We start from the raw sequence: 56,941 nt of genomic DNA, 5'->3' as shown, positions 1-56,941 counted from the left end.
GGCACATGTCCAAGCGGCGCGGCAAGCATCCTGACAAGGAACTGAATCCAGCTCAGATCAGGTCCCTCAAGGCTCCGGGTCGGTATCCCGACGGGAACGGGCTGTACCTCGTGGTCGATCCGTCAGGGGCAAAGCGCTGGTTGCTCCGGACCGTTGTCAATGGGAAGCGGCGCGATATGGGCCTTGGGGGTGCGTCGCTCGTTTCACTTGCCGAAGCGCGCGAACTTGCCGCTCAACATCGGCGAGCGGCACGAGACGGTCGCGACCCAATCGCGGAACGCCAGAAAGCAACGATGGTCGTTCCATCGTTCAAGGAGGCCGCCCTCAGCGTGCATGCCGAATACAAGCACTCATGGCGCAACGAAAAGCACGCCTCTCAGTGGCTCAATACCCTGGAACAGTATGCCTTTCCCATGATCGGCGACCGCGCCATCAATACCATCGAATCCCCGGACGTGATCCGCGTGCTCTCGCCCATCTGGCTTGTTAAGTCGGAGACCGCCCGCCGCGTCCGCCAACGCATCGGTACCGTGATCGACTGGGCGAAGGCAGCGGGCTTCCGGGACGGCGAAAATCCGGTGTCGGGTGCAACCAAGGGGCTCCCGAAGCAACCTGACCGCAAGCGTCACTTCAAAGCGTTGGCGTATGCGGATGTTCCGGCCTTTGTCGAGCAGCTGCGTTCCGACGGAGATCATTCAGCTTCAGCGCTAGCCTTCGAGTTCATGATCCTGACCGCAACCCGCACAAACGAGGTCCTCGGGGCAACTTGGGGGGAAATTGACCTCGACCAATCTGTGTGGGTTATCGCGGCGAGTCGCATGAAAGCAAACCGGGAGCACCGAGTGCCTCTTCCCGCTCGGTGCCTGGAAATCCTGCGAGCGGCCAAGGAACTCGGCGCCGATTCGCCATATGTCTTCCCTGGCTCAAAGCCCAAGAAGCCGCTCTCGAACATGGTGTTTCTGATGGCCCTTCGACGAATGAAGGTCGAAGCCACCGCGCACGGCTTCAGGTCGGCGTTCAGGGACTGGTCGGCTGAAAAAACCAACTTCGCCAGGGATGTCTGCGAAATGGCACTCGCGCACACGATCAACGACAAGGTCGAAGCAGCCTACCGGCGCGGTGACCTGTTCGAGAAGCGCCGTGAGTTGATGAACGCATGGGCTGGCTACCTCGGCCCAAGCGACGCTAAGGTTGTGCCGATGCGCGCGTAGTGAATGGTCCAACCGATGCTTGAGTTGCAGTCACCTTGGGTGATTGATCCGATCGGCTATCTCGTACGCGCCAAGTTCCCGCTGTTGGAGAACGCTGAGAAGGCGCAATCGGAAGGCGGGCTGGGCGCAGTAGCAGCCGAACTCGTGAGCAGAGCCGACGCGTACCGACAGGAGTTGGCTTCGGTCGGGCCTGACGAGATCGCGAGGCGCGCGAAACAGCAGCGTTCGATGGATCTTGCGATCGCTCGTCGAGATCCAGGCATTGCACGGGAAAAGCGACCGTTCCTCCGCCCGGAATCGCAGGCTGAGTTCGAATACTGGGCCAAAATGTCCTTCTGGTCGACCGACGAAGCAATCGCATTGTCCCTCGGGAGAGAGCCCGCCTTCTCGACATTACAGCATATTACCTGGGCTGGGTCAGGATCGGACTACGCTGCAGAGTTCCTTTCCCGGCGCCAGATCGTCGAGCGGGCCAAGACGATGGGCCAGCTATGGGATTCCACTATCCCAGGGGTCTTTCTTGGTTGGGCAGAACGCATGCAGTTCCCGACGCCTCCAGACCTCGTCGAGGCGGTGCGAGCACTTGGCATCCAAATCGGCGACTGGAAAGGACATTACGATCGCCAGAAGGCGGTCGCTGCAGAAGCCGAGGAAAAGCTGCTCGCCGAAAAGAAGGCGCATGTCGCAACGATTCAAGAGCACGCGGGCGTCGTCGACAAGATGGGCCGCAACCAGGACGAACTGAGCTCAGCTTTCAATAGGCTCATCGCCCAGAAGGACCAGCAGATCGAGTCGCTGCTCGAACGACTGAGGCAATTCGAGGCCGGCACCCGCCCGGAGCGCAAACCCGACTTGAGCACACCAGAATTGACGACTCGAGAGCGAGAAAGCCTGCTGAAGCTCGTGATCGGCATGGCGGTCGGTGGGTACGGGCTCGACCCGGTTGCATCGAGGAGTAACGCAACCTCCGAGATCGCCAGCGATATTCAGAGGGTCGGCCTGTCTCTCGACGAGGATACTGTCCGGAAATATCTCAGGGAAGCCCGCGCCCTCCTCCCGAGACCTGAAACCGAATAGCGCTGCCGAAACCGAATTCGGTTAATCCGAAACCGAGTTCGTCCTCATCGCTAACCGGTCTCCATAGAACCGCCTGACGTTCAATCAGATGAGGCGGTCCAATGACGGACATCAACAATCTGCCCGCGACCGGGTTTCTCCGCTTGGTTTCCATCCTGGCTCCCGGCGGGCCGATCCCTGTCAGCAAGTCGACCTGGTGGGCCGGCGTGAAGTCGGGACGATACCCGAAGCCGCTGAAGCTCGGCCCACGAATCACCGCGTGGCGGGTCGAGGACATCCGCCTGCTGATCAACCATGGAGCCGGATGAAATGACGGAGCACCGATGGCAATTGATGGACGCCGCGGCGCTCGCAGCGGCAATCGGCGGTCGGAAGGCCGGGGGTGGGTGGATCGCCCGTTGCCCTGCGCATGAAGACCGTACGCCAAGCCTATCGATCCGAGAGGCAGGTGACGGCACGGTGTTGGTTCACTGTCATGCCGGCTGCGGCCAAGCGCGCGTTGTCTCGACTCTGCGGTCGCGGGGACTTTGGCCGGAGACCTGCCACAGATTGGGCATGCGTTCGCCGCCGGTCTCTGTTCCCTCACGTCAGACGGATCCGAAGAACTCTGCTCGCGTCAAAGCCGCCTTGTCGATCTGGCGATCCTCAAAGCCATTCGAGGGATCTCTGGTCGGGGCGTACCTCGCCTCGCGCGGCCTGCATGTATCACCGATCTCTAGACTCCGATTTCACGCCAGCCTTAAGCATCCCTCGGGCAGCGCCTGGCCCGCGATGGTCGCATTGGTAACGCGCGGGCCGGATGATACGGCAATCGCGATCCATCGCACGTTCTTGGCTCGTGACGGCGTAGGCAAAGCTCCCATCGATCCACCGAAGATGATGCTCGGACCGTGTCGTGGCGGAACGGTGCGCCTCGCAGAGCTCCGCGAACCGCTGATGATCGGCGAGGGCATCGAGACCTGCTTGGCCGCAATGCAGGCGACCGGCAACGCCGCATGGGCGGCGCTCTCTACTTCCGGCCTGCGCACCCTCAATCTTCCTGACGGCGTTCAGGACATCGTCGTCCTGGCCGACGGCGACGATCCCGGTGAGGCGGCAGCACTCGACTGCGCCCGACGCTGGAAGCGGGAAGGCCGCAAGGTCCGCATCGCTCGGCCGCCCAGAGGTCAAGATTTCAACGATCTGCTCTTGGCCGGCACTCCCGGTTTCGAGGAGCGCATCTCGTGACCGCGATCGAGGGAAGGCTGGTCGCAGAGGCCATCGATGCCGCCGCGGAGGTAACTGATCCGCTCGACGGGTTGGTTGAACGGCTCGCCCATGATCCGGGCGCCGCTTTCACGCCAGAAGTCCTGGCGCGCCTCAACGAACTGAAGCGCGAGGACCGGCCGACGTTCGAAGGGTTGCGGGCTCGGCTCAAGCAGGCAGGTTGCCGCGTAACGCAACTCGACGGCGCCATCGCTGACGAGCGCGGCGGCGGACGCGGGTCGAGCCAGGCCGATACTCTGATTGGCCTCGTGGCAGAAGCGGGCCTCTTCCATGCCGCCGACGGAAAGGGCTACGCAGATCTGAATATCAACGGTCACCGTGAGACCTGGCCGATCCGCAGCAAGGGCTTCAAACACTGGCTTGCGCGCCGGTTCTTCGAGATCACCGGAGGTGCGCCGAGTTCGGAGGCCCTGCAGTCGGCACTGAACTTGGTTGAGGCCCGGGCGCATTTCGACGCACCGCAGATGGAGGTGCATGTCCGCGTCGCGGGGCATGACAACAGGCTTTACCTCGACCTTGCCGACGATGCTTGGCGCGCCGTGGAGATCGATCAGGAAGGATGGCGCGTTGTCGATGAGCCACCGGTTCGGTTCCGACGAGCCTCCGGCATGCAGCCCCTGCCGCTTCCGACGGCCGGCGGGTCGTTGGAAATGCTCCGGCCGTTCTTCAATGTCTCCAGCGACGATGACTTTGTGATCGTGGTGTCTTGGGCGCTGGCGGCGCTACGCGACCATGGCCCCTATCCGGTGCTCGTGCTGTCCGGTGAGCAGGGATCTGCCAAGTCCACCTTCTCGACCATCTTGCGGACGCTCCTCGATCCCAGTTCGGCGCCACTGCGGGCGTTGCCGCGCGAGGACCGGGACCTGTTCATCACGGCCAGCAACGGCCACATGCTGACCTTCGACAACGTCTCCGGGCTGCCCAGTTGGATCTCGGACACACTCTGTCGGCTGGCGACCGGCGGCGGTTTTTCGGTACGCCAGTTGTACTCCGACCAGGACGAGGTGCTGTTCGAGGCACAGCGTCCGATCGTGCTGAACGGCATCGAGGACATCGTGACGCGGCCCGACCTCGCGGACCGAGCCATCCTTCTTACCCTGGAGCCCATCCGGGAAGAGTGCCGCCGGACCGAAAAGGATCTCTGGGCCGCGTTCGAGAAGGCGCGCCCGCTGATCCTCGGCGCTCTCCTGGATGCCGTCTCGACTGGCCTGCGGCGCTTGCCCGAGACCCGGCTGGAAAAGCTGCCGCGCATGGCGGATTTCGCGCTGTGGGCGACGGCCTGCGAGAGCGTGATGTGGGACGATGGGACGTTCTGTCGCGCCTACGACGACAACCGTGAAGAGGCCGTGGACAGCGTCATCGAGGCCGATCAGGTGAGTTCGGCGGTTCGATCCATGATGGGGACGCGGACGGAGTGGACGGGGACGGCCTCGGATCTTCTGGGCGCCCTTTCCAGCGCGGTGAGCGAGCGGGTAGCCAAGGCGAAGACATGGCCGGAGACGCCACGGGCGCTGTCCGGGCGACTGCGTCGCGCGGCACCCTTCCTGCGCAAGGCCGGGATCGGCATCGAGTACAGCAAGGAGGGCCGCGCACGGACTCGGGTGATCCGGATTTTCCGAGAGCCGGATATCATTGGGGAATCATCGTCCCGACCGTCCGCACCGCCCGCGGAAGCATTCAGGGTCGCGTCATCCAACGGTTCCGAGGGCGCGAGGTTGCGGACGGTATCGGCCCCTGCGGACGCAAGCGAAGGGTCACGGGGCACTCCTACCGTCCGCGAGAAACCAGGGAACCCCTCGATTGCAGACGATGCGGACGGTGCGGACGCGAATTTCCGCTACCAGTCCGGCGCCTGGAAGGCCCGGGTATGAGTGCATCTGAGATCATGCGCCTGGTGCAGGCCACTGGCATCCACGTCGAGGCCGAGGGGGACGAACTGATCCTAGAGGCCGATCACGAGCCACCTGCGGCGGTGCTGGAGGCGATCAGGCGGCACAAGTCCGAGATCCTCGCCCTGCTCGCAGCAAACGACAAATGGACCGCCGGGGACTGGCAGGCGCTCTTCGCCGAGCGTGCTCGTTCCGCTCAGGCACGCGGCCGGCATTCCACCGAGGAGGCAGGGGCCTGCGCGTACGAATGTTGCGTCGTCGAATGGCTCAACCGGCATCCCGCAAGTTCCGATCCCGACCGCTGCGCGTGGTGTGGCAAGCCCGATCGGGAGAGCGTCGCGGTCGTTCCGTTCGGAGCTGAAGGGTACGGGCACACCTGGCTGCACCCCGAGTGCTGGCATGACTGGCACCGGGGCCGGCGGCAACGGGCGCAGGCATTCCTGGCGATCATGGGCGTGACTGTGCCAACAAAAGCGGCTGAACCCGCCAACTTTCCAGAAGATTTCGGGAAAATCGGGAGCGCGTGATGGGCGGCTTCGGATCCGGGCGCACCGCCGGCTTCGGGCGGGACAAGGTCGAGCACAGCCGGTCGATCGACGTGAACCGGCTGCACCGCGAAGGGTGCCTCGTGCCCGGGTGGCAGGGCGCCTGGCAATGGACCCGCGACGGCGAGCGGATCGCCTGGATCGGGATGCGTGCCGGGGCCGAACGCCTGCACCTGTCCTACCGCGTGCGTGCCCCTGGCGCCGAATGGCAGGATATCGAGGAGCCCGTCCAGATCGTCCGCGTTCCCTGCCGCTACGGCGGCACCCGGCCGTATTTCGTCTGTCCCGGCGTCGTGAATGGTGTCGTCTGCGGCCGGCGTGTTGCCAAGCTGCAAGGTGCCGGTCGGTACTTCCTGTGCCGGCACTGCTACCGCCTGGCCTATGCGAGCCAGATCGAGAGCGAATGGGACCGAGCGCTCCGGAAAGCAAACACGATCCGCACGCGTCTCGGAGGCAAGGCGGGCATGGATGGAGTTTTCGCACAGCGCCCCAAGGGCATGTGGCAACGCACCTACGATCGTCTCGTCGAGGCTGCCGTCGAGGCTGAGAGCCAAGCCAACGAGGCGTTCGAATTTCATGCCGCCCGGCTGCTGGCACGGCTCCAAGAGCCGAAGCGCAGCCGCAGTAGACCGTCACGCAACAGGAGTTTCTGGTCATGACCGACATCGACACGACTCCCGCCACGGCGAACGACGGCACCGCCCTGACCCGCTTCAACGCCGTGCGGCACGGCATCCTGTTCCGCTACACGGTTCTGCCGCGGGAGGATGCGGGCGAGTACCGCACCCTCCTGTCGGCACTCGTCGCCGAGCACGTGCCGGAAGGACCGACCGAGGAGCACCTGGTCGAGGAACTGGCCGGCATCCTCTGGCGCAAGCGCCGCCTGCGCATGGCCGAAGGGGCGGCCTATCGGCACGGGCTGGCGAAGAGCCTCGGTCGTCGGAGCGAGACGACCAGCGCCGCGCTGACGCACCTCAACAACGAGGGGCAGTCCGAGGGAGTTGCCGAGGCTGTCCGGGCAACGCCTGCCGACACCGAGGCAGAACTGGCCGACCTCCAGGACGATGAGGACATGACGCACCGCTCCCTCAAACTGCTCCGGTCACGCCGGAACGACGCATACGAGGCGGGGCTGGCCGAACTGCGGGACGACACACGGGAATGGTGGGAGGACCAGCTTGGCCGGGATACTGACGAGTTGGACGAGGGAGAGGACCCCGCCAGGCATGACGCCGAGAGCCTGGCCCGGTTCCTGGACGACGAAGTCCTGCCGTGGTTCGCGAACCGCCGGCAAGAGATCGCGAACCGATCCCTGATCCGCGAACAGGCCTTCGGCGAGGCGCTCGACCCGTTCAAGCTGGAGCGCCTTGGGCGTTACGAGGTCCATCTCGACCGGAAGCTCGAACGGACGCTGACGATGCTGGTCCGGCTCCGGGACCTGCGTCAGGGTGCTGGCCCTGGCTGATCCGTTTGGCAAATCGACGCGCCGGCTCGTGGTCCAGCATGAGCGGGCGGAGTCCGGATGCGCGAGACCGTCTGGTTGACGCCGCCGGCTCACTAAACTCAACTCTTACAACCCGGGCGCTTCGGACCGGAATTTCTACGAGAAGGTGGAGCGAGCCGACATGCGCGGCGATAGGCCCAGTGCCCGAGCCGACTGCCCGATCGCAGCGACGCAAGAACGCAGAGAAAGAACCGACTGAATGATTGCCGACCACCTGACGGGCCTGGAGCAATTCGAGGCAGGCCTCTGGAAGATCGCGGACGACCTTCGGGCCAATTCGAACCTGGCGTCGAACGAGTACTTCCTGCCGATCATGGGCCTGCTGTTCCTGCGCCAGGCGACCAACCGCTACTACGAGGCATTGGCCGCGATCGAGGCCGACAAGGCCGCTGGCAAGAGGCCCGACCGCCCATTGGTCGAGGCGGATTTCCAGCGCCGGCGAGCCTTGATGCTGCCGGAGGCCGCACGCTTCGACACCCTTCTGAGGATGCCGAAGGGGGGAAGGGTTGGCGAGGCCCTGACCGAGGCGATGAAGGCGATCGAGGACAGCTTCCTGCCGCTCAAAGGGCAGCTGCCGAAGGACTACGAGCGCTTCGACGGGGGACTTCTCGAACGCATGCTCCGCTTGTTCGACTCCGAGGCGCTTCGCACGGCATCCGGCGACGTCTTCGGTCGAATCTACGAGTATTTCCTGGCGGAATTCTCCAAGCAGGGTGCTCACGACAATGGGGAATTCTTCACGCCGCCGTCGATCGTGCAGACCATCGTCAACGTGATCGAGCCCGACCACGGCATCGTCTTCGACCCGGCCTGCGGTTCCGGCGGCATGTTCGTCCAGTCGAGCCATTTCATCGAGGACGCCGGCCAGGACACGATGAGGCGCGTCACCTTCTACGGTCACGAGAAGAACGAGACGACCGCCAAGCTGGCGCAGATCAACCTCGCCGTTCACGGCCTGCAGGGCACGATCCAAGCCGGGAATGAGGCCATCACCTACTACAAGGATCCGCACGAACTGGTCGGCAAGTGCGACTTCGTGATGGCCAATCCGCCCTTCAACGTGGACGAAGTCGACGCGGGCCTGGCGGAGAAGGACAGGAAGCGCCTGCCATTCGGCCTGCCCAGCGTGAACAAGGCCAAGAAGGTCTCCAACGCCAACTATCTGTGGCTTTCCTATTTCTACAGCTATCTGAATGAGAACGGTCGCGCCGGTGTCGTCATGTCTTCGCAGGCCTCCAGCGCCGGGCGCGACGAGGCGATTGTCCGCCAGAAGCTGATCGAGACCGGCGCCGTGGACGTGATGATCGATATCCGCGGCAACTTCTTCTACACCCGCACCGTTCCCTGCCAGCTCTGGTTCTACGACCGGGCGAAGGAGCGCGACCCCGCGCGTGCCGAGCACGTGCTGATGCTCGACGCGCGCAACATCTACCGCAAGGTCACGCGCGCCATCTACGATTTCAGCCCCGAGCAGCAGAAGAACATCGCCGCCATCGTCTGGCTCTATCGCGGGCAGTCGGATCGGTTCCTCGAACTGGTCGAGAGCTACCTTGCTAGGGCTGTTGCCGAAGGCGAAGCGGCGGCCGGGCCGCTGGCGGCGTTCGAGAACGAACTCGGCAAGCTGATCGATCTTGCCGAACCCTTCGCGACCGAGACACGCGACCCGGATCCGCTGGCGGATATCTGGGACGAACTGAAATCGGCACAGGCTACGGTCAGTGCCGACATCGAGGCTTTCAACGCGGAGGTCGCGGCACGGGCAGCAGCCTGGCCCGGCGCGGCGCGGGACAATCCCGGGCTGAACGCGGCTCGGGAGGGCTTGCATTCGATCGCCGAGCGCTGCCGGGATCTCACCAAGCAGATCGATTTGGCGGCGAAACTGGCGGGACGGATCGTCGACGTCGCGGTGAAGGAACTCGAGGCACGGGAATCGGTGCTCTGGGCCAACGCCGAGGTCAACCGGGCGCGCCGTGCACTGGAGGGAGCGCGGGCGGACGCTGTGGAGGCACTGAGGGCACCGCGGTATTTCGTTAAGCAGGCCGACTGGCTGCAGGAACGATTCCCCGATGCCGAACTGCGCGATGTCGAGGGGCTGGTGAAGCGGGTCAGCAGGGCGGAAATCACCGCCCACGACTGGAGCCTGACGCCCGGCCGCTATGTCGGCGTGGCGCCCGAGGAGGTGGACGAGGATTTCGACTTCGAGGAAACTCTGCGATCCATCCACATCGACCTGAAGGGGCTGAACGAGGAGGCGGAGGCCTTGGCGGCGCAGATCGCCCGGAACTTCGAGGAGTTGGGGGTGTGAGTTGGCCGCAGCGCCCGCTTGAAGAGGTCGCCGACTTCTGTTTGGGCAAAATGCTCGACCAGAAGAAGAACCGTGGCGAACTGATGCCCTATCTGGCGAACGTCAATGTCCGCTGGGGCGAGTTCGACTTTGAAAACCTGCGGGAAATGAAGTTCGAGCAGGGTGAGCTTGAGCGTTACGGTCTCAAGCCCGGTGATATCGTGATGTGCGAAGGGGGCGAACCGGGGCGGTGCGCGATCTGGAAAGATCAGGTGCCGGGGATGATGCTCCAGAAGGCTCTGCATCGCATCCGCCCGCATGAATGCCTCGATAGCCGCTTTCTCTACTACAGCTTCCTTAAGAAGGGTAAGAACAACGAGCTTTCGGGCTATTTCACTGGCTCGACCATCAAACACCTGCCGCGCGAAAAGCTGGCTCTGGTGAAGGTCGAAATTCCGCCGCTCGTTGCTCAACAGAAGATCGCCGACATCCTATCCGCCTACGACAACCTCATCGAGACCAACCGGCGGCGGATTGCGCTGTTGGAGGAGGCGGCTCGGCTGCTCTACCGCGAGTGGTTCGTCCACTTCCGCTTCCCCGGCCACGAACACGCCCCCCTCACCGACGGCCTTCCCGAGGGCTGGGAGCGGCGGAAGCTCGGCGAAGTTTCCGATGTCCGTCTCGGAAAGATGCTCGATGAAAAGAAGAATCGCGGCGAACTGAGACCCTACCTCGCGAACGTCAACGTTCGATGGGGCAAGTTTGACTTACACGATCTGCGCGAGATGCGTTTTGGACCCCATGAGGTCGAGAAATACGGGCTTATGCCCGGTGATATCGTTATGTGCGAAGGGGGGGAACCGGGACGCTGCGCGATTTGGAAAGACCAAGTGCCCGGAATGATGCTCCAAAAGGCCCTACATCGTATTCGGCCTTGCCAAGGACTCGATCATCATTTCCTCTATCACTGCCTGTTGTTCATGGCGAAGTCGGGGAGGCTGGCGGGATTGTTCACCGGTGCAACCATCAAGCACCTACCGCGCGAAAAGCTTGTAACGGTCGCCATTGTGATTCCACCGAAACGGATTGTTCGGGAATTCGCAGATCAGGCGGCTCCTATAGACGCACAAATTGGCACGCTAGAAGCGGCCAATCGGCGGGCAGCTGAGGCCCGCGACCTCCTTCTGCCGCGCCTGATGAACGGGGAGATCGCGGTGTGAGCCCGGCCCGCGTCCAGGAGCAGGAGCGGCCCCCGTGGCGGTGACGGGCATCAACAGCGAGGACAGGCTGGTCCAGGAGACCTTCGCCGACCATCTCGAACGGACGCTCGGCTGGAACAGCGTCTATGCCTTCAACCATGAGACCTTTGGCCCGGACGGCACGCTCGGTCGCAACGACACCAAGGAAGCCGTGCTGACCCGCGACCTGCGCGCGGCACTCGCCCGTCTCAACCCCGACCTGCCCGAGACCGCGATCGAGGAGGCCGTCCGCGCGCTGACCGTCTATGACGTCAGCCGGTCGATGGTGCAGCACAACCGCGATTTCTACCGCCTGATCCGCGGCGGTGTCCCCGTCACCTACCGGGACGAGCAGGGCCGCCAGAAATCCGCCCGCGCCCGGGTGATCGACTTCGATACGCCTGCCAACAACCGATTCCTCGCCGTGCGCGAGCTGAAGCTGACCGGCATCCGCACTCCGAACTACAACCGCCGCGCCGATCTGGTCTGCTTCGTCAACGGCCTGCCGCTGGTCTTCATCGAGCTGAAGGCGGTCTACAAGAACATCCGCACCGGCTTCGACGGCAACCTCTCCGACTACATGGACGAGAACGTCGTCGCGCACGCCTTCCACCACAACGCCTTCCTGATCGTCTCGAATGGCGACCGCGCCCGCTATGGCTCGATCACCAGCAACTGGGAGCACTTCAACGAGTGGAAGCGGCTCGACGAGGCCGACAAGGGCAGTGTCGACGCCGAGCGGTTGCTGAACGGCATGCTGGCGCATGACCGGCTGCTCGACATCGTCGAGAACTTCATCCTGTTCGACGAGAGCAAGCCGGGCGCCACGCGCAAGGTGATCGCCCGCAATCACCAACTGATCGGCGTAAACCGCGCGGTGGCGTCGGTCGCGCACCAGGAGGAACTGAAGCGCGAGTTCCCACCGGACAAGCGGCTCCGGTACCGTGTCGTGGAGTTGCCGCTGGAGAAACGGGCCATCGCCGACCGGAAGCGCCTCGAGAGATCAACACAGGTCGGCTTCGGTGAGGCGGCGCTGCCGTCCTTCATCCCCGAAGGCCCGGTCGACATCGTCGAGCGCGCCCATCCGGACCTCGGCAGGCTGGGGGTGTTCTGGCACACCCAGGGCAGCGGAAAGTCCTACTCCATGGCGTTCTTCGCCGAGAAGGTGCGCCGAAAAGTGCCCGGCAACTTCACCTTCCTGCTGATGACCGACCGCCTGGATCTCGACAGCCAGATCTACAAGACCTTCGTCGGCTGCGGGGTCGTCGGCGGCGAGACGGCGCGCGCAGCAACGGGGAAGGACCTGGAGCGGCAGCTCAAGGAGAACCATCCCTACATCTTCAGCCTGATCCATCGCTTCAATCAGGATGTGAACCCGAAAGAGCCGTACAGCGAACGCGACGATATCATCGTCATCTCCGACGAAGCGCACCGCACGCAGGCGGGCCGGCTGGCGCGCAACATGCGTATCGCCTTGCCGAATGCCGCCTTCATCGGGTTCACGGGAACGCCGCTGTTCAAGCAGGACGAAGTCACCAAGCGCATCTTCGGCGATTACGTCTCGCGCTACGACTTCAAGCGATCGGAGGAGGATGGCGCCACCGTCAAACTGGTCTACGAGAACCGGGGCGAGAAGCTGGGCGTCGCCAGGACCGACCTGAACGACCGGATCGCGGCGAAGGTCGAGGAGGCGGAACTCGATCCCGATCAGGCGGCGCTGCTCGATAAGCTGCTCGGCAAGGACTACGAGGTCATCACTGCCGACGAACGGCTCGACAAGATCGCTGCCGATTTCGTGGAGCATTGCGCCATCCGGTGGGAGTCGGGAAAGTCGATGCTGGTCTGCATCGACAAGATCACCTGCGCCCGCATGCTTCAGCGGATCCTGCCGCGCTGGAGGGCAAAGGCGGCCGACGTGCATGCGGCGGCCGAAGCCAGGCGGACCGAGGCTCTATCCGCTGTCGACGATGCACATCGGGCGGCGCTCCTGGAAGAATGCGCATCCCTAGAGGCCCAGGCCGACTGGCTCGACGAGACCATCGTCGAGATCATCATCAGCGAGGCCCAGAACGAGGGCGCGGACTTCAAGAAATGGGGCTTCGATATCGTCCCGCATCGCGCCGTGATGAAGCGGGGCTTCGAGACCGGCGACCACGAGCGCGTCGACGTCGAATCGGCCTTCAAAGACCCCAAGCATCCGTTCCGGGTCGCCATCGTCTGTGCCATGTGGCTGACCGGGTTCGACGTGGAGTGCCTGTCGACGCTCTACATCGACAAGCCGATGAAGGCGCACACGTTGATGCAGGCGATCGCGCGCGCGAACCGCGTCTACCCGGGCAAGGATTTCGGCCTGATCGTCGACTACAACGGCATGCTGGCGAGCTTGCGTGCAGCGCTGGCGCAGTATGCGCTGGGGGACGACGGCACGGGCGGCGAGGAGATCGTCGCGCCGATCGAGGAACGGGTACAGGCACTGATCGAGGCCATCGAAGCGACGGAAGCGCATCTGCACGGTCTCGGCTTCGACCCCGCGGCGCTGATCGGCTCCAAGGGCTTCGCGCGCATCAAGGGCCTCGCCGATGCCGTGGAAGCCGTCTACACGACCGACGAGACGAAGCGCCGCTTCGAGATCCTGGCACGGCAGATCTTCATCCGCTTCAGGGCCCTGCTGACCGAGCCGAGTGCCTGGGCCTTCGCGGAGCGGCATGACAACGTCGAGGCGATCTATAAGAAGCTGACCGAACGGCGCGACACCGCGGATGTGACCGACCTGTTGAAGGAGCTGCATCGGATCGTGAACGAGGCGATCCGCACGCAGGCGCCCGGAGAAGACCAGGCCGAGAGACTCACATTCGACCTGAGCCAGATCGACCTGGAACGGCTGCGCGCCGAGTTCGCAAGGCGAGTCAGGCGCCCCGCCACAGTGCTTCAGGACATCCGCGACATCGTGGAACGGAAGTTGGCGGAGATGCTCGCCCGCAACCCCGGGCGCATGGACTACCAGCGCAGATACGAGGAGATCATCGCCGACTACAACCGCGAGAAGGACCGCACGACGATCGAGGAGACGTTCCGGCGTGTCGCCGATCTAGTGGAGGGCATGGACGAGGAACTTCAGCGGGCAACCCGCGAAGGGCTGGCCGAGGATGAACTCGCAGTGTTCGACCTGCTCCTGAAGGACGGCCTGGACAAGAAGTCCCGCGAGCGGGTGAAACAGGCCAGCCGGGAGCTGCTCGCGTCGATCAAGGCCCGGCTCGCAGAGCTCGATCACTTCTGGGAGAAGGAGCAGACCAAGGCGGACGTCGAGGTGTTCATCCTCGATGAGGTCTACTCGAACCTACCGACACCGCCGTTCACGGCCGACGAGAAAAAGGCGGTGGCTGAGAGCGTGTACAGACACGTATGGCAGCAGGCGGTCAGTGGGGAGTTCGCGAGGGCCGCGTGAGCGACCTGCTTCCAGACTCGGGTCTTGAGGTAAGTGAGGTCGTCGGGCAGTGTCCTGCCAATTGGCGCACCCCAAATGCCCAGTGTGGCGAAAAATGGACTCACTCCTCGACAACGCGATCATGTCGATCCAACTCGGCCTGGAAGATCACGCCTCTCCCGATAAGCGGCGCGTGATTTCCGCCGCACGGAACCTGTATGCGGGAGTGCTCCTGCTCTGCAAGGAGGTCCTGCGACGCCTGTCTCCACCAAATTCCAACGACATCCTCATCCGGACAAGAACGAGAGCGATCAGGGGCGCCGACGGGATCGTGTGCCTGGTGGGCAGCGGCAACAAGACCATAGATCGGACGCAGATTGAGGAGGTGTTCAGGCAACTGGCGGTGGCGGTTGATCTCTCGAAGCTGAGACGGCTCGCCGAGATCAGAAACGATATCGAGCATATGCATCCCAACGTGGGGCCAGCACTGATCCAGGAAGCCATCGCCGACGCGATGCCGATCATTCGGACGATCATCGTGAACGAACTTCAGGAGGAGCCTGGGGACTTGCTCGGTCCGGAAGCCTGGGCGGCGTTGCTGGACGAGGCGCGCGTGTTCAAGGCAGAGCAGGATGCCTGCCGCGAGAGCCTCGGATCGGTTGGATGGGGAAGCGAGGCTCTCGCCAGTGCCGTGAGTGAGTTCAGGTGCCCAAATTGCACGTCCACGCTGATTCGGAACGGAAACCCTGCGGCAGCGCAGGTCGGGGAACTGCAGCTGATCTGCTCGAAATGCGGCGAGGAAGCGGATCCTGATGGCGTCGTCGAAGAAGCTCTCAACCGCGCTCTGGAATGGGACTCCTACATCGCTGCCAAGGAGGGGCTTGAGCCGGCTCTGGACGAGTGCCCTGAGTGTGGAAAACACACATTCGTCCTCGGAGAGAACCGGTGTGTGAACTGTAATTTCAGCATACGTGGATATGAATGCTTCGTGTGCTCAGAGCCGCTTACGCTGGATGAATACCGGTTCGGCGATGGCAAGCTTTGCAGCTACCACGAAAATGTTCTTTCCAAGGACGACTGACCCGCGTGTCTTGGCGAAGTGTGGGGTTGAATGTGGGGCAATTTTCTACATCTCTAAAATTATCGTTGTTCTTCAATTAGATACACAAAATCTATGGCGGACGGGGTGGGATTCGAACCCACGAGAGGCTTGCACCCCTGGCGGTTTTCAAGACCGCTGCCTTCAACCACTCGGCCACCCGTCCGTGCCTCGGCGGCATCGCAGGGGCATCGATACCTGGGCTGATCGCCCGCCGCAAGGCTCTCGCCGTGTCCCCGGCCCGGCACCGGCCCGGCACCCCGGCGGACGACTTCGCAGGCGGCCCGACGGACGCACCGTTTACCCCTTTGTCACATCGTGTCGGACTTGAAGCCGCCGCGCAGGCGTGGCACACGCCTAGTGGGGACGCGGGTTCGGACATCAGCCAGGGAGTTGGCGGTGAGGATGAGTTTTGGAACTGCGCCCTCGGCAGCGCGTCGTGCCGGTCTCGGGGTGAGGCCGATGCTGGCCGCTCTGGTGCTGGCCGTTCTGGTATTGGGCGGGTCGGTCGTGGCCGGCTCGTGGTCGCCGGCGAGCGCCAACCAACAGCCGTTCGACGCCTGGCTCGACGGGGTGCGCCAGGAGGCGCGGGATCGCGGCGTGTCAGACCGCATCCTCGACGCGTCGCTCACCGGCATCAAGCCGATCCCGCGGATCATCGAGTTCGACCGCAGCCAGCCGGAATTCAAGCTGAAGGCCGACGAGTACCTGGCGCGGGTGGTGACCCAGGGCCGGATCGAGTACGGCCGCAGGCTGATGGAGCGTCATGCCGATCTGCTGGACCCGATCTCCCGGCAGTACGGCGTGCAGAAGCGCTTCATCGTCGCCCTGTGGGGGATCGAGACCGATTTCGGCCGCATCACCGGCGGCTTCGACGTGGTCACCGCGCTGGCGACCCTGGCCTATGACGGCCGGCGCAGCGAGTTCTTCCGCAAGGAGCTGATGTTCGCCCTGGAGATCCTGGAGCAGGGACACATTGCGCCGAAGGACATGCAGGGCTCCTGGGCCGGGGCCATGGGCCAGAGCCAGTTCATGCCCTCCAGCTTCCATAACTTTGCCGTCGATCAGGACAAGGACGGCGACAAGGACATCTGGGGCAGCCTGCCCGACGTGTTCGGCTCGATCGCCACCTACCTGTCGAAGTCCGGCTGGCGCGACGACATCACCTGGGGCCGGGAGGTTTCGATTCCCGCCGGCTTCGACAAGTCGGTGATCGAGAAGGAGACCCGCAAGACCCTGCCGGAATGGGAGGCGCTCGGCGTGCGCAAGGTCGGCGGTGGCGCGCTGCCCGGCCGGGCCGTGGAGGGCCGGATCGTCGAGGTCACCCAACGCAACGGCTCTTCGCGCTACTTCATGGCCTACGAGAATTTCGAGACGATCCTGAAGTGGAACCGCTCAACCTATTTCGCGATCGCGGTCGGTACGCTTGCCGATGCCCTGGCGGCACGGTAGTTTCACGATCTAGCGGTGGAAATCATCGGGACCACCAAAATATGCTGATATCGGACCATTTCCCTTCTGTCGGTCGCTGGTTCTCGGCCGTTCTGCTCGGCATGGCCCTGGCGCTGTCGGGCTGTGCCGAGACCGAGCTGCTGGTGCACACGGCCAAGACCGCCAAGAGCCAGAACGACACCGGGTCCAAGGGCTACTACAAGGTCGGCAACGCCTACGAGATCCAGGGGGTCTGGTACTACCCCAAGGAGGAATGGGACTACGCCGAGACCGGTATCGCGTCCTGGTACGGTCCCGGCTTCCACGGCAAGCAGACCGCCAATGGCGAGGTGTTCGACGAGAACGCCCTGACCGCCGCCCACCGCACCCTGCCGATGCCCAGCATCGTGCGGGTCACCAACCTGGACAACGGCCGCTCCATCGTCGTGCGGGTGAACGACCGCGGGCCCTTCGCCCATGGCCGCATCATCGACATGTCGCGCCGCAGCGCTCAGCTGCTCGGCTTCGTGCGCAAGGGCACCGCCAAGGTCCGGGTCGAGCTCATGGAACCGGAGAGCCTGCAGGAGCGGGCGGAGGCCCGGGGCGAGCAGTACGTACCGAACCCGGATCCGACCCTGCCGTCGGCACCCGCGCCCAGCGCCGCACCGTCCGGCTCGGTGCAGGTCGCCGTCCTGAACGCCCCCAGCGGCGCGCGCAGCGCCCGGGCCGCGCCGGCGGCAACCTCGATCGCACCTCCGGCGGCGGCGACGACGGTTCCTGCGTCGCGGGTTCCGGCCAGAGCCACCACGAGCGCCGGCACAGCCTCGCCAGTGCGTCCGCTGGTCAGCCGCACCCAGCCGGAGCCGACTCAGATCTACATACAGGCCGGGTCCTTTGAGGATGCCGACAACGCCCACCGCCTGACCGGGCGGCTGGGCGCGTACTTCCAGAGCGCCCATGTGCAGCCCGCCCAGGTGTCGGGCAAGACCTACTACCGGGTGCGCATCGGCCCGATAAACGACGTGGACAATGCCGACCGGCTGCTCGAGCGGGTGATCGTCGCCGGGTATCCGGGATCGCGCATCGTCCTCGACTGACCACATGGCCGCGACCCTGCGCCATACCGGACCCATGTCCCGTACCGGAACCGCCGCACTTCCGTCCCATTCGGCGGCCAGACTGTCCTTCCATCGTACCTTCCAGAGCCACCCCGACCGGAGCGGACCGCCGAAGATGAGAGTCAGCATCCTCACCCGTCTCGCCACACTCGCCCTGTTCCTGGTGCTTGCGGTCCCGCCGGCCGCCGAGGCCGCCCGGATCGAGACCAACGCCCGCGAGGCGATCCTGCTCGACTACGATACCGGCCAGGTGCTGTACCAGAAGAACGCCGACGACCCGATGCCGCCGGCGTCGATGACCAAGATCATGACCGTCTTCCTGGCCTTCGAGCGGCTCGCCGACGGCCGGCTGAAGATGGACGACGAGATCCCGATCTCCGAGAAGGCCTGGCGCAAGGGCGGCTCCAAGATGTTCGTGGAGATCGGCTCGCGGGTCAGCGTGCACGACATCCTGCACGGCATCATCGTACAGTCGGGCAACGACGCCGCCATCGCGCTGGCCGAGGCGATCGCCGGGACCGAGGAGGCCTTCGCCGAGCTGATGACCGAGGAGGCGGCGGCGATCGGTATCGAGAACGCCACCTTCCGCAACGCCACCGGCTGGCCCGATCCGGAGCACCGCATGACCGCCCGCGGGCTCGCCATCCTGGCGGCGGAGACCATCCGGCGGTTTCCCGAGCACTACAAGATCTATGCCGAGGAGACCTTCACCTATAACGAGATCAAGCAGGGCAACCGCAATCCGCTGCTCTACAAGGGCATGGGCGCCGACGGCCTGAAGACCGGCCACACCGAGAATGCCGGCTACGGCCTGACCGCCAGCGCCAAGCGCGGCGACCGGCGGCTGGTGATGGTGGTGAACGGCCTGGACAGCGTCAGCCAGCGCGCCAGCGAGAGCGAACGCCTGATCGAATGGGGCTTCCGCGAATTCGACAACTACAAGCTGCTCGAACGCGGCGAGGCGATCGATCAGGCGGCGGTGTGGCTGGGCGACCAGCCCACGGTGCCGCTGGTCACCGAGGACGAGCTGTTCCTCACCCTGCCGCGCGCCGCCCGCAAGGAAATGCGGGTCACCGTGGAATACGAGGGTCCGATCCCGGCGCCGATCGTGAAGGGCCAGGTCCTGGCCCGGATGCGGATCGCCGCCCCGGACATGGAGGATCGCGTCGTGCCGCTGCTGGCGGGCGAGGATGTCGGCAAGCTCGGCCCGCTCGGCCGCATCACCTCGGCGGTCGGCCACCTGATCTGGGGCCCGAGCACGGGTGACTGACGCCACGCCTCCCGACCCGAAGCCTGTCGACCCAACGCCTGTCGACGGGCAGCCCCGGCCGGGACGGTTCATCACCCTGGAAGGCGGCGAGGGGGCGGGCAAGTCGACCCAGATCGCCGCGCTCTGCGCTTGGCTCGGCACGCGCGGCGTCACCGCGGTGCGGACCCGCGAACCCGGTGGTGCCCCCGGGGCGGAGGAGATCCGCCGGCTGCTGGTCACCGGCGAGCCCGGCAAGTGGGATGCCATCACCGAGGCCCTGCTGATGAACGCCGCCCGGCGCGACCACGTGGTGCGCACCATCCGGCCGGCCCTGGCGCGCGGCGACTGGGTGGTCTGCGACCGGTTCTACGACAGCACCCTGGTCTATCAGGGCATCGCCGGCGGCGTGCCGATGGCCACGCTGCGCAACCTGATCGACGCAGCGGTGGAGGACACCCGGCCCGACCTGACCCTGATCCTCGACATCGATCCGCAGACCGGCCTCGACCGGGCGGGCGCGCGCGCCGCGGGTGGGGCAGGGGAAGGGGCGGAGACGCGGTTCGAGCGCAAGGGCAGCGCCTTCCACATCCGGGTCTGCGAGGGGTTCCGGGATCTGGCGGCCCGCGAGCCGGAGCGCTGCGTCCTGATCGACGCGGCTCAGCCGGTCGACGCCGTCACCCGGGACATCCTGTCGGCCGTGTCGGCCCGCCTCCGCCTCGGCTAGAGTGTGACCATGAGCGACGCAGACAACGACGACGCCGAAGCCGCAGGCCTGCCGTCCCCGTCGGCGGCCACGGAACTGCTCGGCCATGCCGACGCCGAGCACCGGCTGCTGGAGGCCTGGAACTCCGGCCGGATGCCCCATGCCTGGCTGTTCGCCGGCCCGCCGGGCATCGGCAAGGCGACGCTCGCCTTCCGGCTGGCCAAGTTCGTGCTGTCGGACGGCGGGGCGGGGGCCGGCGGCCTGTTCGGCGAGCCGCTGCCGCCGACCAGCCTGTCGGTCGATCCCGAAAGCCAGGCCGCCCGTCAGGTCTCGGCGGAATCCCATCCGGACCTCAAGATCCTGCGGCGCAAGCCGAACGACCGCGGCGTGATGAGCGCGGTGATCCGGGTCGACGACGTGCGCGCCTTCGAAAGCTCCCTGCATTTCAAGACCAGCTCCGGCGGCTGGCGGGTGGCGATCGTCGACGAAGCCGAGAAGATGAACTCGAACGCCGAGAATGCGCTTCTCAAGATACTTGAAGAACCGCCGTCCAAGACATTGATTATCATCGTTTCCAACGCACTGAACGCCATGCTGCCGACGACCCGGTCGCGTTGCCGACGGCTGATGATGGCGCCGCTCTCCGACGAGGTCGTCTCCACGCTCGTCAACCGCGCCCATCCGCATCTGCCGCGCCCCGACCTGGACCTGATCCTGCGGCTGGCCGAGGGCAGCCCGGGCCGGGCGCTGGAATTCGTGGAGGCCGGCGGGGCGGAGCTCTATCGCAACGTCGCCAAGGTCCTGGCCGACCTCCCGGAGGTCAGCGGCGAGAACCTGCACGCCCTGGCGGGCAACTGGGGCGGGCGCAAGCCGAAGGAGGGGGAGCGGGACCCGTTCCGCACCGGGACCGACCTGCTGCTGCGCTGGATCGATCGCACCATCCGGGCGGCCAACCACGCCCCGGGCCTGCACGAGATCATCCCCGGCGACCTGGAGGCCGGGCGCGTCTATGTCGCCCGCATCGGCGTGGAGGCCGCGTTCCGCCGCCGCGAGGCGGTGCAGCGGCTGATCCGGCTGGAGAGCGCGCTGAATTTGGACCGCAAGCAGGTGCTGATCGACGCCATCCATACCCTGGCCTTCGGCGAAGGGCTGGAACGCCGCCGCGCCTGAGCCAAACTAGCGTGTACCGCCCCTTGATCGCCCCGGGTTGGCGGGGTAGGCAGGGGCCGCCTCCTTCCGGGGCCCCAGCGGAGACTTGGCCATGCGCCCGACCTACTACATCACGACGCCGATCTACTACGTGAACGACAAGCCGCATATCGGTCACGCCTATACGACGCTCGCCTGCGACGTGATGGCCCGGTTCAAGCGGCTCGACGGCTTCGACGTGATGTTCCTGACCGGCACCGACGAGCACGGCCAGAAGGTGGAGAAGGCGGCCGAGGCCGCCGGCGTCGACCCGCAGAGCTTCACCGACCAGGTCAGCCAGAATTTCCGCGATCTGGCGGCGTTCATGGGCTTCAGCAACGACGACTTCATCCGCACCACCGAGCCGCGTCACGTAAAGGCGACCCAGGAGATCTGGCGCCGGCTGAAGGACAACGGCCACATCTATCTCGGCGCCTATGCCGGCTGGTACTCGGTGCGCGACGAGGCGTTCTACACCGAGACCGAGGTCAAGACCGTCGACGGCCAGAAGATCGCCCCGACCGGCGCGCCGGTGGAATGGGTGGAAGAGCCGTCCTACTTCTTCGACCTGTCGAAATGGCAGGACAAGCTGCTGGCCTTCTACGAGGCGCATCCGGACTTCATCCTGCCCGAAGCCCGCCGCAACGAGGTGGTCTCCTTCGTGAAGGGCGGGCTGAAGGACCTGTCGGTCAGTCGCACAAGCTTCAAATGGGGCATTCCGGTACCGGGCGACGAGGACCACATCATGTATGTGTGGCTCGACGCGCTGACCAACTACATCACCGCCGCCGGCTTCCCGGACACCTCGGATAAATACGCCAGGTACTGGCCGGCCGACGTGCACATGGTCGGCAAGGACATCCTGCGCTTCCACGCCGTGTACTGGCCGGCCTTCCTGATGGGCGCCGGGCTGGAGCCGCCGAAGCGGGTCTTCGCCCACGGCTGGTGGACCAACGAGGGCCAGAAGATCTCCAAGTCGGTCGGCAACGTGATCGACCCGATCGCGCTGGTGGAGACCTACGGCCTGGATCAGGTGCGCTATTTCCTGATGCGCGACGTGCCGTTCGGCAATGACGGCGACTTCAATCACCGCTCCATGACCAACCGGATGACGTCGGAGCTGGCCAACGACATCGGCAACCTGTCCCAGCGGGTGCTGTCCATGGTGGCGAAGAACTGCGGCGCCGCCGTGCCGACCCCGGGCACCTTCGCGCCGGAGGACGAGGCCTTGCTGGCGTCCGCCGATGCGCTGCTGGACACCGTGCGCAGACACTTCGACGTGCAGGCCTTCAACAAGGGGCTGGAGGCGATCTTCGACGTGGTCGGGGCCGCCAACCGTTATGTGGACGAGCAGGCGCCCTGGGCGCTGCGCAAGACCGATCCGGCGCGCATGGCCACCGTGCTCTACACCCTGGCGGAGACGATCCGCCACGCCGCCCTGCTGCTGCAGCCGGTGATGCCGACCTCCTGCGCCAGGATGCTGGACCAGTTGGCGATCCCCGAGGATGCGCGCGGCTTCGACCGGCTGAGTGCCGAGCACCGGCTGGTGCCGGGCACGCCGCTGCCGAAACCGGAAGGCGTCTTCCCGCGTTGGGTGGCGCCGGAGGAGACGACCGCTTGACCCAGACCGAGACCACGACCCCGCCCATCCTCGTCGACAGCCCCATTCTTGTGGATAGTCATTGCCACCTGGATTTCGACGACTTCGCCCCCGAACTGGACGAGGTCGTCGCCCGGGCGCAGCGCGCCGGCATCGCCCGCATGGTGACGATCTGCACCCGTATACGGCGCTTCGCCAAGATCCGCGCGATCGCCGAGCGCTTCCCGCAGGTCTACTGCTCCGTCGGCACCCACCCGCACCAGGCGGGGGAGGAGCGGGGCATCCCGGCCGAGGAGATCGTCGCCCTGGCGAACAGCTTCGACAAGGTGGTGGCGATCGGCGAATGCGGGCTCGACTATTTCTACGACAACAGCCCGCGCGACGCCCAGGAAGAGGGCTTCCGCGCCCATATCGCCGCCGCGCGCGAGACCGGCCTGCCGCTGATCGTCCATACCCGCGACGCCGACGAGGACACCGCGGCGATCCTGGAGGAGGAATACGCCAAGGGGCCGTTCACCGGCGTCCTGCACTGCTTCTCCGGCGGCCGCGCGCTGGCGATGCGGGCGGTGGATATCGGCTTCTACGTCTCGCTGTCGGGCATCGTGACCTTCAAGAAGAGCCAGGACATCCGCGACATCGTCGCCGACCTGCCGGCCGACCGGCTGCTGGTGGAGACCGACGCGCCGTTCCTCGCCCCGCCGCCCCATCGCGGCAAGCGCAACGAGCCGGCCTATGTGGTCCACACCCACCGGGTGGTGGCCGAGACCCGAGGGCTGGACGAGGCGGAGAGCGCGCGGCTCACCACGCAGAACTTCCTGCGGCTGTTCAACCGGGTTCCGGCACCCGAAGGGTTCGAGGCAGCTGCGTGAGAGTTGCGGCATGAAGATCACCATGCTCGGGTGCGGGGCCTCGGTCGGCGTGCCGAGCCTGAGCGGCGGCTGGGGCCACTGCGACCCGGCCGAGCCGCGCAACCGCCGCCGCCGCTGCTCGATCCTGGTGGAGAAGGACGGTCGCCGGGTGCTGGTCGACGCCTCGCCCGACCTGCGCGAGCAGTTGCTGGACGCGCGGGTGGACAGCATCGACGCGCTGCTCTTCACCCACATGCATGCCGACCACACCCACGGCATGGACGACCTGCGCCCGCTGTTCTGGACCACGCGGCAGCGGATCCCGACCTATGCCGACGCGGTGACCTGGGCGGACCTGATGGCCCGGTTCGGCTACATGGTCGAGGCCGCCCCGTCCTCGCCGCCGCATTTCGTGCCGCCGCTGCAGCGCCACGACATCGACGAGGGGGTGTACGAGATCGCCGGGATGCGCGTGGAGGTGATGCGCCAGGACCACGGCGTGTCCGGCGAGAGCCTGGGCTTCATCTTCGACGGCAAGGTGGCCTATTCGACCGACGTGGCAACCCTGAGCGAGGCGCAGCTCGACCGGCTGGCGTCGTTCGGGCTGGAGCTGTGGATCGTCGACTGCCTGCGCGAGGAGGAGAGCGGCGCCCACGCCTCGCTCGCCCAGGCCACCGGCTGGATCGCCCGGGTGGCGCCGAAACAGGCGTATCTCACGCACATGAACGGCCGGCTGGACTACGCCCGGACCCTGGCCAAGTGCCCGCCGGGGGTCGAGCCGGGGTATGACGGGCTGGTGGTGCAGGTTTAGGCGGCCGCTCACCCCAACCGTCGTCCTGACGAAAGTCAGGACCAGGAATCCAGCGCCGGATCTGGGTCCCGGCCCGCCCCCGGATCAGGTCCGGGGGCCTCCGGGATGACGGATTTTTAACATAATCAATAACTTCCCCGTCATCCCGGCGAGTTCCGGGCTTGACCCGGAGATCGGCTGGGACCCGGTGCTGGCCTGGGACTCGTGATCCTGACGTGCGTCAGGATGACGGGAAGGATTTAGGGCGCGCGCCCAACGCGAGCGGTGAGGGCGCGTTCCCTGCCGCGAGGCGCACCTTCGCCGGCCTAACGCCAAACGCTCTCCGGCACCGCATCCTCCTCCAGCACCGTCAGCCGCGCCGGGCGATGGCCGCCGCGCCGCCTCAGCATCGTCCTGAACCCGTCGCGCACCCGTTCCATGTCCAGCACCAGATCGTGCCGGGCCGACACCGCCTCGCAGCGGTCCAGCAGCTCGTCGAACGCCGCGGCACAGCGGGTCGGCAGCCGCACATGCGGGCTCGCCAGGATCAGCCAGCGCGGCTCCTTCTCGGCGCGGAACGGGTCGGTGCGGGCCAGGACACGCTGGGTCACGTAGAACTCCATGCAGCCCTGGAAATAGCCCCGCACCTCGAACAGCACCGGGCCGCCGCCCTCGGGGATCTGGGGGATCAGCGGGTCGTCGCGCGCCATCTCCTCCATCTCGGCCTCGAGCACGGCGAGGTCGATCAGCATCTCCTCCAGGAACAGCTCCAGCACGTCGGCCTCGGTGGTGTGCGAGCCGAAGCCGTGGACGAAGGCGGCCAGGTGAGGGGGGATGACCGTGTAGTAGTCCTCGCGGGCGGAGGTCTTGTGGCTGCGGCACCCCGCACCGGCGTGCCAGGTCAGAATGCGGCCCGGTTTCTTCAGCGCGCGTTCGAGTGCTACCCTGGTCATGGAAGACCCACACTGGTTACAGACGAATCGTATCGCGAAAACGGAGCGGCGTCCCGCCATGATCGATCCCAAGCTGCTGGGCGACCTCGCCAAGGACCATCAGAAGAACGTGATGACCCGCGACGAGGCCCGCGCCTTCCTGAAGGATTTGATGGCGGTCTGCCGCCAGCACCGGGTGTTCCTGCGCACCGCCGACCAGACTATCCGCTTCTCCAAGGTCTTCGCCGACAGCGACCAGCGCACCGTACTGCGGGCCATGGTCGACAAGGAGGGCCGCTGCGCCGCCGCCCAGATCGACTACAAGAGCCCGTCGCCCTCCTCTGAATAGCGCATGTCGGAATAGTGCATGGCCGAATAGCCAGCGCATGGACCAATAGCGCGAGACCGAAATCCCGGAATAATGGTATGGCATTGCCCTGACATAACCGGGGGACGCGCCATGACTGCCACGCACGAGCTGCCTGCCATCGCGATCATCGGCGCCGGACCTTCCGGGCTGGCCATGGTGCGCTGGCTGAACGCCAAGGGTCTGAAGGCCGTCGTCTTCGAGGCGGCGGACGGCCTGGGCGGCCAGTGGAACCCGGCGGGGGCCCATACCGCCACCTGGCCCGGCATGCGCACCAACACCAGCCGGGTGATGACCGCCTTCTCGGATATGGACCATCCCGAGGGCACGCCGGTCTATCCGACCCGCGAGCAGATGCACGCCTATCTGCAGGCCTATGCCGACCGGTTCGACCTCGCCGGCGCCATCCGCTTCGGCTGCCGGGTCGAGGGACTGGCGCGGAAGGAGGGCGGCTGGCGCCTGGACTGGCGCACGGAGCAGGGGAGCCAGAGCGCCCGGTTCGAGCGGGTGATCGTCGCCACCGGCCGCCAGATCAAGGCCGAGGTGCCGCAGATCCTCGGGCTGGACGGCTTCAGCGGCCGGCTCGGCACGCGCCATACCAGTGCCTATGACGGTCCCGCCGACTGGCAGGATGCCTCGGTGCTGGTCGCCGGCTGCTCGATCAGCGCCCTGGAGATCGCCGCCGAACTGGCGCACCACGCGGACCGGGTCACCGTCGCCTACCGCCGCCAGCGCTACGTGCTGCCCAAGCAGATCGTCGGCGTGCCGACCGACCACGTGATGTTCACCCGCGTCGCCGCCCTGATGGCGGAGAAGTTCCCGCCCGAGGCGGTCGCCGAGGGACTGAAGGCCCAGGTGCTGAAGGTCGCCGGCAACCCGGCCGACTGGGGCGCCCAGGTGCCGCACGACAACGTCTTCGCCGCCGGCATCACCCAGTCCCAGGGCTTCCTGCCCGCCGTCTCCGAAGGCCGGATCGCCACCAGGCCCTGGATCGAGCGGATCGAGGGCGACACGGTGCGCTTCGCCGACGGCAGCGCGGAGCGGGTCGACGGCCTCCTGTTCGGCACCGGCTACACGCTGTCCCTGCCGTTCCTGGCACCGGAGATCGCCGAAACCCTGCAGCTCGACCCCGTCGGCATGGACCTGTTCGCGCAGACCTTCCACCCCGACCTGCCGGGGCTGGCCTTCGTCGGGCTCTACGAGCTGCTGGGTCCGTACCTGCCGGTCCTGGAGCTGCAGGCCCGCTGGGTGGCGGAGACCCTGGCGCGTCCGGAACTCCTGCCGGCCGGCGAGCAGATGGCCCAGGCGATCGCCGCGACGCCGCCGGAGTTCAAGCGTCCGCCGGCCGTTCCGATGAACGCGCTGGCGGTGATATTCGCCCGGCTGCTGGGCGCCGAGCCGGCGTTTGGCGACTGGCCGCGGCTTGAGCGGGCGCTTGCGGTCGGTCCGCTGTCACCGGCCTCGTTCCGGCTGAGCGGCCCCGACGCCCAGGACGACGCCCCGGCCCGGACCGCGGCGGCGGCCGCCGCCTTCGGCCATATCGTCAGCGATGCGCTGACGCCAGAGGAGCAGGGGATGCTCGGCGCCTTGGCAGCGGAGTGACCGCGCCGGGGTGAGGGCAGCCTCCGTCGCTTCCCCCATTTCTTTTCCGTCGTCCCGGTTCTATTCCATCCTCCCAGTTCTATTGCGTCTCCCCGGTCTTAAACCGTCTTCCCGGCCTTGTGCCGGGATCGAGGGGGACCGTATGAGCGCTCTCCTCGGCGCTTCAGCCCGTGGAAGGCTGGGTCCCGGCGCAAGGCCGGGAAGACGGGGAAGGGTGGATTGCACGCTCAGGGTAACGGCATTGGATGATGGGGAGGGAGCAGAGTGCGGGACAAGCACGGCGCCGATTTTACCGCCGTCATCCCGGGCGGCCCCGGACTTGAGCCGGGGACGGGCCGGGACCCGGCTGCGTGACTATGGGTAACGGTCGACTCCCGTGTCGATTCCGGAGTTCACCGGGATGACGGGTGGAGGCGAGGGCGGGCTGTGCCCCCCTTACGACCGCACCAGCACCCCGTACCAGCCGAGCCCGGCGTAGGTCTCGTAGCCCGGGGTGCGGTGGAAGCCGACGGTGGCGCCGTCGGGGGTGTGGTAGGTGCCGGAATCCTCGCCGCCGGTGCGCAGGTCGAACGTGTCGCTCTGGCCGCTGCCATGCCCCGCATCGGCGATGATGCGGTTCTTGGCGTCGACCAGCATCACCCGGGTGCTGGCCTGTTCCGCCTTGGACAGGCGCACGCCCTGGACGATCGCCTCGGCCTGGGGGCCCCAGTCGAAATGGATGCCCAGCACGCCCAGCGGGCGGCCGTTGTGCTTGGCGTCCTGGCGGATCGCCGCGGCATAGGTCGCGACCGGCTTGTGGCCGAGATGCGGGTTGGCGGCGATATCGGCCACCACGTAGTCGTCGCCGGTGGCCGTCTGCATCGCCTCGCGGAACCAGGGCTCGCGCGATACGTCGGCGCCGACCGCCTTGTAGCTGTCCGGCCGGCCGTTGGCGACGACGCGGCCCTGGGCGTCGGCGATCCAGAGGTCGAGATAGACGGTATACGCGTCCAGAATCACGCCGAGGCGCTGCGAGGCATGGCGCATCGCGCCGTCGTCGGGGGCCTGCAGGCAGTCGACCACCGCACTGTCCGTCGCCCACCAGCGCACGTCGCAGGTCCGCTCATACAGGTTCCGGTCGATCAGCTCGACGGCGTTCAGCGCCAGGTCGACCAGACGCTGGCCGGTGAGGTGGTCGACCACCGAGCGGCCGATGGTCTCAAGCAGAGTGGTCTTCTCCGACAGTTCGGCCACCAGGGCGTCGGCGATGGCGGCGATCTCGGTGGACACGCCCTTGACCTCGCCGGCGACCACCGCGAAACCGCGGCCCAGCTCGCCGACCCGGGCGCTCTCGATCAGGGCGTTGAGCGCCAGAATCCGCGTGCGCCCCGTGATCGACTGGATCTCGGCGATCTTCTCGCGGCTGATGCGCGCGACTTCCTCGCTCAGCCGGATGATCTGGCCGGGATCGGTCGCGTCGGTGGTGCTCGTCTTGCTGTCCGTCGGGGCGGCAAGGCGGTTGAGTTTCGGCTCGGAATTCATCGGTAGCCCCTGGAGACACGGTCGGAACGGCTCACTTCGGGGCGCCCGCCGGCGTCCCCAAGAAAAACGTTGCCGACCTTACGTCGCAGGGATTTCCGAAACCCTAATATGGCCGCGCCGGGTACAGCCCGGCACGGGTCTCTGGGCACGGAGCGTGGATCAGCGTTTAACGTCATGAGTTCGGCGTTTCCATGCGACCGATAACCGCTGTCCAAAGTCGAGCGACAAGACCTGAACCGGGAACATCATACCTTACCCCTAAAAATAGTGCGCGTTCGAAGAGTGTTCGCGGTCGGCGCCGGGCGGCTGCCATGCGCGCAGAACGGCTGGTCTGGACGGCTGTTTCCGCGTTTCTACGAGCCGGACGGCATGAGGAGCGCTGCTCCGCACCGTTGGATGGCGATGGGGGAATCGGATCGGGGGAGCCTTTGGCGGCGTATCCGGCCGCCGCCGGGCGCCAGCCGTCGCGGCGGCGGGATCGGCAAAGGGGCCCCGATGTCGGGACGCCTGGGACGGAATCGGCTAAGATCCTGTGAATGAAGCATCCGTGATTTCCCATAATATACATTATGCGCGTTACGCGGAACGGATGTTCCATATGACCGCAGCCACGGCACCTCCCTCCCACTGCTGACGACCGAGGTGCCCCATGGCACCTAAGGTCAAGCACCAGCGGGATAATTCCCCGACCGTCACCCTCTCAATCGAGGTTCCGGCAGACCTTGCCGAGGCCGTTGCGGCGGTTCTTGAGGCGACGGCGGATGCATTGCGCCGCGCGTCACCGGAAATTGGGAAATCGACCGCCGGCGACGGCGGCTACGCCGACGTACCGGGCAGCGCTGCGAAAGGCAGCGCCTATCTCTCTGACCGGCGCCAGCGAAGCTGGGTGCTGTACCGGTTCGTTCGCCGCTCCGTCACCAACCAGGCCATCCCTCGGACGCTTGAGGAGATCATCGCCGAGGCCGCCATGCTGGTGGATTTCGATGACGCCACGGCACAGCAGCTCTACCAGGTCAAACTGCGGGTTCAGAACCGCAAGCTACGCAAACGCAGGAACCGGGAAATCACCCGCCTCGCCCGTAGCGATGCGTCCCTCACGATCACTCACATTGCCGAACTGATCCATCGGCGGCGCGTCTACGGCGACGTCTCACGTTCCACCGTATCGCGCGTCCTCTCAGTAGCAGAACGCGAGCGCAGCCGGGTCGCTCACGAGACGACAAGAACGGCCGTTGGCCGCCTTTTGGCGGCGACCACCTTCAATCCGGCGGGAAAAGGTCGGGATGCCGGGGGTGAGCCGTGAGCGCCCGCCTCAGCCGCCTACCGACGCCATTCCAGGGCACGGACGCTGTCCGCTCATGCGAGAGCGGAGGAGCGCCGTCAGGGTCCTTCTCGGGAGACCGCACGCGCAGCGTGCGGCGGAAGGGCCTTGACGGTGTGGAGCCGCTCCCACGCTCGGGACGGGTGCCTGGACCGGAAAGAGGCAGAGCGCAGCGGCGCCTCTCTTCCTGCCCAGGCACCCTGCCCGTCGGCGAGACGCGGGGGTGTGGGGGCAAGGCCCCCGCATCAAGAAAGACCCTATTCCGGGAACTGCTGAGTAAATGGGTCCTCAGATGTTTTCGATCCGGAATCCGCTGGCTGGGCTGGATCAGCCTCAATGATCAGTTGCAAGACCTGATGCTCGCTCATCGGCTTTGGGTGGTCGTCGCGCGAATTAACGTGATTAGACGAAATTTGGTTCAATATCTCATAAGAAAATGCCAAATATTTCTTAACATCCATTCGATATTGTTCAACTTTTTCAATCACTTTATCATTTGTTGTATTGTCAATTTTGCTCGCAATATTAAAAAAACCAGCCGCAGAATTCACTGCGTGGAGGTAATACCAAGCAACTGGTGTTGGTACATTATATATGGCGTTACTATTATAGTATTCTACGCCAATTTCACCACCAAAATAGCCAATTGCCACTTTGTCAGCGGGCATAAAGCGTTCTATTCGGCTTATGTACCCGAGAAGAACTGCAGCACTCACGCGTTCAGTTCGGTAATTTATGAGATTTTCCTTTTTATTCAAAATATCAATTTCTTCGTTTCTCTGATTTTTTTGGTGGATCTGATTTATGATTACGCCGGAAACACCGATGATTGCTGTAATCAAAGCGACGACGCCAGCAGCAAAGGTCTGAAATTTCTCAAGCGTTGGCGGGGCCTTCTCCACTATTGCCCAGCCCACCAATCCCACCAGGATAATAAGAAACAGTGTTATGGCGATTGCCTTAACTATCCCTGCATTCACCGCTTAGTTCCCTCGCAGAGAAGACTTCGAAGCGTGTTCCAGGGGGCGCCCCATGCCCCTTGATATACACGCAAGCAGTGTTTCACCCGCTGCGCAAGCGGTCGTTGCACAGGCTCTACCCCATGCCCCTACCTGTGCCCCTCACCCTGTCCCTGCACCCTGCCGGAAGACCTCGCCCAAGCGCCTCCGGCATGCGTCCCGGAACATGGCCGGGCGGATCCTCGGTGACGGCTGGCGGGTCCGGAATTGCGGCCGCAAGACCATCGGTCACAGGGCTACACTCCATGATAGCGGCGGCGTAGCGCATTTCGGAGGTGTCGAGACCTGCGGCTCCGTGTGGGTCTGCCCGGTCTGCGCCGCGAAGATCACCGAAGGCCGCCGCTCCGAGATCGATGCGGTTCTAAGCGCCCACCGGGAAGCTGGCGGCGTGGCGTACATGGCCACCCTCACCCTGCCCCATTACGCCTTCCAGGCGTGTGCCCCGCTCCGGTCTGCCGTCTCGACCGGCTGGCGCAAGGTGAAGTCCGGCAAAGCCTGGGTCGAAGCCCGCGAGCGGTACGGCTGGATGGGCGATATCCGCGCCCTGGAAGTCACCCACGGTAAGAACGGCTGGCACCCTCACCTGCACGTGGTGCTGTTCTTCGAGCCGTGGGCAACGAAGGATGACGCCTACGGGTTGGCGGGCTGGATCTTCGACCGGTGGCGGGCCGCTATCGAGCGCATGGGGCTCGGCCGATGCAGCGCCGATGCCTTCGCCTTCGAGCCGGTCAATCTCGACCAGGGAGCGGCGGACTACGTGGCCAAGTGGGGCGCGGCGCTGGAACTCACGAAGGCGCATACGAAGCGCTCCAAGAACGGCAGAACGCCGTTCCAGATCCTCGCCGATCATATCGGCGACCGCTCCCCGTCCGACGCCCGCCTGTTCCGCGAGTATGCGACCGCCTTCAAAGGGACTCGCCACCTGACGTGGAGCCGCGACCTGCGGCGCCGGTATGCCCTGCCCGACGCGCCAGAAGACGAAACGCTCGCCAAGGCCGACCTCTCGAAAGAGACGCATCGCGTGACGATCGATCGCGACGTGTTCGATGCCGTCGTCGCCAAGCGCCTGACGGCAGACGTGCTGGTCGCCTTCGAGACTGGCGGCCTCGACGGCGTGACCGCGCTCCTCACCCACCACGCAATCCCCTGGCGCCTATCCGAGGCACCAGGGCTCAACCGGTGCCCCGTTCCGGTGATCACCGGGCCTGCCCCAGGGCAACGCCCAGGGTCGGCCCGGGGCGATCCACCGGGACAGGCACCATGGCCGGGGTGCCGCAGAAATCCTGGCTTCTCACCACCACGAACTGAACCGAGAGAGGTACACAATGTCCACGGACACTCTGATGCATACCGACGACGACACCGCACTGATCGCTGAGCGCATCAAGCGGGCGCGCACCGAGGCTGGCATGTCTCGCAAGGCACTCTCCGACGCGACGGGGATTTCCGCCCGTACTATCGAGCGCATCGAGAACGGCGAACAGGAGGTGACCGTGCAGCGGGTCAAGCTGCTCGCCACGGCCACGGGGAAGTCCGCCGCGTGGCTCCAGGGCGACGAGAAGCCGGACGATGAGGTTGACGAATTTCCTGCCCCGGCGCCCAAGCCCGACCCGTCGCGGCGCTCCGAGCCACCCGTCCCTCCTACGACGGCGGATGTTTATGCCTCGCTTCGCATGATCGACACCCTGCGCTCGGAGGGGTTCGACGGCACGATCCGTCAGGCCATGGCGACCTGCGATCAGGTCCGATCCATGCTGGCTTATCAGGAGCCCGCGGCGCTGGTGGAAATCGCCAGCTCCCGAGGTATCGACCGGACCACCTTCCCAAAGGCGCGGGAGATCCAAGAGCGCCTGGAAAATGCCCCTGAGGCCGGTCACCAGGACTGCGCGGCGATTCAAGAGAGGATCATTGATACCGCCATTCTCGGCGTGGACCTGCACGTGGTCTCGCCGAAGGCTCTACAGGACATGGCGAAGTCGTCTGGCCTTGAGTCCGATGGATGGCTCGGATGGTCCAATGACAATGCGCTGATCGAGGCGGTACGCCCAACCGCGCGGCGCATGGCATTTGCTGACCAGCTTCCCGACGATCTACGGGACTTCATGTACGCGCTGTGATCGATATCCGGTGCACCGGCGGAAGCCGGCCCACGTCATATTGTGGGCTGGCTTCTACTCGTTCACACCTAGAGGGTGAATTCGGGGTTGCATGATCACATCACTTCAGGCAGATTTTTCGTCATGAATGATGATGACATCTTCCCCGCGAACCACTCTTGGGGCGGTCTCTCTGATCGACCGCTTCATGAGTCGTTCAAATTGGCGAGAGAGGCCAAGGGGTACTCAAAGGCCTACCTCTCTAAGCTAACAGGCATCAGTCAGAATTCGCTGATGAAATACGAGAATGGCGATGCTGAACCGCCACTAAAAAACGCGGTGGTTATCGCACAAGCCCTGGAGATAGATCCCCGCCGGTTGTTCGATCGAGTGTGGTACGTCCACAAGATGGGTAAGGACGAGAACAAACAAGAAGAATCGTACTATTCGTTCACTCGACATTGGCGACGAGTCGATGACGCGGATCGTGAAAATAATCAGTTCAAAGACCCGCGTTTTCGAGAAGTATTATCATTATTGAAAGAAATTGATGAAGAGCATGATGCAATAATAGATCACCAAGAACACTATTATAATCAATGGGCTTATTACGCTGGGTTAGTTTACAATCCCGACGAGTTAAATTCATTCTTAAAAGAGAATGGAGATAGTCCGGAGGCCCGCTATTTCCGGAACTCAAGTCGCAACAAAAAGGAGGAAGACAACTGTGATTAGAAAAGAATAACGGCCCGGGCATGAAGCCCGAGCCGTCTGTCTAACCTGTCTGCTCCGAGACCGTTGGCCCGGTCTCCGCAACCATCCAAAAAGGATAGATCGCATGAAGCTCACAGAGCGAAAGACTACTGAATCTCCCGCTATCGGGCAAGCGTTGAGCCTGGACGTACGACGTTGTTCCGGAGGCGTCACTGTTGAATTCTGGTTCTCCGAAGCAGTCCTTCGGGACAGCGTCAACCTGCTTTGCAAGTTCATAGCTATCGCCCATGCGGCGTCCGAAGCGGCAAATGACAACATCCGCCAAGAAGAGCGTCGCGAGCGCGATCACCAGGACGCCAAGCGTCGGTCAATGCATCGTCGGCGCCTGTTGATCGTTGGGGCGGCTTTGTTCCGATTTTGGCGGCGCCGGAACCCGTCCCCTGACGAATGGGGAGCGCATTTGGATGAGCAAGCCGCGATCCATGGCATCAGTCGCCCTGCCTTGGTCAGTATCACCAAGCTGCACGAACGAAGGGCGAAACGGCGTCTCAATGACATTCGCAGGGCCGTCGCCCTAAGCATGGCCCTGCGCGGTGCGTCAGGCACTGAAATAGGCCATCGCCTTGGCGTTGGCGCACGCGCGGCCAACAAATTGGTTCGAGCGGAACTTGATCGTCGGAACCAAACCGTCCGAAAGGCGGCATGATGCGGTTCCAACGTTCCTGTAACGTTCTTGTCGATGGTTCCCCGTGGAGAACACGGGGAACCTATCCCTCTGAGCAATATACATTATGCGCGTTGCCTCTAGGCAGACACACCCGTCTTTCCTCAGCCGCGCTCCCTGGTTAGTCTCGCGCCCGACATGACCGACAGCGCACCCACTCCCGATCCCGCCCCAGATCTCTCGGAAGAACTCTCCGACGCCCTGGCGGCCCTGCCGGACGAGCCTGCCATCGCGCGGCTGATCGCCGTCATGGCGAAGCTGCGCGATCCCGACGGCGGCTGCCCGTGGGATCTGGAGCAGAATTTCGAGACCATCGCGCCCTATACGATCGAGGAAGCCTACGAGGTCGCCGAAGCGATCACCCTGGGCGACATGGCCTCCCTGCGCGACGAGCTCGGCGATCTGCTGCTGCAGGTGGTCTATCACGCCCAGATGGCCCGCGAGCTCGCGCCGCAGGACGGCGCCTTCGATTTCGAGGACGTGGCCCGCGGCATCGCCGACAAGATGATCCGCCGCCACCCGCACGTCTTCGCCGGCGCCAGCGTCGAGGATGCCAAGGCCCAGACCGACGCCTGGGAGAAGCAGAAGGCCGTCGAGCGCGCCGCCAAGGCCGCCGCGGAGAACCGGACGGTCTCCGTCCTGGACGGGGTGTCGAGCGCCCTGCCCGCGCTGATGCGGTCGCTGAAGCTGCAGAACCGCGCCGTGCGCGCCGGCTTCGACTGGCCCGACATCGACGGCGTGTTCGACAAGATCGACGAGGAGCTGGGCGAGCTGCGGGCCGAGGTCACCGGGGCCGACAGCGACGATCCGGCGCGCATCGAGGACGAGGTCGGCGACCTGCTGTTCACCGTGGTCAACCTGGCCCGGCGGCTGGACATCGATCCGGAAACCGCGCTGCGCCGCTGCAACGCCAAGTTCGAGCGGCGATTCCGCTTCATGGAGGACGGGCTGGCCGCCGAGGGCACCCCGATCCAGAGCGTCGGGCTGGACGAGATGGAACGCCACTGGCAGCGCGCCAAACAGCGCGAGAAACGCTGACATATCGGTTGAACAATCCCTCACAAGACACAGATATCGAATACGAAAAGGAGGATGAAAATGGCGAAGACGGTATTCATCACCGGGGCGACCAGCGGCTTCGGCAAGGCGACCGCCAAGCGGTTCGACGCCGAGGGCTGGCAGACCGTGATCTCCGGCCGGCGCGGCGAGCGCCTGGAGGCGCTGAAGAAGGAACTGAAGAACCCGTCCCACAGCATCGTGCTCGACGTGCGCGACAAGGACGCGGTGCTGGGGGCGGTGGACGCCCTGCCCGCCGCGTTCTCGCCGATCGACGTGCTGGTCAACAATGCCGGCCTGGCGGTCGGGCTCGAGGGCGCCGATCAGGTCGACCTGGCCGACTGGGACCTGATGGTCGACACCAACATCAAGGGCCTGATGTACTGCACCCGGGCGATCCTGCCGCAGATGGTGGAGAACGGCTACGGCCACGTGGTCAATATCGGCTCCATCGCCGGCAACTGGCCCTATCCGGGCGGCAACGTCTACGGCGCCACCAAGGCCTTCGTGCGACAGTTCTCGCTGAACCTGCGCGCCGATCTGGTCGGCAAGAACATCCACGTCACCGACGTGGAGCCGGGCCTGGCAGAGACCGAGTTCTCCGAGGTTCGCTTCAAGGGCGACAAGGACAAGGCGGCGGCCGTCTATAACGACGTCGACCCGATCCGCCCGGAGGACGTGGCCGACGCGGTTTTCTGGACGGCGACGCGGCCGAAGAACATCAACGTCAACCGCATCGAGATCATGGCCGGCGCCCAGGCCTTCTCGCCGTTCAACGTGGTGAAGGGGCTGAAGTAGCCGACGCGCCCGGCAGGGTCGCAGCCGTTGGTGTCAGGGTCCCGGCCCGCCCCCGGACCTGATCCGGGGATCGACCGGGACCCGGTTCGGGTGCGCGACAAAGCCCTGGACCACATCCTGAGATCGGCCGGAACCAGCCGGCGGACACCGTTAACGACCCGAGCGCGCGGCGGCGAACGCCCCTACCGCTTCCCCCCGGCTTTCCTGTATGGTGCGCCCCCAAACATAAGGAGGCGATCATGGGATCGGCACGGGTGTTCATCGACGGCGAAGCGGGTACGACGGGTCTGCAGATCCGCGAGCGCCTGCTTGCCCGTCGTGACATCGAGCTGATCTCCCTGAGCGGCGCCGAGCGCAAGGACGCCAAGGCCCGGCGCGACGCGCTGCACGCCGCCGACGTGGCCATCCTGTGCCTGCCCGACGACGCCGCCCGCGAGGCGGCCGCCCTGGCGGAGGGAGCGGACGTCAAGCTGATCGACGCCTCCACCGCCCACCGCACGGCCGACGGCTGGGTCTACGGCTTTCCCGAGTTCCGGGCCGGCCAGCGCGAGGCGGTGATCGGCGCCGACCGGATCTCCAATCCCGGATGCTACTCGACCGGCGCCATCGCCATTCTGGCGCCGCTGGTCGCCGCCCACCTGCTGCCGGTCGACTATCCGGTCACCGTCAACGCGGTCTCGGGCTATACCGGCGGCGGAAAGTCCCTGATCGCCCGGTACGAGGCCGCGGGCGAGGCGGGGTACAAGCCGGATCCGTTCTGGAACTACGGCCTGACCCTGAACCACAAGCACGTGCCGGAGATCACCCGCTGGACCGGGCTCGGCCATCCGCCGATCTTCCAGCCGTCGGTCGCCCGGTACGCTCAGGGCATGCTGGTGAGCGTGCCGCTGGCCCTGTGGTCGGTGGAGAGCGGGCCGACCGCCGCCGCCGCCCACGAGATCCTGCTGTCCCAGTATGCCGACACCCGCTTCGTGCGCGTCGCCCCGCTGGGCGAGGCCGAGGGGCTGAAGGAACTGGACCCGCAGGCGCTGAACGGCACCAACATGCTGGAGATCTTCGTCTTCAGCGACGAGGAGACCGGCCGGGCGGTGATCACCGCGCGTCTCGACAATCTGGGCAAGGGCGCGTCCGGCGCCGCCGTCCAGAACATGAACCTGCTGCTCGGCATGCCCGAGGATGCGGGGATCGAGGCATCCGCCGCGGCCTGACCGCCGCCTGAAGGGGTCTTCCATGTGGGTCAATGACGGCCAGGACCCGATCTACGCCGCCTTCTGGCGCTCGCTGGTCCTGTTCCTGGCCGTCGTTCTCGTGCTGATGCTGGCGCAGATCGCCCCGGTGTTCCTGGAGGGGCGGTTCGGCGGCAATTCGGCCGTGGGGTACCTGATCGTCTACCTTCTGGGGTTTCCCATCGTGGCCATTGCCGTCTCCGCCCTGTCGGCGGCGGTGTTCTACGGCATTCCGGCGGTGCGCCGGCTGACCGGCCGTCTGCCCTACCCGGTGCTGATGCTGCAGCCGCTGCACATGGTCTCGGGCGCGGTGTTCTTCCTGGTCTTCGTGCGGCCCTGACGGCCGCCGCTCAAACGCGAACGGCCCTCCTCCCGTCACCGGAAGGAAGGGCCGCAAGGATGCGTCTGCCTGCCCTGGAACGACCGGGCTGGAACGACCGGGGATCAGGCGGCGCTGCTCTTGTCCTTCTCGCGCACCGAGGTATAGGCGACGGCGCAGTGCTGCGAGCAGTACGGCCGGCCCGGCTCGACGGTGGAGCCGCAGAAGCTGAAATTGTCGGTCTTCGGGTCGCCGATCGGCCAGGAGCAGGTGTTGCGGTCCCACTGCTCCAGGGTCAGCGGTACGGCGCGGCGGCGCTGGATCGGGCGGTCGTCGAGCTTCGGATTGGCGCTGCGCACGATCGGCGACTGGCGCTTCGGCAGGCCCATGCGGTGCACCTTGCCGACCACGGCGTTGCGCGACACTCCGAGTTTCAGGCCGATCTGCGTGATCGACAACCCCTCGCCCCACAGCGCCTTGAGCTGTTCCAGGCGGTCGTCGGTCCACACGCTCTGCGAATTGTCGCCCATTTCTGCCTCCTTGCCGGCCGGTCCAGGGCGAACGGTCGCATTCGACTCGTTTCACCCACATCTAGTGGCTAACTGGCAAGAGGCTACGTGATCTGGGGTCACCCGACAAGCGCGTTCACCAGATCTGGCGTAAATTGCTGTGGATAACACAAGAAATTGTTGATTCGCCGCGACTCGTTGATGTCCCTGCCCCGGCGGCCGAGCAACTCCGGGAAGGAATCGGGGCGGGATTCCTATAGCACGATTCGCGAATCGCCCGGAGCGGAAATCCGGGCGATCGGGTTGTAACGCACTGGAAGGATGCGGATTTCCGGTCGCGAGACCGGCTTGCACCAGGCCGGCTTGGCTCAGCCCCGGCCGGCGGCCACCTTCGGCGCGGCCAGGCGGCGGTTGCGCTCGCGGATCAGGTAGTCGACCAGGGCCTGGGGCGCCGACACGCCGGCCGCCGCCTCGGCGTCCGGATTGTAGTTGGTGTTGGTGTTCACGTCGTAGACGAAGGGGCGGCCCTGGGCGTCGCGGGCGAACTCCACCCCGGCGATGTCGATGCCGCCGTCGGCCAGGAAGCGCTCGATGGACGCCTGGAAGGCGGGCTCCACCGCGTTCTCCACGACGGTGAATACCGGGCCGCCGGTGGCTTCCGCCTCTTCCGGCGCGCAGACATCGGCCGGGCACAGCTCGAAGGTGCCGCCGGTGTCGATGCGCACGGCGTAGAACAGTTTGCCGCCGATGAACTCGGCCCGGGTGACGCTGCCGTCGGCGGTGGCGATGTAGTCCTGCAGCAGGGTGATGCCGTCGATGGAGCCCTGCAGGGTGCCGGCGGCGGCGCGCTCGACCACCTCGCGCGCATCCTCGAAGAGCTGGATGCCGAGGCCCTTGCCGCCCCGGTTCGGCTTCACGATGACCGGCCCCTCGTCCCAGAGCTTGGCGGCCTCGGCGACCCTGGCGTCGCCCAGGGCGGCCACGGTGCGCGGCACCGGCACGCCGGCGCGCTTCAGCTTGGCGAGCTGGGCCGCCTTGTTGACCTCCAGGGAGATGGCACCCGAGCCGTTGATCACCGGCCGGCCATGGGCCTCCAGCCAGGCGATGACGGCTGAGGCGTATTCGGGGGAGTAGCGGTGGCCGCGGCTATGGGCCGACGCGCTCATGCGGTTGTAGAACAGGCCCGCCGGCGGCTCGGCCGCCAGATCGATGGCGCCGTCCGACAGGTCGAGATCGACGAACGCCTCGCCGCGCACGGCAAAGGCCCGCTCGAAGGGCGGCAGCCATTCCGGGTTCTCGTGAATTACGTGGATCGGCTGATCGGTCATCGCGGGCCCTCCCAAATCCTGTGGCGCCCGTTCGGGCTCGCCAAGAAATGGGACACTGCCGCGCGGCCGCAACCGCCCGGAACCGGAAAGCCGGGAAGCGGTGAGATGCCGATGGGGCGTTAATAAAATCGTGTCCATCGCTCAAATTCGCGGGTTCGCCGTTTGAAGATCTAATCGTTTTCCGAGTCATCTATTAACGGAGTACCAATTGCTCTAAGAGATGGCGCATCTGGTACGTTGAAATCGGATGAGATTGATGATTTGGGATTCTGCTCCATGGAAGGATGGGCTTCTGAAAGACGCCGACATTCTGCAACGGTGGGCAATGCAATCGTCCAGGCCATCGCAGCAAGGAGTAATTTTTGAAAAAAAGATCTTCCTATCTGCTTATGCGATGAGGAAACTATTGGAGGCTAGAAAAATTTGTACAGCGTTACATCGGAAGCCAATAGTGTTCAGCGTTTACGAGCGAAAAGAATCATTTATAACGCCACTGAACTGGGACAAAATAGAAATTCACTACGAGCTAGATTTTCCTAAACAAAGCAGCCGGACAATTTGGTGGTTATTCGATCAAATAATTCATAGTCACATATTTTTGCTGGATATCGACAATCAAAATTATATTGATGGGTTTTTCATCTCCTCAGACAAGGAAAAGGAAAAATCTCTAAATAAAATTGATCTTACTAGTTTTTTAGAAATAATGAGAGAAATAGGTACGGACTACCCAAGCAACGGTCGTCATTGGGTTGATGAAAATGGCAAATGGCAGCAAATTGACACATGTCCAAAACATCCATTCAATAAGTAACCATTACCACTTAGCGCTATGCATTGGAAAGCTACTGAAAATCCACGCTATTTTTTTTGCTTTTATACAAACTTCTCCATTATTTATTGAGCGGAGATAATCTCCAACATACTTCCCTGTCCACTCGCGCCGGCTCAACTGCCCTCAATCCGGCAGCGGACAGCCCATGAAGGCGCCGATCAGCTTGATCTGCTCGTCCAGCATCGGCTTGCCGAAATAGATCGGATGGCCCTTGGCCTCCGCGCGTTTCAGCAGTTCGGTATGAACCGGGGTCATGATGATCTCGCTGACCGCCGTGCCGGCCGACAGCCTGTCCACATCGACCGGCAGCGCGTCGCCGTCGTGCAGGCCGAGCGAGGTGGTGTTGATCACCACGTCGTAGCCCGCCGGATCCGCATCCGCCGCCACGCCGGAGACCGACGTGCCCGGGAAGGCCGCCTGCACCCGCTGGCCCAGGGCCTCCGCCTTGGCCACGGTGCGGTTGGCGAGGACGATCTCCGCCGCCCCGGCCTCGGCGACGGAAAAGGCGATCGACATCCCCGCCCCGCCGGCGCCGAGCTGCAGGACCTTCTTGCCGGCGAAGTCGAAGCCGGCCTTCCGCATCCCGGTGACGTAGCCCTTGCCGTCGAAGTTGTCGCCCAGCATGCGGCCGTCCTCGGTGAAGCGGATGGCGTTGACCGAGCCGACCCGCTCGCCGCCGGGGGCGAGTTCGTCGCACAGATCGGCCATCGCCACCTTGTGCGGCACCGTGACCGTCAGGCCGTGGAAGTTGCGGGTGACCTTGAGCGCTTCGACGACGGTGGCCAGGTTCTCCGGCGTGACGTCGAGCGGCACCAGCACCGCGTCGATCCCCGCCGCCTCATAGGCCGCGTTGAACACCTGCGGCGCGCGCACATGGTCGGTGGGGTGGGCAAGAATGCCGTAGACGGCCGTCTTGCCCGTGATGTCGAGGGTCGGCATCCGCGCTCAGCCGATCAGAAGTTCACCATGTCGCCGCCCTTGAGCGCCAGCATCTCGCGGGCTTCCGTCGGGGAGGCGACTTCGAGGCTCAACTCCTCGATGATGCGGCGGATCTTGGCGACCTGCTCGGCGTTCGACTTGGCCATCTTGCCCTTGCCGATGAACAGGCTGTCCTCCAGGCCGACGCGGACGTTGCCGCCGTTGATCGCCGCCATGGTGGTGAAGTTCATCTGGTGACGCCCGGCCGCCAGGACCGACCAGTTGTACTGGTCGCCGAACAGCTTGTCGGCGGTGCGCTTCATGAACATCAGGTTCTCCGGATCGGCGCCGATACCGCCCAGGATGCCGAAGATCGTCTGCACGAAGAGCGGCGGCTTCACCAGGCCGCGGTCGAGGAAGTGGGCCAGGTTGTACAGGTGGCCGACATCGTAGCACTCGTACTCGAACTTCACGCCGTGACCTTCGCCCAGCTCCTTAAGGACGTACTCGATATCCTTGAAGGTGTTCCGGAAAATGAAGTCGCGGCTGTTCTCCAGGAACTTCGGCTCCCACTCGTGCTGGAAGTCCTTCATCTTATCCAGGATCGGGAACAGGCCGAAATTCATCGAGCCCATGTTCAGCGAGGTCATCTCCGGGCTGGCCGCCACGGCCGCCGCCAGACGCTCCTCCAGGGACATGCCGTGACCGCCGCCGGTGGTGATGTTCACCACCGCGTCGGAGTTCTGCTTGATGCGCGGCAGGAACTCCATGAACGCCTTGGGGTCCGGGGTCGGGCTGCCGTCGGGATTGCGGGCGTGCAGGTGCAGGATGGAGGCGCCGGCCTCGGCCGCGTCGATGGCCTGCTGGGCGACCTCGTCGGCGGTAATCGGCAGGTGCGGGCTCATGCTCGGGGTGTGGATCGACCCGGTCACCGCACACGTGATGATCACCTTGTTCTGCTTCGCCGCCATGGTTTCCTCCGTCTGACCGGCTTCTCGTTTTCGCGCGCTACGGTAGCGGTTCGCGGCGGGCCGTCAAAGGCCTGTAAACACTGTGCGACGGAATTACCGGCAGACCCCGTTGAGGGAAGTACAGGTGGCCACCTGATCCCCAAATCAGCCCCCTCACGGAGACATCGAAGATGACCACCCGGATCAAGGCCCTCGCCCTCGCCGCCGCTCTCGGCACGGCGGTGATCGTCCCCTCGCTTGCCATCGCCCATGGCGACGGCCCCAAGGACGGCAAGCGCGCCGAGTACATGGAGATGCGCTTCCAGCAGATGGACGCCGACAAGGACGGTAAGATCACCGCCGCCGAGATCGAGTCCTTCCACGCCGCCCGCTTCGCCGCCGCCGACGCCAATGGCGACGGCAAGCTCAGCCTGGAGGAGATGGACGCCGCGCGCGCCGAGCAGCGCCAGGAGCGGTTCGGGCGTATGATCGCCAAGCTCGACAAGGACGGCGACGGTCAGCTCAGCGCCGAGGAGATGCCGATGCGCGGCGAGCGGATGATGAAGCTCGACACCGACGGCGACGGCGCCGTCTCGCTCGAGGAGATGAAGGCGGCCAAGGGCCATCACGGCCCGAAGCACTAAGGTCGGCGTACGGACCTGGAGCCAGCACGGGAGGCGGCAGCTTGACGGATCGAAGCCAGGAGGACCCGGATGCGGCGCTCATGCCGCGGGTCGCCGACGGCGATTCGGCCGCCTTCCGCCTGCTGGTGGACCGCCATGCGGACCGTCTGCTCGGCTTTGCCCAGCGCATGCTGGGCGACCGGGCGACCGCGGAGGACGTGGTGCAGGACACCTATCTCTCTCTCTGGCGCAAGGCCGGCGACTGGACGCCCCAGGCGCGGGTCTCCACCTGGCTCTACCGGGTCGCCCGCAACGCCGCGCTGGATCGGCTGCGCCGCCTCAAGCCGACCGTGGATCCGGAGGATGTCACCCTGATCGACAGCGGCCCCGCCCCTGATCGCGGGCTCCACGACGCGGCGACCGCCGACAAGGTGCGTACCGCCCTGGACGCCCTGCCCGAACGCCAGCGCGCCGCCATCGTGCTGGTACATTACGAAGGCCTCTCCGGGGCCGACGCCTCCGCCGCCCTCGACATCTCGGTCGAGGCGCTGGAATCCCTGCTGGCCCGGGGTCGCCGGACGTTGCGCCAGGCCCTCGCCGATCAGCGCGCCGAATTGTTGGGAGAAGTCCGATGACACAGAGCAACATCACCAAGGCCCGGGTCCTGGCGCTGGTGGAGGCCTATGGCGGCGATCCCGCCCGCTGGCCGGATGCCGAGCGCGAGGCAGCGGTGGCGCTGTTGTCCGGCGACCGGGATCTGGCCCGCGCCGCCGACGAGGCGCGCCACTTGGACATGATGCTCGACGCCCTGCCGGTGCCGCAACCGAACCCCGCCCTGCGCGTGGCGCTGAAGGACATTCCGGAGCGCGGCAACCCGCTGTTGGCGCTGATCGCCGGCTGGGTTGGCCTGTGGCGCCCGGCCGCCGGCCTCGCCGCCGCCGCCGTGCTCGGCATCGTCATCGGTGCGGCCAACCCCGAGCTGCCCCTGCCCGGCTTCCAGAGCACGACGACGGCGGTCGTGGCCCAGGCGACCGGCGATACCGACACCTATTCCCTGGCCGCCGCCTCGGCGGTGGGCTTCGCCACCCAGGACACGTTCTGACCCTTGCCCGATCCTATGCCCGACCCCTGCAAGCCTGACCTGAACCGAGATCCGACATGACACGCACCCGCTGGCTGATCCTCCTCCTCCTCGCTTCCCTGGGCGTGAACCTGTTCATCGGCGGCCTCGCCATCGGCCGCTGGGTCGATCACGGCTGGGGCGGGCGGGGCGGTCCGGGCCATTTCGCCGGCCCGCCGCCGGACGGGCCGGGCCCGCGCTGGCTGCGCCGCATGGTCGGCGAGGACGGGATCGACACGGTGCGCACGGTCTGGCAGCGGCACGAGGCGACCATCGACCCGCTGCGCCGGGACGCCGACGCGGCGCGCAGCGCCGTCGCCGACACGCTGTCGGCCGATCCGTTCGTGCGCGCCGATTACGAGGCGGCACTGGGCCGGATGCGGGCGGCCAGGGACCGGATGGAGACGGCGGTGCACGCGGCGATCACCGACGTGGTGACCTCGATGACCCCGGAACAGCGCCACGCCTTCGCCGAGCGCGCCCGCGCCTGGGCCGACCGGCACAAGGGCCCGCCGCCGCCCAGCGACTGAGGCTTCGGCACGGCTCGGATCATCTCCGGGGGCTCATGCTGCCCCAACGCCTGGGAGGTCCCGAAACGAGTTCGGGATGACGATAGTTGGAGAAGTAATGAGCGGTCCGAAACGACCCCGATCTGTATCGGGACAGGATGACGGTGAGAAGGATCGCGCGCTCACACCGTCGGAACCGGCCCCACCACCTGATCCCGCAGCGCCCGCCACCCGGCCTCGTCGGCCGCGGCGATGATGCCGCCGCCGAGCTGCCCCGGCCGGTACGGGGTGCCGTCGACGCAGGCGGAATAGCCGCCCGCCTCGCCGTGGATCAGCAGACCCGGGGCGTGGTCCCAGGGCATCTTCTTCCAGTACACCGCATAGTGCCAGCGGCCGGTGGCGAGCTGGATGTAGTCGTAGCCGGCACAGCCGCGGCGGTGGTGCCGGTCGCCGAGCACCACGTTGGCGCGTTCGCGGATGCCCGGACGCACCTCCTCGGGGAAGAAGCGGAAGTTGAAGGAGCCCTCCATCGCGTCGATCCCGGCCGCCGGGGCCACGCGCAGGCGCTCGCGTCCGGCCTCGCTCAGCATCCAGGCGCCCTCGCCCTTGGCGGCGACGGCGGTGCGCTTCTCCACCGGCTGGTTGATGGCCGACGCGAGGATCTCGCCGCGATGGGTGAGCGCCACCATGACGCAGAAGCGGTCCTTGCCCTCGGCGAAGTTCTTGGTGCCGTCGACCGGATCGACGATCCACACCGGCGCGTCGCCGTCGATCAGCCCCAGCAGCGAGCGGTCCCGCTCCACCGACTCCTCGCCGATCACGACCGAGCCGGGATAGAGATCCGGCAGCAGCTCGACCAGCCGGCGCTCGGCCGCCTCGTCGGCGACGGTGACCAGGTCGGTCGGACCGGTCTTCTCGCGGATGTCGCCGTCGTCCAGGTTGCGCCAGCGCGGCAGGATCTCCGCCTCGGCCACCTCGGTAAGGGTGGCGGCCAGCCGGTCGAGGTCGACGGATGTCATCGGCGATTAGCTCCGTAGGAACGAGAAAGGGCCGGACACACGGCCCGGCCCTTCCCTAACACGAGTGCGGCTGGCTCAGAAGTCCATGCCGCCCATGCCACCCATTCCGCCCATGCCACCCATGTCGGGCATGCCGCCGCCACCACCGGCGCCCGCGGGCTCCGGCTTCTCGGCGACCATGGCCTCGGTGGTGATCAGCAGACCGGCGATGGACGCGGCGTCCTGCAGCGCTGTGCGCACGACCTTGGTTGGGTCGATGACACCGGCCTTGATCAGGTCCTCGTAGGTGTCGGTGGCGGCGTTGTAGCCGAAGGTCACCGACTTCTGCTCGAGCAGCTTGCCGACAACGACAGACCCGTCGGCACCGGCATTCTCGGCGATCTGCCGGCACGGGGCCTGCAGGGCGCGGCGCACGATGTCGATGCCCATACGCTGGTCGTCATTGGCGTATTTCAGCTTGTCCAGGGCACGGGTGCCGTAGAGCAGCGCGGTGCCGCCGCCGGCGACGATGCCTTCCTGGACCGCGGCGCGGGTCGCGTGCATCGCGTCGTCGACCCGATCCTTGCGCTCCTTCACCTCGATCTCGGTCGCACCGCCGACGCGCAGAACCGCCACGCCGCCGACCAGCTTCGCCAGACGCTCCTGGAGCTTTTCCTTGTCGTAGTCGGAGGTGGTCTCCTCGACCTGCGCCTTGATCTGGCTGACGCGGGCCTGGATGTCCTTCTTCTTGCCGGCGCCGTCGACGACCGTGGTCTCGTCCTTGGTCAGGGTGACGCTCTTGGCGGTGCCGAGCATCTTGATGTCGACGGTCTCAAGGTTGATGCCGACATCCTCGGACACCACGGTGCCGCCGGTCAGGACGGCGATGTCCTCCAGCATGGCCTTGCGGCGATCGCCGAAGCCCGGGGCCTTCACCGCCGCGACCTTCAGGCCGCCGCGCAGCTTGTTCACCACCAGGGTCGCCAGGGCCTCGCCCTCGACATCCTCGGCGATGATCAGGAACGGACGGGACGAGCGCGCCACCTGCTCCAGCAGCGGCAGCATCGGCTGCAGGCTGGACAGCTTCTTCTCGTGGATCAGGATCAGCGGGTTTTCCAGCTCGCAGATCATCTTGTCGGCGTTGGTCACGAAGTACGGCGACAGATAACCGCGGTCGAACTGCATGCCCTCGACGACGTCGAGCTCGGTGTGCAGCGACTTGGCTTCCTCGACGGTGATCACGCCTTCCTGGCCGACCTTGTCCATCGCCTCGGCCAGCAGCTTGCCGACATCGGCGTCGCCATTGGCGGAGATCGTGCCGACCTGAGCGACTTCGCTGGACGACTTGATCTTCTTGGAGTTGGCCTCGACGTCCTTGATGACGGCGGTGACGGCCATGTCGATGCCGCGCTTCAGGTCCATCGGGTTCAGGCCGGCGGCGACGGCGCGCACGCCCTCGCGGACGATGGCCTGGGCCAGCACGGTGGCGGTCGTCGTGCCGTCACCGGCAAGATCGGAGGTCTTCGAGGCCACTTCGCGCACCATCTGCGCGCCCATGTTCTCGAATTTGTCCTTGAGCTCGATGTCCTTGGCGACGGTGACGCCGTCCTTGGTGATGCGCGGGGCGCCGAACGACTTGTCCAGCACCACGTTGCGGCCCTTGGGGCCGAGGGTCACCTTGACGGCGTTGGCCAGCGTGTCCACGCCCTTGAGCAGGCGGTCGCGGGCATCGACGTCAAACTTCACGTCCTTAGCAGCCATTTTCTATCTCCGTAGTTCGTTTGCCGGTTGGCGGCAGGGTCGGTCGGGTCGGACGCGGCGGATCGGCCGCAGCCTGTTCAGCCGCAGCCGGTTCAGCCAACCACACCCATGATGTCCGACTCCTTCATGATCAGTACGTCCTTGCCGTCGATCTTCACCTCGGTGCCGGACCACTTGCCGTACAGGACGGTGTCGCCCTTCTTCACGTCGAGCGACACGACCTTGCCGGACTCGTCGCGCGCACCGGCGCCGACGGCCACGACCTTGCCCTGCATCGGCTTTTCCTTGGCCGTGTCGGGAATGATGATCCCGCCGGCGGTCTTGGTGTCACTCACCAGCGGCTCAACGACAACGCGGTCATGCAGCGGACGGAATTTCATGGGGCTTCCTCCATGGCTCGGCAATGAAAACGGCGGGTGTTAGCACTCGCCGTGAATGAGTGCCAGGGGTATGGCGACTTAACCTATTTCTGTCAACCGTTCGGCCTCAATCGAGGCGCTGAAACCGCTCTCCGAAGCGCTTTTCGGCCCGCGCGAGGGTGCTGGGATCGAGCCCGACGGTGATCTTGGAGCCGGTGTCGTCGTCCACCCGCTCGATGATGTCGCCGTGGCTGTGCAGCCAGGCGGTGATCTCGCCGTCGGCATAGTCCACATGCAGGGTGACGACCCGGTGGTCGGCGGACAGGAAGCCGTCGATCGCCGCGATCAGGTCGCCGATCCCCTCTCCGGTCACCGCGGAGACGCAGACCGTCTCGCCGTTCGACCGGGCGACCTCGTTGCGCAGGGTGATGCGGCGCTCCTCGGGCAGCCGGTCGATCTTGTTCAGCACGTCGAGCATGCGGCCCGGCCGGGTGGTCTCGTCGATCCCCAGATCCTCGAGCACCGCCAGCACGTCGCGCTTCTGCGCTTCGGTATCCACATGGGAGATGTCGCGCACATGCAGCACCAGTTCGGCCTCGGTCACCTCCTCCAGGGTGGCGCGGAAGGCGGCCACCAGGTGGGTCGGCAGGTCGGAGATGAAGCCGACCGTGTCGGACACGATCACCGTGCGCCCGCCCGGCAGGTCGATCCGGCGCATGGTCGGGTCCAGGGTGGCGAACAGCAGGTCCTGCGCCATCACCGAGGCGCCCGACAGCTTGTTGAACAGCGTGGATTTGCCGGCGTTGGTGTAGCCGACCAGGGCCACGATCGGGAACGGCACCCGGCGGCGCGCCTCGCGGTGCAGCTCGCGGGTCCGCTTGACCTCCTCCAGCTCGCGCTTGATGCGGGTGATGCGGTCGCCGATCAGCCGGCGGTCGAGTTCGAGCTGCCGCTCGCCGGGACCGCCGAGGAAGCCGGCGCCGCCGCGCTGGCGCTCCAGGTGGGTCCAGGACCGCACCAGACGGGAACGCTGGAAGGTCAGCGAGGCGAGCTCGACCTGGAGGCGGCCCTCGTGGGTGCGGGCGCGGGCACCGAAGATCTCGAGGATGAGCTGGGTGCGGTCGATGACCTTGACGTTCAGCCCCTTCTCCAGATTGCGCTGCTGTCCCGGGGTCAGGGCGTGGTCGATGACGATGACCTCGACCTCCATCGCCTCTGCCAGCGCCTGGAACCGCTCGATCTGGCCGCCGCCGAACAGGGTGCTCGGGCGCGGCCGGTTCACGGTCAGCACCTCGCTGTGGACGGTCTCAAGGTCGATCGCCGCGGTGAGGCCGACGGCTTCCTCCAGGCGTGCCTCGGGATCGCGGACACCGGGCGTGTCCTCGTCCTTCGACGGCAGACGCGGATGCAGCACGATGGCGCGGGTCTTACCCAAGGCGGGTTCCTCCATGCGGGGCCCACCTCACCTCACTCTTTCCCCGGTTCTGTGGCGGGGCCAAGATCAGCCGTGTGCTGGAGCGCGTGGGAGTCCCATCCAGCGCTCCAACATGTGGATGACCGAGCCCCGGATCAAGTCCGGGACGACGCGAGGACCGTTCTGACCCGTACCGGGTCATGCCGGTCAGCTGTCGCCGCTGTCCTCGCCGGGCTCGAACAGGCTGACCGGATGCTGCGGCATGATGGTCGACACCGCGTGCTTGTAGACGAGCTGGGAATGGGCGTCGCGGCGCAGCAGCAGACAGAAATTGTCGAACCACGTGACGATACCCTGGAGTTTGACACCGTTCACGAGGAACACGGTGACGGGCGTCTTGTCCTTACGGATCTTGTTGAGAAAGACATCTTGGACGCTCTGGCTCTTTTCTGCGGCCATGGTTTTTTCCTTCGCTCCTCAATCGGCTCGTCCGCGCGGGCGGTGGCACCACCTCTTTCGCAGATGCGAGATCAGTTGCAAAGATATACCGTGAAATCGTTGCGACTCAACCGCGTAGCGCGCCAAGAAGCCCATAACAGTCAAAAAGCTGCATTGCGGGCGGACAGTCGCTCAGATCCTCGGGGTGCGGAACCTCCGGATGCACCAGCACCGGCACGCATCCGGCGGCATGCGCGCTGGCGAGATCGACCGCGCTGTCGCCCACGAACCACACGCTGGGACCGGCCGCGACGCCTGTGCCCTCCAACGCCATGTGAATCGGATCGGCCGCCGGCTTGTCCTTCGGCGCGTCGTGCGAGCCGAGGATCCGGTGGAAATACCTGTCCCAGCCGAGATGCGCCGTCTCCAGGCGCAGGTAGGTCCCCGACTTGTTGCTGACCACGCCCATGGGGATGCCCTCGGCGGCCAGGGCGTCGAGCAGCTCGACCGCGCCGGGCAGCGGCCGCAGGGTCTCCAGATGGACCGAGGCGAAGCTCTCGTAGAACTTCTTCGACGCATCCTCCCAGCGCTCGCCGAACAGCTTGGGAAAGCTGTCGCGCATCGAGAGCTTGGCGTTGGCCCGCACCTGCAGCTCGTCCCAGGGGTCCAGGCCGTACTCGGTGAAGGTGGCGGACAGCGCGCGGGTGATGCCACCCCAGTTGTCCACCAGGGTGGAGTCCCAGTCGAACAGGACCGCGTCGGGACGCGGCAGTCGCTTCACGCGGTGGCCCCTTCCCCGGCGGCGTATTCCATGTAGCTGTCGCGCAGGCCGCGCGACAGGGTGCCGGCCTTGCCGTTGCCGATGACCACGTCGTCGATCTGGGTGACCGGGGTGACGAAGGCGGTCGCCGATGACGCGAAGGCCTCGCGCGCCTTCTTGGCCTCGTCCACCGAGAACGCCCGCTCGACGTATTTCAGGCCCTGGCGCTCGGCCAGCTTCAGGATCGACAGCCGGGTGATGCCGTTCAGGATGTCGTTGGTCGCCGGCCGGGTGACCAGCTCGCCGTCCTGGGTGACGATCCAGGCATTGCTCGACGTGCCCTCGGTGACGTTGCCATCCGCGTCCACCTGCCAGGCCTCGAAGGCGCCGTTTTCCCGCGCCTCCTGCTTACCCAGAATGTTAGGAAGAAGCGATACGGACTTGATATCGCAGCGTTCCCAGCGGATATCCCGGATCGTGATGACCTTGACGCCGTTCTCCACCGTCTCCTGGCTCGGCATGCTGATCCGCTTGGCGGTCAGCACGATGCTCGGCTTGGCATTCTTCGGGAACGGATGGTCGCGCTTGGCGACGCCCCGGGTGACCTGCATGTAGACCAGCCCGTTGCGGATCCGGTTCAGGCGCACCAGCTCGCGCATCACCGAGCGCAGGGCGCCGCGGCTCATCGGATGGGCGATGCGCAGCTCGTCCAGCGAGCGGTCCAGCCGGTCGAGATGCGGCATCTCGTCGACCATCACGCCGTTCTGCACGAGAACCACCTCGTAGACGCCGTCGGCAAACTGGTAGCCGCGGTCCTCGACATGGACCTCGGCATGGGAATGGGGAAGGAAACGGCCGTTCACATAGGCGATCCGGGACATGGGACCTCCGGCTGGGCAGGGATGGGAGACAGGACGGACTTAAGGGGTATCTAGAGCAAATCAAGATCGGATGGAAGCATCTGATCTTGTGAATTTGCTCTATCTTCAACCAATTAGAGCACGATCGGTTAAGATCGAAGCGATTGTGCTCTAGAAGAAATCGAGACGGACGGCGAACAGTTTCTCGACTTTCTTCACCGCTTCATAGGTGGCGAAGACGACCACCCGGTCGCGGGCCTGCACCACGGTGTCGGCGCGGGGCACGATGACCTCCTCGCCGCGCACGATGGCGCCGACGATGACGCCGTTGGGCAGCCTGGCGTCCTTAAGCGGATGGCCGACCAGCACCGAGGTCTCCAGCGCCTCGGCCTCGATCACCTCGCCGAAATCCTCGCGCAGGGAATAGACGCTGCGGATCCGGCCGCGGCGCACATGCTGCAGGATCGTGGAGACGGTGATCGCCCGCGGGTTTACCACGGCGTCTATGCCGAGCTGGGTGATCAGCGGCGCGTAGGTCGAGGCGTTGATCAGGGCGACGGTACGCTTGCAGCCCGAGCGTTTGGCCAGCAGGGAGCTCAGGATGTTGACCTCGTCGTCGTTGGACACGGCAACGAAGGTCTCGGTCTGCGAGATGTTGGCCTCTTCCAGGATCTCCGGGTCCAGCACGTCGCCGTTCAGCACCATGGTGCGTTGCAGCGACTGGGCGACGGAGCGGGCGCGGGCGCGGTTGAACTCGATCACCTTGGCGTTCACGCCGTGATGCTCGCGCTCGATCTCCTCGGCCAGGGTCAGTCCGATATTGCCGCCGCCGGCGATGATGACGCTGCGCGCCTCCGGCTCCTCGTGGCCGAAGCTGGCGAGCGCCCGGGACAGGTGGCGGCTGTCGCAGACGAAATACACCTCGTCGCCGGGCAGCATCTGGTCCTCGGCCTTCGGCACGATCGCCCTGCCCTCGCGCAGGATGCCGACGATCACCACGGCCAGGTCGGTGAACAGCGAGGTGAGCTGGCGCAGCGGCGTGTGGATGATCGGCGTGGTCTCCTCGCAGCGCACGCCGACCACGCGGACCTTGCCGTCGGCCATCGGCACCACGTCGAGCGCGCCAGGCACCTGCAGCCGGCGGCCGATGGCGCGGGCCACCTCGCGCTCCGGCGAGATGATCACGTCGATCGGCATGTGCTCGCGCGAGAACAGGTCGGCCCAGATCGGCAGCAGGTAGTCCTGGTTGCGCACCCGGGCGATCTTGGTCGGCACGTTGAAGATCGAATGGCCGACCTGGCAGGCGACCATGTTGACCTCGTCGCTGTAGGTCACCGCGATCAGCATGTCGGCATCGCGCAGGCCCGCCTGCTCCAGCACGCTGGGATAGGAGGCGAAACCGGCGATGGCGCGCACGTCCAGGGTGTCGCTGAGCTTCTGGATCAGCTCCGGCGACTGGTCGATGACGGTGACGTCGTTGTTCTCGCCGGCGAGATGCCGGGCTATGCTGGTGCCGACCTGGCCGGCGCCGCAGATGACGACTTTCATCGGGCGATGACTTTCATGAGGGCGTCAGCCGGTCTGCCGGACCGGCTTTTCCGCCTGCTGCAGGCCGAGGGACTTGAGCTTACGGTGCAGAGCCGAGCGCTCCATGCCGACGAAGGAGGCGGTGCGCGAGATGTTGCCGCCGAAGCGATTGACCTGGGCCAGGAGATACTCCCGCTCGAAGGTCTCGCGCGCCTCGCGCAGGCTGAGGCCCATGATCTCGCTGCCCTTCTCCCAACGCAGCGCCGCCGGGGTGGCCGAGCCGATCTCCGGCGGAAGCTGGTCGGCGCGGATCGGATCGCGAGCGCCGCCGCCGGCCATGATCAGCATCCAGTCGACCACGTTGCGCAGCTGGCGCACGTTGCCCGGCCACTCATAGGCCTGCAGGGCCGCCACCGCATCCTCGCCCAGGGGCCGCGCGATCATGCCGCTGGCCTCGGCCGACAGCGTGACGAAATGGCGGGCCAGCATAGGCACGTCCTCGCGCCGCTCGCGCAGGGGCGGCACGCGGATCGGCACGACGTTGAGCCGGTAGAACAGATCCTCGCGGAACCGCCCGGCGCTCATCTCCTGCTGCAGGTCGCGGTTGGTCGCGGCGATGACCCGCACGTCGACCTCGACCTCGGTGTCGCCGCCGACCCGGCGGAACGACTGTTCCTGAAGCACGCGCAGGATCTTGCCCTGGGTCTCCAGCGGCATGTCGGCCACCTCGTCCAGCAGCAGCGTGCCCTTATGGGCCAGCTCCAAGGTGCCGATGGTGCGCGGCTCGGCGCCGCCCGGCTCGGTGCCGAACAGCTCGGTCTCCAGCCGGTCGGGGGTGAGCGTGGCGCAGTTAAGCACGACGAACGTGCCGGTGGCGCGGCGCGAGCGCTCGTGGATGCGCCTGGCCACGATCTCCTTGCCGACGCCGGCCGGGCCGGTGATCAGCACGCGGCTGCCGGTCGGCGCCACCTTCTCCACGGAGGCGCGCACGGTGTTGATGCCGGCGGAGATGCCCACCAGGTCGCCGCCGGTGCCGGTGCGCTTCTTCAGGTCGTCGTTCTCGCGCCGCAGCCGGGCCGCCTCGATCGCGCGCTGCACCATGAACAGCAGCCGGTCGGCCTTGAACGGCTTCTCGATGAAGTCGTAGGCGCCCTTCTTGATCGCGGTGACGGCGGTCTCGATGGTGCCGTGGCCGCTGATCATGATCACGGGCAGGCCGGGATGGTCGCGCTGGATGGCGCTGAGGATGCCGAGCCCGTCGAGTTCGCTGTTCTGCAGCCAGATATCCAGGATCACCAGGGACGGCATGCGCCGGCGGATGACGTCGAGCGCCTCGGTCGAATTCGCCGCCTGCCGGGACTCGTAACCCTCGTCCTCGAGGATATCGCCGATCAGCATCCGGATATCGGCTTCGTCGTCGACGATCAGGATATCATTGGCCATGGTATGCCAGAGCCGGGTTGGTTTCGTTGAGGACCGTGGGCGGCGTCGAGAATATCAGACTAACCGCTGCGCCGCCTTCCGGACGGTCCCGGAGTTCTATCGAACCGCCGTGATCTTCCATGATTTTCTTCACGATGGCCAGCCCGAGGCCGGTCCCTTTCTCGCGTGTGGTGACATACGGCTCGGTCAGCCGGTCGCGCTCAGTGTCAGGCAAACCGCGGCCGTTGTCTGCGACAGTTGCCACAATGGCATCACCTCGTGGCTCGATTGTGACCGTGATCGATCCCGGTGCCGCGCCCTCGCCTTCCGCCTGCTGTCGGCTCTCGATCGCATCCACCGCGTTCTGCAGCAGATTGGTCAGGGCCTGGCGGATCTGCCGCGAATCGCAGCGCAACGTCACAGGCTCGCCGCCGGTTTCCACGGTCAGCGACACCCCCGGCCTGGCGCCGCGCTGCAGATCGGCCGCCGCGCTCACCAGGTCGCGCAGGTCCTCGTCGCGCATCACCGGCGTCGGCATCCGCGCGAAGGACGAGAACTCGTCGACCATGCGGCCGATATCGCCGACCTGGCGCACGATGGTGTCGATCATCCGCGCGAAGGTCTCCGGGTCGGACTCGATCTCCTTCAGGTATTTCCGGCGCAACCGTTCGGCCGACAGCTGGATCGGGGTCAGCGGGTTCTTGATCTCGTGGGCGATCCGCCGGGCCACATCGGCCCAGGCCGCCTTGCGCTGGGCGGAGAGCAGTTCGGTGACGTCGTCGAAGGTCAGCACGTAGCCGGAGATCACCCCGTCGGAAATCTCCGCCGTCAGCCGGGCGTGGAAGGTGCGGTGATCGCCATTGTCCAAGGTCATGGCGATCTGGTCGGTCGCCTCGCGCCAGGGGCGCTGCGCCACCTCGGCCATCAGCGGATCGAATTCCGGCAGGGTCTCGGCGAAGGTGCTGCCGAGCTGCTGCTCCAGGTCGATCCCGAGCAGCCGGCTCGCCGCCCGGTTCGGCAGGTTGATCCGGCCGTCGTCGTCCAGCCCGACCACGCCGGAGGACACCCCGCCCAGCACCGCCTCGGTGAAGCGGCGGCGCTCGTCGAGCTGGGTATTGGCGTCGACCAGTTCCTCGTGCTGGGACTCGAGCTGCGCCGTCATGCGGTTGAAGGCGCGGGTCAGGCTGGCGATCTCGTCCAGACCGACGCCGAGCGGCACCCGCACCGACAGGTCGCCGTGGCGCACCCGCTCGGCCCCGTCGATCAGCGAGCTGACCGGCCGGACCAGACGGTCGGCCAGCAGCAGCCCGACCCAGATCGCGGCCAGCAGGATCAGCAGCGCGACCAGGGCGAAGACGATGGCGAAGGTGAGCTGGAAGTCCTGGCGTCGGCCCTCCAGCGCCTCGTACTGCGAGACCGCCTGCTGGGTGTCCTCCACCCGGGCCAGCAGGGCGGGATCGACGAAGCGGCCGACGAACAGGAAGGTGTCGACGATCTGGTTGAGGGCGACCAGCGCGCGCATGCGGTCGTCGTCCTCCGAGGTGATGATGACCACCTCGCCGCGGCGCGCCCGTTCCAGCGCGCTTTCCGGCACCGGCTCGAAATCGAAGGCGAAGGACAGGCCGGTGCGGGCATAGACCCGGCCGGACCCGTCGAACACCACCGCCTCGGTCAGGTTGCGGACCGCCGCCTGGGCGGTGATGACCTGCTCGAAGCGGCGGCTGTCGGACAGCAGGAACGGCGCCTCGCGGTTCAGGTCGTTGGCCATGGCCAGCACGTCGCCGCGAATGGTCTGACGGTGCTCCTCCAGATAGGCCTCGGCCACCGCCGCCGACTGGGTGACCGCCGTCGAGACCCGCTCGCTGAACCAGCCGCGCACCCCGAGATCGAAGAACACGGCGGAGAACACCGAGACGATCAGCGTCGGCGTCACCGCGATCAGGGCGAACAGCACGGCCAGGCGCAGATGCAGCCGGGCGCCGGCCAGCCCGCGGCGCCGCTCGATCCAGATGCGGATGAGCTGGCGCACCACCAGCGCGCCGAGGCCGAGCAGGAAGGCGATGTTGAAATAGACGCAGAGCAGGACGACGTCGGGGGCCGGCCCCTCGGTGCCGGAGCGGGTGATCACGATCGCTGTCGCGGCGCCCGACAGGATCGCCAGCAGGCTGAACAGGACCGCGAGCTTGCGTTCCAACGCGACGCGCCGGGCCCAGCGCCGGAAGGCGAGCCACAGGGTCAGGCGCGGCGGTTCCGGCTGTCCCTCGGTAAACGGGGCCTCGGTGAACGGGGATGTATCGGTCATTGTGCCGTCGCGGTGGTCTCACCGATCGTCGCGGGCCGGCACGGGCCGGTAGCGATCAGGGCTCGGATCGTACGCTCCGGATCACCGGAATGTCCAACTCCCGGATCTTCTTGCGCAGGGTGTTGCGGTTCAGCCCGAGCAGCTCGGCG

General features: G+C 65.7%; 54 protein-coding genes and 1 tRNA gene (1 of these 55 only partly in view). 36 read left to right on the top strand and 19 right to left on the bottom strand.

From position 1 onward, the window contains the following. Positions 1–5: 5 nt before the first annotated feature. The 12 genes from BLS34_RS01820 (at position 6) to BLS34_RS01765 (ending at position 15,519) form a co-directional block, all read left to right on the top strand. On the top strand, positions 6–1,211 hold the full coding sequence (locus tag BLS34_RS01820; protein ID WP_093147708.1) for a tyrosine-type recombinase/integrase: 1,206 nt from the start codon (positions 6–8) through the stop codon (positions 1,209–1,211). A 15-nt stretch (positions 1,212–1,226) separates the two neighbouring features. After that, a complete protein-coding gene (locus tag BLS34_RS01815; RefSeq protein ID WP_139189052.1) occupies positions 1,227–2,288 on the top strand; it encodes a hypothetical protein in 1,062 nt (353 codons plus the stop codon). Between the two features lie 101 nt (positions 2,289–2,389). Beyond that, positions 2,390–2,596 (top strand): helix-turn-helix transcriptional regulator, encoded by a 207-nt coding sequence (locus tag BLS34_RS01810; protein ID WP_093147704.1) that lies wholly within the window; start codon positions 2,390–2,392, stop codon positions 2,594–2,596. Between the two features lie 247 nt (positions 2,597–2,843). Beyond that, positions 2,844–3,515: a DUF7146 domain-containing protein gene (locus BLS34_RS01805; protein ID WP_245701902.1), complete on the top strand. Its 672-nt coding sequence runs from the start codon at positions 2,844–2,846 to the stop codon at positions 3,513–3,515. Further along, positions 3,512–5,425, top strand: a complete 1,914-nt coding sequence (locus tag BLS34_RS01800) for a hypothetical protein (RefSeq protein WP_175474062.1) — start codon at positions 3,512–3,514, stop codon at positions 5,423–5,425. Before BLS34_RS01805 ends, BLS34_RS01800 begins: the two co-directional genes overlap by 4 nt. After that, positions 5,422–5,970 carry a hypothetical protein gene (locus BLS34_RS01795; protein ID WP_093147703.1) on the top strand — a complete coding sequence of 183 codons (549 nt, stop codon included), beginning with the start codon at positions 5,422–5,424 and terminating at the stop codon, positions 5,968–5,970. Before BLS34_RS01800 ends, BLS34_RS01795 begins: the two co-directional genes overlap by 4 nt. Then, entirely contained in the window at positions 5,970–6,647 is a 678-nt protein-coding gene (locus BLS34_RS01790; protein WP_175474061.1) for a hypothetical protein, read from the top strand. The genes BLS34_RS01795 and BLS34_RS01790 overlap by 1 nt, the downstream gene beginning before the upstream one ends. Continuing rightward, on the top strand, positions 6,644–7,453 hold the full coding sequence (locus BLS34_RS01785) for a hypothetical protein (RefSeq protein ID WP_093147700.1): 810 nt from the start codon (positions 6,644–6,646) through the stop codon (positions 7,451–7,453). Before BLS34_RS01790 ends, BLS34_RS01785 begins: the two co-directional genes overlap by 4 nt. Positions 7,454–7,691: 238 nt before the next feature. Next, a complete protein-coding gene (locus tag BLS34_RS01780; protein WP_093147699.1) occupies positions 7,692–9,797 on the top strand; it encodes a class I SAM-dependent DNA methyltransferase in 2,106 nt (701 codons plus the stop codon). Continuing rightward, the gene (locus BLS34_RS01775) at positions 9,794–10,996 is read left to right on the top strand and encodes a restriction endonuclease subunit S (RefSeq protein WP_093147697.1); all 1,203 of its coding nucleotides are present in this window, start codon (positions 9,794–9,796) and stop codon (positions 10,994–10,996) included. The genes BLS34_RS01780 and BLS34_RS01775 overlap by 4 nt, the downstream gene beginning before the upstream one ends. A gap of 34 nt (positions 10,997–11,030) precedes the next feature. Further along, positions 11,031–14,459, top strand: coding sequence for a type I restriction endonuclease subunit R (locus tag BLS34_RS01770; protein ID WP_093147695.1), 3,429 nt, complete (start codon positions 11,031–11,033; stop codon positions 14,457–14,459). A gap of 94 nt (positions 14,460–14,553) precedes the next feature. After that, on the top strand, positions 14,554–15,519 hold the full coding sequence (locus tag BLS34_RS01765; RefSeq protein ID WP_093147693.1) for a hypothetical protein: 966 nt from the start codon (positions 14,554–14,556) through the stop codon (positions 15,517–15,519). 94 nt (positions 15,520–15,613) lie between these two features. Here BLS34_RS01765 and BLS34_RS01760 read toward each other — a convergent pair. Next, a tRNA-Ser gene (locus tag BLS34_RS01760) sits at positions 15,614–15,703 on the bottom strand. Positions 15,704–15,999: 296 nt separating this feature from the next. Between BLS34_RS01760 and BLS34_RS01755 the strand changes: the two genes are divergently transcribed. From BLS34_RS01755 to BLS34_RS01720, 8 genes are all read left to right on the top strand, one after another. Beyond that, entirely contained in the window at positions 16,000–16,989 is a 990-nt protein-coding gene (locus tag BLS34_RS01755) for a lytic murein transglycosylase (RefSeq protein WP_093147691.1), read from the top strand. A gap of 41 nt (positions 16,990–17,030) precedes the next feature. Next, positions 17,031–18,065 (top strand): septal ring lytic transglycosylase RlpA family protein, encoded by a 1,035-nt coding sequence (locus BLS34_RS26600; RefSeq protein ID WP_093147690.1) that lies wholly within the window; start codon positions 17,031–17,033, stop codon positions 18,063–18,065. Positions 18,066–18,201: 136 nt separating this feature from the next. Beyond that, positions 18,202–19,356: a D-alanyl-D-alanine carboxypeptidase family protein gene (locus tag BLS34_RS01745; RefSeq protein WP_028794813.1), complete on the top strand. Its 1,155-nt coding sequence runs from the start codon at positions 18,202–18,204 to the stop codon at positions 19,354–19,356. Beyond that, positions 19,349–20,059, top strand: a complete 711-nt coding sequence (gene tmk / locus BLS34_RS01740; protein WP_093147687.1) for a dTMP kinase — start codon at positions 19,349–19,351, stop codon at positions 20,057–20,059. Before BLS34_RS01745 ends, tmk begins: the two co-directional genes overlap by 8 nt. A gap of 9 nt (positions 20,060–20,068) precedes the next feature. Next, positions 20,069–21,208 (top strand): DNA polymerase III subunit delta', encoded by a 1,140-nt coding sequence (locus tag BLS34_RS01735; protein WP_093147685.1) that lies wholly within the window; start codon positions 20,069–20,071, stop codon positions 21,206–21,208. A 91-nt stretch (positions 21,209–21,299) separates the two neighbouring features. Next, positions 21,300–22,847, top strand: a complete 1,548-nt coding sequence (metG, locus tag BLS34_RS01730; RefSeq protein WP_093147682.1) for a methionine--tRNA ligase — start codon at positions 21,300–21,302, stop codon at positions 22,845–22,847. 44 nt (positions 22,848–22,891) lie between these two features. Beyond that, positions 22,892–23,695, top strand: a complete 804-nt coding sequence (locus BLS34_RS01725; RefSeq protein ID WP_093148118.1) for a TatD family hydrolase — start codon at positions 22,892–22,894, stop codon at positions 23,693–23,695. Positions 23,696–23,705: 10 nt separating this feature from the next. Next, positions 23,706–24,485 (top strand): MBL fold metallo-hydrolase, encoded by a 780-nt coding sequence (locus tag BLS34_RS01720; RefSeq protein ID WP_093147679.1) that lies wholly within the window; start codon positions 23,706–23,708, stop codon positions 24,483–24,485. A 305-nt stretch (positions 24,486–24,790) separates the two neighbouring features. Here BLS34_RS01720 and BLS34_RS01715 read toward each other — a convergent pair whose 3' ends face one another. Continuing rightward, on the bottom strand, positions 24,791–25,417 hold the full coding sequence (locus tag BLS34_RS01715) for a hypothetical protein (protein ID WP_093147677.1): 627 nt from the start codon (positions 25,415–25,417) through the stop codon (positions 24,791–24,793). A 58-nt stretch (positions 25,418–25,475) separates the two neighbouring features. Between BLS34_RS01715 and BLS34_RS01710 the strand changes: the two genes are divergently transcribed. Continuing rightward, the gene (locus BLS34_RS01710) at positions 25,476–25,745 is read left to right on the top strand and encodes a hypothetical protein (protein WP_028794819.1); all 270 of its coding nucleotides are present in this window, start codon (positions 25,476–25,478) and stop codon (positions 25,743–25,745) included. A 111-nt stretch (positions 25,746–25,856) separates the two neighbouring features. After that, positions 25,857–27,365, top strand: a complete 1,509-nt coding sequence (locus BLS34_RS01705) for a flavin-containing monooxygenase (protein WP_093147675.1) — start codon at positions 25,857–25,859, stop codon at positions 27,363–27,365. A 435-nt stretch (positions 27,366–27,800) separates the two neighbouring features. Here the strand turns inward: BLS34_RS01705 and BLS34_RS01700 are convergent, their stop codons facing one another. Then, positions 27,801–28,886, bottom strand: a complete 1,086-nt coding sequence (locus BLS34_RS01700; protein WP_093147673.1) for a methyl-accepting chemotaxis protein — start codon at positions 28,884–28,886, stop codon at positions 27,801–27,803. Between the two features lie 649 nt (positions 28,887–29,535). Here BLS34_RS01700 and BLS34_RS01695 point away from each other — a divergent pair. Continuing rightward, positions 29,536–30,189 carry a hypothetical protein gene (locus BLS34_RS01695; RefSeq protein ID WP_093147670.1) on the top strand — a complete coding sequence of 218 codons (654 nt, stop codon included), beginning with the start codon at positions 29,536–29,538 and terminating at the stop codon, positions 30,187–30,189. Positions 30,190–30,464: 275 nt separating this feature from the next. Here the strand turns inward: BLS34_RS01695 and BLS34_RS25235 are convergent, their stop codons facing one another. Next, positions 30,465–31,187, bottom strand: a complete 723-nt coding sequence (locus BLS34_RS25235) for a hypothetical protein (RefSeq protein ID WP_139189050.1) — start codon at positions 31,185–31,187, stop codon at positions 30,465–30,467. A 205-nt stretch (positions 31,188–31,392) separates the two neighbouring features. Between BLS34_RS25235 and BLS34_RS01690 the strand changes: the two genes are divergently transcribed. The 8 genes from BLS34_RS01690 to BLS34_RS01660 all read left to right on the top strand — a co-directional run bounded on the left by BLS34_RS01690 (position 31,393) and on the right by BLS34_RS01660 (position 38,180). Next, positions 31,393–32,604 (top strand): protein rep, encoded by a 1,212-nt coding sequence (locus tag BLS34_RS01690; protein ID WP_139189049.1) that lies wholly within the window; start codon positions 31,393–31,395, stop codon positions 32,602–32,604. Next, positions 32,570–33,343, top strand: a complete 774-nt coding sequence (locus BLS34_RS01685) for a helix-turn-helix domain-containing protein (RefSeq protein WP_175474060.1) — start codon at positions 32,570–32,572, stop codon at positions 33,341–33,343. The genes BLS34_RS01690 and BLS34_RS01685 overlap by 35 nt, the downstream gene beginning before the upstream one ends. 123 nt (positions 33,344–33,466) lie before the next feature. Next, positions 33,467–34,057 (top strand): helix-turn-helix domain-containing protein, encoded by a 591-nt coding sequence (locus BLS34_RS01680; RefSeq protein WP_093147663.1) that lies wholly within the window; start codon positions 33,467–33,469, stop codon positions 34,055–34,057. Between the two features lie 103 nt (positions 34,058–34,160). Next, complete coding sequence (locus BLS34_RS25230) at positions 34,161–34,742, top strand: hypothetical protein (RefSeq protein WP_139189048.1); 582 nt, start codon at positions 34,161–34,163, stop codon at positions 34,740–34,742. Between the two features lie 156 nt (positions 34,743–34,898). Then, complete coding sequence (mazG, locus tag BLS34_RS01675; protein WP_175474059.1) at positions 34,899–35,798, top strand: nucleoside triphosphate pyrophosphohydrolase; 900 nt, start codon at positions 34,899–34,901, stop codon at positions 35,796–35,798. Positions 35,799–35,858: 60 nt separating this feature from the next. After that, a complete protein-coding gene (locus tag BLS34_RS01670) occupies positions 35,859–36,614 on the top strand; it encodes an SDR family NAD(P)-dependent oxidoreductase (protein ID WP_093147661.1) in 756 nt (251 codons plus the stop codon). 239 nt (positions 36,615–36,853) lie between these two features. Next, the gene (argC, locus tag BLS34_RS01665) at positions 36,854–37,822 is read left to right on the top strand and encodes an N-acetyl-gamma-glutamyl-phosphate reductase (RefSeq protein WP_093147660.1); all 969 of its coding nucleotides are present in this window, start codon (positions 36,854–36,856) and stop codon (positions 37,820–37,822) included. A 22-nt stretch (positions 37,823–37,844) separates the two neighbouring features. Beyond that, positions 37,845–38,180, top strand: a complete 336-nt coding sequence (locus BLS34_RS01660; protein WP_028794829.1) for an ACT domain-containing protein — start codon at positions 37,845–37,847, stop codon at positions 38,178–38,180. A gap of 104 nt (positions 38,181–38,284) precedes the next feature. Here the strand turns inward: BLS34_RS01660 and BLS34_RS01655 are convergent, their stop codons facing one another. Further along, positions 38,285–38,689, bottom strand: coding sequence for a GcrA family cell cycle regulator (locus tag BLS34_RS01655; protein ID WP_028794830.1), 405 nt, complete (start codon positions 38,687–38,689; stop codon positions 38,285–38,287). Between the two features lie 347 nt (positions 38,690–39,036). Then, complete coding sequence (locus tag BLS34_RS01650; protein ID WP_093147657.1) at positions 39,037–39,996, bottom strand: ATP-grasp domain-containing protein; 960 nt, start codon at positions 39,994–39,996, stop codon at positions 39,037–39,039. A gap of 256 nt (positions 39,997–40,252) precedes the next feature. Here BLS34_RS01650 and BLS34_RS25225 point away from each other — a divergent pair, with 256 nt between their 5' ends. After that, positions 40,253–40,810 (top strand): hypothetical protein, encoded by a 558-nt coding sequence (locus BLS34_RS25225; RefSeq protein ID WP_139189046.1) that lies wholly within the window; start codon positions 40,253–40,255, stop codon positions 40,808–40,810. 144 nt (positions 40,811–40,954) lie between these two features. Here BLS34_RS25225 and BLS34_RS01645 read toward each other — a convergent pair whose 3' ends face one another. Together BLS34_RS01645 and kce are read right to left on the bottom strand one after the other, a co-directional pair. Next, entirely contained in the window at positions 40,955–41,770 is an 816-nt protein-coding gene (locus tag BLS34_RS01645; RefSeq protein ID WP_093147656.1) for a shikimate dehydrogenase family protein, read from the bottom strand. Between the two features lie 14 nt (positions 41,771–41,784). After that, a complete protein-coding gene (gene kce / locus BLS34_RS01640; protein ID WP_028794833.1) occupies positions 41,785–42,720 on the bottom strand; it encodes a 3,5-dioxohexanoate:acetyl-CoA acetone transferase in 936 nt (311 codons plus the stop codon). A 170-nt stretch (positions 42,721–42,890) separates the two neighbouring features. Between kce and BLS34_RS01635 the strand changes: the two genes are divergently transcribed. Genes BLS34_RS01635 through BLS34_RS01620 form a run of 4 tightly spaced genes read left to right on the top strand, consistent with a single transcriptional unit; the run spans position 42,891 to position 44,972 of the window. After that, positions 42,891–43,343, top strand: coding sequence for an EF-hand domain-containing protein (locus BLS34_RS01635; RefSeq protein ID WP_093147653.1), 453 nt, complete (start codon positions 42,891–42,893; stop codon positions 43,341–43,343). Between the two features lie 41 nt (positions 43,344–43,384). After that, on the top strand, positions 43,385–43,957 hold the full coding sequence (locus BLS34_RS01630; RefSeq protein ID WP_093147651.1) for an RNA polymerase sigma factor: 573 nt from the start codon (positions 43,385–43,387) through the stop codon (positions 43,955–43,957). Beyond that, positions 43,954–44,424, top strand: coding sequence for a hypothetical protein (locus BLS34_RS01625; RefSeq protein WP_093147649.1), 471 nt, complete (start codon positions 43,954–43,956; stop codon positions 44,422–44,424). Before BLS34_RS01630 ends, BLS34_RS01625 begins: the two co-directional genes overlap by 4 nt. A 56-nt stretch (positions 44,425–44,480) precedes the next feature. After that, complete coding sequence (locus BLS34_RS01620; RefSeq protein ID WP_093147647.1) at positions 44,481–44,972, top strand: periplasmic heavy metal sensor; 492 nt, start codon at positions 44,481–44,483, stop codon at positions 44,970–44,972. A 161-nt stretch (positions 44,973–45,133) separates the two neighbouring features. Here the strand turns inward: BLS34_RS01620 and BLS34_RS01615 are convergent, their stop codons facing one another. The 11 genes from BLS34_RS01615 to ntrC form a co-directional block, all read right to left on the bottom strand. Continuing rightward, positions 45,134–45,970: an inositol monophosphatase family protein gene (locus tag BLS34_RS01615; protein WP_093147645.1), complete on the bottom strand. Its 837-nt coding sequence runs from the start codon at positions 45,968–45,970 to the stop codon at positions 45,134–45,136. Between the two features lie 75 nt (positions 45,971–46,045). After that, on the bottom strand, positions 46,046–47,710 hold the full coding sequence (gene groL / locus BLS34_RS01610) for a chaperonin GroEL (RefSeq protein ID WP_028794837.1): 1,665 nt from the start codon (positions 47,708–47,710) through the stop codon (positions 46,046–46,048). Positions 47,711–47,802: 92 nt separating this feature from the next. Next, positions 47,803–48,090, bottom strand: a complete 288-nt coding sequence (locus tag BLS34_RS01605) for a co-chaperone GroES (protein ID WP_028794838.1) — start codon at positions 48,088–48,090, stop codon at positions 47,803–47,805. A gap of 106 nt (positions 48,091–48,196) precedes the next feature. Next, complete coding sequence (gene hflX, locus BLS34_RS01600; RefSeq protein WP_093147643.1) at positions 48,197–49,519, bottom strand: GTPase HflX; 1,323 nt, start codon at positions 49,517–49,519, stop codon at positions 48,197–48,199. 171 nt (positions 49,520–49,690) lie between these two features. Next, entirely contained in the window at positions 49,691–49,942 is a 252-nt protein-coding gene (hfq, locus tag BLS34_RS01595; RefSeq protein WP_028794840.1) for an RNA chaperone Hfq, read from the bottom strand. A 106-nt stretch (positions 49,943–50,048) separates the two neighbouring features. Next, positions 50,049–50,702 (bottom strand): HAD family hydrolase, encoded by a 654-nt coding sequence (locus BLS34_RS01590; RefSeq protein ID WP_093147641.1) that lies wholly within the window; start codon positions 50,700–50,702, stop codon positions 50,049–50,051. Continuing rightward, positions 50,699–51,562: a D-amino-acid transaminase gene (gene dat, locus BLS34_RS01585; protein WP_028794842.1), complete on the bottom strand. Its 864-nt coding sequence runs from the start codon at positions 51,560–51,562 to the stop codon at positions 50,699–50,701. The genes BLS34_RS01590 and dat overlap by 4 nt, the downstream gene beginning before the upstream one ends. Positions 51,563–51,712: 150 nt before the next feature. Beyond that, positions 51,713–53,089 carry a Trk system potassium transporter TrkA gene (gene trkA / locus BLS34_RS01580; RefSeq protein ID WP_028794843.1) on the bottom strand — a complete coding sequence of 459 codons (1,377 nt, stop codon included), beginning with the start codon at positions 53,087–53,089 and terminating at the stop codon, positions 51,713–51,715. Between the two features lie 24 nt (positions 53,090–53,113). Continuing rightward, positions 53,114–54,511 (bottom strand): nitrogen assimilation response regulator NtrX, encoded by a 1,398-nt coding sequence (ntrX, locus tag BLS34_RS01575; protein ID WP_028794844.1) that lies wholly within the window; start codon positions 54,509–54,511, stop codon positions 53,114–53,116. Further along, the gene (locus BLS34_RS01570; protein WP_093147638.1) at positions 54,501–56,792 is read right to left on the bottom strand and encodes a sensor histidine kinase NtrY-like; all 2,292 of its coding nucleotides are present in this window, start codon (positions 56,790–56,792) and stop codon (positions 54,501–54,503) included. Before BLS34_RS01570 ends, ntrX begins: the two co-directional genes overlap by 11 nt. 55 nt (positions 56,793–56,847) lie before the next feature. Further along, on the bottom strand, positions 56,848–56,941 hold the end of the coding sequence (gene ntrC, locus BLS34_RS01565; protein ID WP_028794846.1) for a nitrogen regulation protein NR(I). The gene runs 1,388 nt beyond the window's last position; 94 of the gene's 1,482 nt are visible here — the last part of the coding sequence; its start codon lies off the right edge, out of view; it ends in the stop codon at positions 56,848–56,850.

It is taken from the genome of Thalassobaculum litoreum DSM 18839, from assembly GCF_900102465.1.
Classification (GTDB): Bacteria; Pseudomonadota; Alphaproteobacteria; order Thalassobaculales; family Thalassobaculaceae; genus Thalassobaculum; species Thalassobaculum litoreum.
Note: the sequence above shows the minus strand (reverse complement) of the source record. Positions and strands in the feature narration are given on the sequence as shown.

Excerpts from the sequence above, each read along its gene's own strand:
- BLS34_RS01820 (WP_093147708.1), top strand. The coding sequence starts at position 6 with ATGTCCAAGCGGCGCGGCAAGCATCCTGACAAGGAACTGAATCCAGCT.
- dat (WP_028794842.1), bottom strand. The coding sequence starts at position 51,562 with ATGTCCCGGATCGCCTATGTGAACGGCCGTTTCCTTCCCCATTCCCAT.
- BLS34_RS01765 (WP_093147693.1), top strand. The coding sequence starts at position 14,554 with ATGGACTCACTCCTCGACAACGCGATCATGTCGATCCAACTCGGCCTG.
- trkA (WP_028794843.1), bottom strand. The coding sequence starts at position 53,089 with ATGAAAGTCGTCATCTGCGGCGCCGGCCAGGTCGGCACCAGCATAGCC.
- BLS34_RS01570 (WP_093147638.1), bottom strand. The coding sequence starts at position 56,792 with ATGACCGATACATCCCCGTTCACCGAGGCCCCGTTTACCGAGGGACAG.
- BLS34_RS01660 (WP_028794829.1), top strand. The coding sequence starts at position 37,845 with ATGTGGGTCAATGACGGCCAGGACCCGATCTACGCCGCCTTCTGGCGC.
- hflX (WP_093147643.1), bottom strand. The coding sequence starts at position 49,519 with ATGGAGGAACCCGCCTTGGGTAAGACCCGCGCCATCGTGCTGCATCCG.
- argC (WP_093147660.1), top strand. The coding sequence starts at position 36,854 with ATGGGATCGGCACGGGTGTTCATCGACGGCGAAGCGGGTACGACGGGT.
- BLS34_RS01810 (WP_093147704.1), top strand. The coding sequence starts at position 2,390 with ATGACGGACATCAACAATCTGCCCGCGACCGGGTTTCTCCGCTTGGTT.
- BLS34_RS01715 (WP_093147677.1), bottom strand. The coding sequence starts at position 25,417 with ATGACCAGGGTAGCACTCGAACGCGCGCTGAAGAAACCGGGCCGCATT.
- BLS34_RS01745 (WP_028794813.1), top strand. The coding sequence starts at position 18,202 with ATGAGAGTCAGCATCCTCACCCGTCTCGCCACACTCGCCCTGTTCCTG.
- mazG (WP_175474059.1), top strand. The coding sequence starts at position 34,899 with ATGACCGACAGCGCACCCACTCCCGATCCCGCCCCAGATCTCTCGGAA.
- BLS34_RS01755 (WP_093147691.1), top strand. The coding sequence starts at position 16,000 with ATGCTGGCCGCTCTGGTGCTGGCCGTTCTGGTATTGGGCGGGTCGGTC.
- BLS34_RS01690 (WP_139189049.1), top strand. The coding sequence starts at position 31,393 with ATGGCCGGGCGGATCCTCGGTGACGGCTGGCGGGTCCGGAATTGCGGC.
- ntrX (WP_028794844.1), bottom strand. The coding sequence starts at position 54,511 with ATGGCCAATGATATCCTGATCGTCGACGACGAAGCCGATATCCGGATG.
- BLS34_RS01635 (WP_093147653.1), top strand. The coding sequence starts at position 42,891 with ATGACCACCCGGATCAAGGCCCTCGCCCTCGCCGCCGCTCTCGGCACG.
- BLS34_RS01805 (WP_245701902.1), top strand. The coding sequence starts at position 2,844 with ATGCGTTCGCCGCCGGTCTCTGTTCCCTCACGTCAGACGGATCCGAAG.
- BLS34_RS01790 (WP_175474061.1), top strand. The coding sequence starts at position 5,970 with ATGGGCGGCTTCGGATCCGGGCGCACCGCCGGCTTCGGGCGGGACAAG.
- BLS34_RS01680 (WP_093147663.1), top strand. The coding sequence starts at position 33,467 with ATGAATGATGATGACATCTTCCCCGCGAACCACTCTTGGGGCGGTCTC.
- BLS34_RS25230 (WP_139189048.1), top strand. The coding sequence starts at position 34,161 with ATGAAGCTCACAGAGCGAAAGACTACTGAATCTCCCGCTATCGGGCAA.
- BLS34_RS01720 (WP_093147679.1), top strand. The coding sequence starts at position 23,706 with ATGAAGATCACCATGCTCGGGTGCGGGGCCTCGGTCGGCGTGCCGAGC.
- BLS34_RS01625 (WP_093147649.1), top strand. The coding sequence starts at position 43,954 with ATGACACAGAGCAACATCACCAAGGCCCGGGTCCTGGCGCTGGTGGAG.
- BLS34_RS01795 (WP_093147703.1), top strand. The coding sequence starts at position 5,422 with ATGAGTGCATCTGAGATCATGCGCCTGGTGCAGGCCACTGGCATCCAC.
- BLS34_RS26600 (WP_093147690.1), top strand. The coding sequence starts at position 17,031 with ATGCTGATATCGGACCATTTCCCTTCTGTCGGTCGCTGGTTCTCGGCC.
- metG (WP_093147682.1), top strand. The coding sequence starts at position 21,300 with ATGCGCCCGACCTACTACATCACGACGCCGATCTACTACGTGAACGAC.
- BLS34_RS01705 (WP_093147675.1), top strand. The coding sequence starts at position 25,857 with ATGACTGCCACGCACGAGCTGCCTGCCATCGCGATCATCGGCGCCGGA.
- BLS34_RS01780 (WP_093147699.1), top strand. The coding sequence starts at position 7,692 with ATGATTGCCGACCACCTGACGGGCCTGGAGCAATTCGAGGCAGGCCTC.
- BLS34_RS01650 (WP_093147657.1), bottom strand. The coding sequence starts at position 39,996 with ATGACCGATCAGCCGATCCACGTAATTCACGAGAACCCGGAATGGCTG.
- kce (WP_028794833.1), bottom strand. The coding sequence starts at position 42,720 with ATGGCGGCGAAGCAGAACAAGGTGATCATCACGTGTGCGGTGACCGGG.
- BLS34_RS01645 (WP_093147656.1), bottom strand. The coding sequence starts at position 41,770 with ATGCCGACCCTCGACATCACGGGCAAGACGGCCGTCTACGGCATTCTT.
- BLS34_RS25225 (WP_139189046.1), top strand. The coding sequence starts at position 40,253 with ATGATTTGGGATTCTGCTCCATGGAAGGATGGGCTTCTGAAAGACGCC.
- BLS34_RS01710 (WP_028794819.1), top strand. The coding sequence starts at position 25,476 with ATGATCGATCCCAAGCTGCTGGGCGACCTCGCCAAGGACCATCAGAAG.
- BLS34_RS01655 (WP_028794830.1), bottom strand. The coding sequence starts at position 38,689 with ATGGGCGACAATTCGCAGAGCGTGTGGACCGACGACCGCCTGGAACAG.
- BLS34_RS01670 (WP_093147661.1), top strand. The coding sequence starts at position 35,859 with ATGGCGAAGACGGTATTCATCACCGGGGCGACCAGCGGCTTCGGCAAG.
- hfq (WP_028794840.1), bottom strand. The coding sequence starts at position 49,942 with ATGGCCGCAGAAAAGAGCCAGAGCGTCCAAGATGTCTTTCTCAACAAG.
- BLS34_RS01700 (WP_093147673.1), bottom strand. The coding sequence starts at position 28,886 with ATGAATTCCGAGCCGAAACTCAACCGCCTTGCCGCCCCGACGGACAGC.
- BLS34_RS01735 (WP_093147685.1), top strand. The coding sequence starts at position 20,069 with ATGAGCGACGCAGACAACGACGACGCCGAAGCCGCAGGCCTGCCGTCC.
- BLS34_RS01815 (WP_139189052.1), top strand. The coding sequence starts at position 1,227 with ATGCTTGAGTTGCAGTCACCTTGGGTGATTGATCCGATCGGCTATCTC.
- groL (WP_028794837.1), bottom strand. The coding sequence starts at position 47,710 with ATGGCTGCTAAGGACGTGAAGTTTGACGTCGATGCCCGCGACCGCCTG.
- BLS34_RS01620 (WP_093147647.1), top strand. The coding sequence starts at position 44,481 with ATGACACGCACCCGCTGGCTGATCCTCCTCCTCCTCGCTTCCCTGGGC.
- BLS34_RS01615 (WP_093147645.1), bottom strand. The coding sequence starts at position 45,970 with ATGACATCCGTCGACCTCGACCGGCTGGCCGCCACCCTTACCGAGGTG.
- BLS34_RS01685 (WP_175474060.1), top strand. The coding sequence starts at position 32,570 with ATGCATACCGACGACGACACCGCACTGATCGCTGAGCGCATCAAGCGG.
- BLS34_RS01785 (WP_093147700.1), top strand. The coding sequence starts at position 6,644 with ATGACCGACATCGACACGACTCCCGCCACGGCGAACGACGGCACCGCC.
- BLS34_RS01695 (WP_093147670.1), top strand. The coding sequence starts at position 29,536 with ATGGCACCTAAGGTCAAGCACCAGCGGGATAATTCCCCGACCGTCACC.
- BLS34_RS01605 (WP_028794838.1), bottom strand. The coding sequence starts at position 48,090 with ATGAAATTCCGTCCGCTGCATGACCGCGTTGTCGTTGAGCCGCTGGTG.